Origin of the sequence: Nocardiopsis deserti (assembly GCF_008638355.1) — a bacterium.
GTDB classification, from domain to species: domain Bacteria; phylum Actinomycetota; class Actinomycetes; order Streptosporangiales; family Streptosporangiaceae; genus Nocardiopsis; species Nocardiopsis alborubida.
In genome coordinates this window covers 56,848-113,445 of sequence record NZ_VWVS01000012.1, presented here as the reverse complement: position 1 = coordinate 113,445, position 56,598 = coordinate 56,848, and the positions used below count along the sequence as shown (strand labels likewise).

Sequence of the window (56,598 nt, the reverse complement as noted above, 5' to 3'; positions counted from 1 at the left end):
GTACAGCGCGGGACGGACAAACCCCCGCCGGAGGACCAGCGCTCGGGCCTGGGCTCTCCTTCGGCCCCCGGTCCTGGCACCGATCCCGGGTCTGGTCCCACCAGTGGTCCTCCTGCCGCCAGCGCGGCCGATCCGGGCCCCCGGCCTCCCGCCGCCGGCGAACCGTCGGCGCCCCCTCCGGACCACGCGCCTCCCGGACCGGGACCGACGGAAGCGCCCTCCCTTCCGGGCAAGCAGACGGCACCGGACGAGGAACTGTCTCCGGAGAAGGCCGCTGCGCCTTCCGAGGAGTCCGGGGAGAACGCACCCTCACGGCAGTGGGGAGCGGCGGTTGTGCCGCCTCCCGTGGCGGTTCCGCCTTCTGCTGCCGCCCCTCCTCCGCAGGACGCCCAGGAGGTGTCGGAGACGGAAGGCCCAGGGAACACAGGAGGGCGGGAAGACCGACCAGCCGGAGGAGGAGACCGGAGAGGACGACGGCCAGGGCGGCCTCTTCGACGACCTGTGGTGAGGAGGCAGTCCCGACAGGGTTCTTCGGCCGCTTTCCGGCCCGGTCCGGCTACTCGGCCGCGGCGGTGTAGTACCAGAGGCTCTCGGCGTACTCCTCCGGCTCCTGCCGGTCGGACAGGTCGACGTCGACCCCGAGCCCGTCGAACTCGTCGTACAAGCGCTCCTCCATCTCCTCGCTCAGGAAGTGGTGGCTCAGCAGGTCGAGCCCGCGCAGACCGGCGAAGGCGTCAGCGCGGTCGAGGAGCACCTGACCGCCCCTGTCGGTGAGGCAGCCCAGGGACAGGTCGAGCACCTCCACACGCTTGACGACAGGCGCCCCGGCCAGGGCCGGGATCCACTCGTCCAGCTTCTGGGCGTTGCGCACCCCCAGGTAACGCAGTCGGGGGAACACCCCGCCCGAGAGCACCGGCGCCAGGTCCTGCGGGGTGGTGCTGCCTCCGTAGTCCTCCATCCCCAGCCACAGCTCCAGGTGCTCCAGCGCGGGCAGCCCCGAGGACACCACCTCGCGGGCGATCCGGCCGGGCAGGCCACCGCTCTGGAGGGTGAGGGAACGCAGCGCCTCGTGCGAGGGCACGTGCAGCTGGAGGGTGCCGTCCACTCCGTCGGCGCCCTTCGTGGTCAGCTCCTCCAGCCGGGGGAAGGCGGCCAGCAGCGGCGCCACGTCACCCTGGCTGATCCAGGAGAGCTCGCACTCGTCGGAGGTGATGTCGCCGACGAAGACGGAACGCAGGTTCGGCAGCGACCCGGCGTGCTCGACCAGCGACAGCAGGAACTCCTCCGGGCCTCCGGCGGCGGCGTCCCAGTCGCCGATGACCAGCGCCCGCACCTGCTCTGCGTCCACCAGGGACAGGAAACGGGCGACGTACTCCTCGATCACTTCGCCGTCGTACCGCAGGCGCCAGGCCGTGGATGCGGGAGCGTGCGGGTCCCCGCCCTGTCCACGAATCTGCTTGATCCGTTCCTCCTCCGTACCGCTGGCGGGAAACTCGACCACGGACAGACCCGCGAACTCGGTGAGTTCGGGCATAGGAAATCCCTTCGGAGGGGTGGGTATGTCCCCCATGCCTAGCAGTCGCGGGCGGCAGACGGAAACGGGCGGAGAGCGCTCGAGGCGCCCGGAGCCGCTCCCGGCCGGGCTGGCCACCGGTGGCCAGCCCGGCCCCGGCCGTGAGCGGACCGGCTACTCGGACACCGCGGTGTAGTAGTAAAGCTCGTCCTCGTACTCGTCCTCGTCCTGGTCGGGCTCCAGCCGGTCGGACAGATCGATCTCGACCCCGGAACCGGCGAACGCGGCCCGCACCCGCTCCTCCATCTCCTCACTCAGGAAGTGGTGGTGCAGGTCGAGCCTGCGCAGCCCGAAGAAGGCGGCGGCCCGGTCCACGAGCACCTCGCCGCCCCGGTCCGTGAAGATCCCCAACGACAGGTCGAGCACCTCCAGGTGTTTGACGGCAGGGGCCTCTGCCAGCGCCATGATCCACCCGTCCGCCCCCTCGGCGTTGCGCACGCCCAGGTACCTCAGCCGGGGGAACGCCTCACCCGAGAGCACCGGCGCCAGGTCCTGCGGGTAGGTGTCGCCGCCGTACTCCTCCATCCCCAGCCACAGCTCCAGGTGCTCCAGCGCGGGCAGACCCGAGGACGCCACCTCGCGCACGACCCGGCCGGGCAGGCCTCCGCTCTGGAGGGTGAGGGAACGCAGGCAGTCGTGCGAGGGCACGTGCAGCCCGAGCCGACCCTCCACACCGTCGGCGCCCTTCACGGTCAGCTCCTCCAACCGGGGGAAGGCGGCCACGAGCGGTGCCAGGTCGGGCTGGGAGATCCAGGAGAGCTCGCACTCGTCGAAGGTGATGTCACCGAAGAAGAGCGAGCGCAGGTTCGGCAGCGCGTCGGCGTGCTCGACCAGCAGGTCCGCGGCCTGGTACAGGCCTCCGTCGCTGGCATAGGACCATTCGCCGATGACCAGTGCCGTCAGCCGCTCGCCGTCCACCTCGGACAGGAACCGGGCGAGGTAGTCGGGGCCTTTGTCCTCGGGGGTTCTCCGGATGTCCTCGCTGGTCCGCAGGCGCCAGGCCGTGGAGGCGGGGTCGCGCGGGTCGCCGCCCCGCTCCCGGATACGTTCGAGCCGCTCCTCCCACGTGCCGCTGGCGGGGAACTCGACCACGGGCAGACCCGCGAACTCGCTGAGGTCGGACATGGGGACTCTCTTCTCAGGCTTCAGGGGGAGAAATGTTCCCCATGCCTAGCAGCTTCGGATGACAGACGGGGATTCGGGAGCCTTCCGGTGCGTGGAGGCCCGGGGGCGACCGAAGGCGCGGCGTCCGGTGCGGGGATCCCTGCGGATCCTGGCGGAGGCGGGTGCGGGGACGGTTACGGGCGCGGGGACGGTTACGGGCGCGGACGCAGGGGCGGTCATGGACGCGGTGGCGAGGGTGGTTATGGGCCCGGGGGCGGAGGCCTGAACGGGGCCCACGGCCGGTCGCGCCCAGGGCCGGGCTGCGGGCGGGTCGGTGTCCGGAACGGTCTGCGGGGTGCTGCACGGGGTGCCGTGCGGCCACAGGGCGAGGAGGAGGGCGTCGATGTCGGCGGCCTCGGTCAGCCCGGCCGGGCCGGCGATCCAGAAGGACTGGGTGGCCTCGCCCCACCAGATGGTCAGGTGGCGGTGGCGGGCCTGAACAGCGGCGGCCTGGGCGTGTTCGCGGGCGAACTCGGCTCGGTGACCGCCCAGGCGCGGAAGCTGCTGGGCGCGGCGGGTCCGGCAGGAGGGGTGCTCGCAGGACGGGCAGACCGGACCGACGAGCGGAGTGCGGCGCGGGAGGGGCCGGGAGATAGGGCGAACGTCGTCGGAACGGCGGGGCGAGGGGATAGGGTTCTGCATCAGATCCTCTTTTCCTTACTTATGACTGGTTTGGCTTTGGGGTTCAGGGCCCAGAAGGCGTTGCAGCGCTCTCCTGGGCCCGTCTTGCGTCTCAGGTCGATCGATACGGGCTCAGTTGCTGGATTCCCACTGGCTTCCGGTGAGGTCATAGGCCAGGTAGAACCACACCGTTCGGAAGTGGGCGTTGCCGTTGTCGCCCCACTCGGAGGCGAAGGCGTCCACCAGGGCCAGGCCCCGGCCCGATTCGGCGGACAGGTTCAGGCCGTCGGGGTTGGGCTTGAGGCGGGCGTTCTTCGTGCACAGGCCGCCTCGGTCGCGGCAGGACAGGTGCAGCCCGGCGCGGTGGCGGTGGACGAGAAGGGTGTAGCTGCCGCCTGGTTGGCCGGAGAGGCTGTGCCGGACGGAGTTGTTGGCGAGCTCGCTGCCCAGCAGGGTGAAGAGGTAGCGGTAGTCGGTGGACTTCGCGGCGGCGCAGGTGTCCAGGAACGCCCGCACCAGGGGCATCAGGGACGGGGTTCCGGCGAAGTCGTAGCGGCGCATCCGGTAGTTGGGGCGTTCGGCACAACGGGAGAAGTAGTGGCGGTGGACCGGCCGGATGAAGCTGGCCAGCGGCACCGTGACCTCTCCCAACACGGGCTTTGGGGCACTTGCGGGCATGACGAACACACTCCTTGGCATGGCAGGACATGAGCAGGGGTTTCACGGGCCCGTTGGAGGAGACTCACGGTTGACGTGATGCGCGGAACGGGCGAGGCGTAGCCTGACCGGCAGGAACTCTGTGTGATAGCTCGGTGACTACATCATCAAGCTAACCTGCATCCTGCAACTAACGCAAGCGATTCCTGCATCTACTAATGAGTAATTAGTTAGGCTCATGCCATGCAAGATCCCCGGAGCCCTTCCCTTCGCCTGCGCCGCCTCGCCACAGAACTTCGCCGAGCGAGAGAGGCCGCAGGTTTCACTGCTGCCAAGGCCGCCAAAGAGCTTCGCTGGAGTTCGACCAAAGTCACCAGGATGGAAGCGAAAGAAGCAAAGCGCATCAAACCGGATGATCTAGACATGCTGATGGACCTGTATGGGGTAACTGATCCGGAAAGGCGTGAATGCATGCATGCCTTAGCTAAGGATGCACGCATGCGGGGGTGGTGGTCGAGGTACAAGGACGTCTTCCAGAACGAGTCTCTACCTGACTTCGAGTCCGAGGCCTGCTTGCTACGCACCTACCAAGGGCAGGTCATACCTGGTCTGCTTCAAACACCTGAATACACCGAAGCTCTCTTCAGAGGCGGTCGTTACTCAAGCCCTCGTGAGGTCGAGCGGCGCGCAGAAGCTCGGATGGAACGCCGTGACATCTTGACAAGACACAAGCCGGTACATCTACGCGCTGTTATCGACGAAGCCGCGCTCCATCGACCTATCGGCGGTGCGTCCGCCATGGCTGATCAGCTCAGATACCTGCTTCACATGGCTCAGATGCCCCACATCGATGTTCAGGTACTTCCTTACGACAAGGGAGCGCATGCTGGCTTGACAGCTCCCTTCATCATCCTGGATTTCCCTCACCCGCTCGACGCATCCATCGTCTGTGTGCCAACGCTCACGGACGCTCTGTACCTTGAGGACTCAGAGGACGTAGAGACTTACAGCGCCACATTCGGGGATATACAGGGATCGGCTGTCAGTTCAACTGAGTCTGCCGAGTACATTGCCAACCGGATCAGGAATCTGGAGAGCACTTCATGAGAACCTCTGAGTTGACCTTCTACAAGAGCAGCTACAGCGGCCAAGACGTGGACTGCGTCGAGGTCGCGCACGTCCCCACAGACTTCCGGAAGAGCAGCTACAGCGGACGGGGTGTGGACTGCGTGGAGGTCGGCGACCTCCCCTGCGGCGCCGCCATCCGCGACTCCAAGCACCCGGACGCCGGTCACCTCCCCTTCCCCGCCCCCGAGTGGACCACCTTCCTCAACGCCGCTCGCGGCCGGAAGCTGTAGCCGACCCGTCGTTCCTCTTCTTCCTCCCCGCCATCCCTGACCTTTGATGAGTAGCACAGACACCCGGAAGGCTCTCCCCCTTGGGCCTTCCGGGTGTTCCGCTACAGAGGAGGGGGAGGCGGTTGCGCCGTGTCCACGTTTCCACGCCTGACGGACTCGGCCGGTTCCCCGGGCTGAACCGTCTGGACGGCCTGAGCTGTCTGGGCTGTCTGAACCGTCTGCATGTTTCCCGGGAGACCGTCAGAACCAGGGTCCGCGTCCCGCTCGCGCAGCATCCGGTCCAGGCGCTCGACCTGCTGCCCGAGTTCGACCAACCGGTTCATAACCGCCTCGTGCTGGACCTCCTCCAGCTCCTGGTCCTCCGCCCAGCGGACCTCGCTGATCTCCTGCTCCAGGGACGTGACGATCACCGCGATGACCAGGTTCAGCATGATGAACGCCGTCAGCACGATGTAGCACACGAAGAAGATCCAGGCCGTCGGATGCTCCGCCAGCACCGCGTCCGAGACGTCCGGCCAGCCCTCCGTCGTCATCAGCAGGAACATCGTGTACAGCGACGTGCCCAGATTGCCGAAGAAGTCCGGCACGGCCTCGCCGAACAGCTGGTGGGCGATGATCGCCGAGGTGTAGATGACCACCAGGAGCAGGCCGATCACGGTCCCCACCCCCGGCATGGCCTTGAACAGCGCGGTGATGATCTGCCGCATCTGCGGAACGGCGGTGATCACCCGCAGGATCCGCAGCACCCGCAGGATGCGGAGCACGGCGAACGGACCGGTGGCCGGGATCACCGAGATCAGCACCACCAGGAAGTCGAACCAGTTCCAGGCGCTTCGGAAGAACCGTCCCCGCCAGGCGTGGATCTTGAGGGCCATCTCGACGACGAACATGCCGACGACGACATACTCGACGACCACCAGATACGGAAGGGCGGAACCCCCATAAGTCATCCAACCCAAAATCACGGCATTGACCAGAATCACCGCGAGCATGATGTTGGAGAACCACCGACTCTCCACAAGCCTGGTGATCTGAGCACGCCGCAATGCAGTTTCCTCCTCGCCGATTCCACTTCCGAGAAATTTGGACATGGAGTATTCAAATATATCGAAGCGGACTCGACTCCGTGCAGCGCACCTGCCTTTGGTCGGGTGCGTACAGCTTCACTCCCACATCGGCCGCCACCGCCTCACCCCGTGCCCACGCTTCGCGGAAGGCACACCCTCACTGGTTCGGGTGGTCGCCGAGAAGGCACCGGAAGAGGAAATGGCAGGTGCCGTATCCCACATCACGGCTTTCGGTCCGAACAATGACCGAAGGCGGTGAGACCGGAAACTCCGTGTCCATAGGGGGCGCCCCGCCCGGCGAAGCCCTTCCTGGGGGACGTCGGGGCCACGGGCGGTGGTTCGGGAGGCCCCGCACGTCACTGGTATGTTCACTGCTGGCCACGGCAGGAAGCCCGACACGGTGACGAGCCCGAGCCGTCGACAGCGCCAGCGCCCGCGACACAGGAAGAGACATGGCGGAGCTGAAGTACTTCACAGGTTCGATGAACTCGGGCAAGAGCACGATGGCCCTCCAGGAGCACCACTCACGCGGTGGCGAAGGGGTGCTCTACACGAAGCAGGACCGTGCCGGAGCGGGCATCATCTCGTCCCGCCTGGGTCTGGAGTCCCCCGCCGTGGAGGTGGGCGACGACCTGGACCTGTACGACGACATCGCCGACCGCAAGGCCCCCTACGTCATCTGCGACGAGGCCCAGTTCCTGTCCGACAAGCAGGTGGGACAGCTCGCGGGCGTGGTGGACGGCATGCGGATCGACGTGTACTGCTACGGGATCCTCACCGACTTCCAGGGGCAGCTGTTCCCCGGCTCGAAGCGCCTGGTGGAACTCGCCGACAAGATCGAGGTCCTGCCGGTGTCCGCGCGCTGCTGGTGCGGCGGCCGCGCCACCCACAACGCGCGCGTGGTGGACGGGGTCATGGTCTACGAGGGCGAGCAGGTGCACATCGGCGGCAACGAGTCGTACGCGACCCTGTGCCGCCACCACTTCATGGCCGGAGTCGCCTGACCGGCCCCGAGCCGTGGATGTCCACGGCCGTCCAACTGCTGTGGCAGCAGGAGAAACGACGGGCTCCGTCCCGCCGCTTCACTCCGGGATCCAGTACTCGAATCCGTGCCCAAGGAAGCTTGCGATCTTCCTCGCTTCGTTCGCAAACTCGTTCTCCGATATCGAGCCGACCGAAGCCTCTGCCTGCTCGTCGAAACGAATGTGGTACACAGCGCTCCTCGTCTGGATGAGGGCTATGTACACCGACTGCCCCTGATCTCCGGCCCCGTAGACCGAATAGGACTTATCTCCGAAATCAGCCTCTCCCTCGGATACCACCTGGGCCAACTCATCGGAGATCCCTGACCTCAACTCCTCGTATCTGGACGACGCGATCTCCTCGGCGGACTCCCCCTCCTGGGCATCGATAACCGCCTCATAGGAGAACTTGAAGTCCCAAGGGGTCGAATTTGAGCTCGGGATAATCGTCCATACGCAATCGTCACGGACTACTCTCTCCGCACCTTCGATCTCTGGTTCCCCACCGGTAGCGGTGTCAACGTAATCTTCCCCGCCGTCCTGGCGTGTGGTGTTGATGGAGGACAGATGATCCAGGTTTTCCTGGCAGACATTCATCTCCTCTTCGGCCAGAGAGGACCTGGGCTCACCGATCTGCTCGGCCGGGTTTCCTGCGGAGGTATCTGGGTCCGTTCCGACACCGTCGGAAGTGAAGTTGAAGAAGATGCTGGCCACGCCGACAAGGACTCCGAAGACCCCGAAGGCCGCCAGGGTTCCACACCCGAAAACCGCCGCGGCGGCCTTCCACCCGTGCAGTCCCTGCTTCCTTGGCAGCGCCTTCTCGTCAACCACGACTGTCCTGTGCCTCCAACTGGGCCTGCACGTCCGGGTGCTCCAGCGGACGGGTGAAACCCACGATGTCCGCACGATTGGGGTCATCGTACTCGCGCACCGCGATCGGTCCGCAGTTGGTGCACCAGGCCTCGACCATCAGCCCGTCACCGATCACCATTCCCACATGGCCCGGGCCGGGGGCTTCCCTCGCCCGGCTCACGTCAAAGAAGACCAGGTCACCGGGCTGTTCCTCTCCCTGTGAAACCTCGGGGCCGAAACCCCACTGATGCTGGGAGATCCGCGGAATGGTGACGCCGATGCTCTCGTAGGCCTTCTGCATCAGGCCGGAGCAGTCGAACCCGACCGGCCCGATGCCTCCCCAGATGTAGGGTTTTCCGCGCTGGGCCAGGGCCCAGTCGACCACGGCCTGGGTCAGCTCGTCCGGGGCGCTCCCGATCGGGGCGCCCTGCGCGTCGAGCTGGCAGGCGACCGCGGTCTCGATGGAACCCGACGTGTCGTACTGCCCCTCCGCGTACTGCTGCGCCCACTCCAACACGTCGTCCACGTACCACCAGGCGTGGTTGTAGCCATAGATGGCCTGCCGGACGTCCTCCTTCAGGCCGTGGGCGATGAGGTAGTCGGCGGCGGCCGGGATCGCGTCGGCGGGGTCGTAGACACTGACGATCCCGTCGTCGTTCCCGTCGACGCCGTACCCCTGTTCCGGTCGCTCGTCCACGGGCTGCACGGGCTCGCCGCCCCAGCTGTTGCCCGCCGCCGAGTCGTCCAGGGAACCGAACTGCATCGGTCCGGCCGCGCCCCAGTCGTTGTGCCCCTCGGTGATTCCCGGGCCCTCCCAGCGCCCGTGGTGGGACTCCACCTGGCCCACACCCGCCAGGATGTTCCACGGGATCCCGCGGTCCTCCCCGACCTCCATGTAGATCTCCAGGTAGTTCTCCGGGATGGAGTTCATCGCGTAGCCGCTCGCGTCCGGCTGCTCGGCGTCCGCATCCGGGCCGCAGACCAGCCCGTTCGCCATCATGGAGCCGATCTGCTGGGTGGTGTTGGTGATCACGGGGATCACCAACATCGCGAACATGGTCATCAGGGCGACCGTGACGGCGACGGCCGCGCCGAACCACAGGCCCGCCGCACCCCTGTCAGAGGACCTGCGGGCGAAAAGGGAGATCACGGGGTCACTCCTCCCCTCCGAACTGCCCGGCGTCGGCGGGCTGGAAGTCGAAGACCCTCCAGGAGTCGCCGCTGCGCACGACGGTGACGGCGAACTCGCCGAGGTTCTCGTCGAACTCGGCGCTCCCCGTCTCGGTGATGGACTGCGCCGTCACGACGAAGGTGACCGAGTCGGCACCGAAGGTCCGTATGGAGTCGACCTGGGCCCGCCCCTCGGCGACCGCCTCGGCCTCGGACATCTCGCTCCAGAAGGCACCGACCCTGCTGGTCTCGGCCAGCACCCCGGCGAACTCGGGGGTGGCCAGCTCCTCCATCGAGGCGTAGTAGGACTCGGGGGACTGGGTGTAGTCGATGGTTCCGTAGGCCTCGGCGAAGGCGCGGGCCGCCGCCCCGGCCGCCTGGAGCTCCGCCTCCGTGAAGGGGAACCAGTCCAGGACGTCCACGTCCTCGGCCGCGGTGGTCGGGATCGGACTCGGCTCGACGGTGGACAGCCCGTCCGGGCCGCCGGGACCGCCCGGGGGCTCCTCCTGGGCCGTTCCGGGGTCAGGGGAGGCCGCGGAGGGGTCGGGCTCCTCCTCGGAACCCCCGAAACCGCCGAAGCTGAGGTAGAGCCCGAACACGACCAGCACGACGATCAGTCCGAGGAAGACAGACCGCTGGGCGCGTTCGGGGAGAGGGTTGGGCATCGCTTCGGGCCTTTGTTCGTCAGTCGTCGTTCAACCAGAAGGGGACGTCCCGTTTGCGGTCCCTCGTCGTGGAAGAACTGCTCTCCCCCCAGAAGGGGGTGATGGGCGCGTTGTCCTTGCGCTTGCCGGAACCGGTCAGCCAGCCGCCGTCACCGTCTCCACGCCCCCGGCTCTCACCGGAGGGAGCGGGACGGGCGGGGCGCTGGGGGGCGGGGCGCTCGCGCCGCTCCCTCGGCGAGCCCCAGCGCGAGGCGCGTGCGTTGGGATTGCCCCGGGCCGGGGTGTCCGCGCGACCGCCGAAGATGCCCTGTCCGGTGCTGGGATCGGGCCGTTCGGAACTCGCGGCGCGTCCGCTCCCGGCTGCGGGGACACCCCCGCCGAACACCGAACCGCCGCCTCCGCCGCTGTCCCGGCGCTCGGAGCCGCCACGGCCTCCCGAGCCGGTACCGAACACGGAGGCCCAACCGCTGTCACCCGTACCGGTGTAGCCGCCGCTGGGACGGGGTGGGATGGAGCCGGAGGCCGCACCGCCACCGGAGAGGCTCGGCGCCTGGTCACCGCTGCGCGCGGGCCCGGCGGGCCGTGTGCCACCACCACCCACGCCACCGCCGCCAGCCGGAGCACTCCTGGTGACGTTGAGGGGCGGGGCCGCGTTGTCGCGGACCCTGCCGTACCCGGCGGTGCCTCGTGCCCGTGCTCCGTCCGCGCGGACCGGACCGCCGTCGGCCGGGGCCTCGTCGCCGACCCCGGTGTCCACACCGCCGTTCGGGACTCCTCCCCCTCCTGCGGGCACCCCCGCGGCCGCCCCGGCGATCTGCGGTCCCCTGCGCAGCCCCCAGGCCTGCGCCTTGAGGTTGGCGACCGGCGGCAGTACCACCGCGCTCCTGCTGAGCGCCTGACTCTGTGCGGCGTCGCTGACGATGCGCGAGGTGAAGGTGTTCGCGTTGACCGAGGAGAACAGGTACGCGAAGGGCTTGCGGTAGACGAACAGGGCCACGGTGAAGAGCGCCAGCAGGATCATCTGCAAGCCCCAGCCGAGGCTGGTGGACATGACCATGCCGTAGCACATGACCAGGAGCGAGATCAGAAGCACAATAAAAATCTGCTTGAGCAGGAAGCCGATCATCAGCTCGACCCAGCGCAGCAGGACCATGCGCCCGTAACCCGGATGGATTCCGATGAGCAGGAATATGGGCGCCAGAAGGAAGAGCAGGAGGAAGGCGATCTTCAGCACGATGAGCGCCACGGACCCTGCGAGGATCAGTCCACCGGCAAAGACCGAAGCGAAAAGCGCGAGCGTGGCCACGCCAAGGCGACTTCCCTGGTCATCGCCCGCGAAGAGGGGGTAGACGCTGGGAAACGACGACTCGACACTCGAAGCGATTTCCTCGTAAGACTGCTGCTTCTCCTCGACGAGCGTCGTTGCATCGGCTTCGCCGTCCGCGATCTGCTGCTGTTCTATACGGTTGATTCCCTGAGCCGCGATCAAGTCCGTCGCGTGCTCCTGCGCGGCGATCTCCGCGATATCTCCGTTGCCGAACTGGCCAGAAACCCAAGGCTGGCACACCAAGCTCGACCAGAGCATGTCCGCGTTGCGCCTGACCTGGAAGTCGGCTTCTGACTCCCAGTCCGCGCGTTCCGGAGGCTCCGCCCCTGAGGGGCAGGTCCCCGATCCCCCTCCGTAGGGCACCTGCCCGATCGTGCTCGTCACCAACTGACTGCCGGAGTTCACCAGACCGCTGGCCATACCCATGATCTGGGCCGGGTTGACGAGGATCCACAGCCCCAGGGCCGTCGCGGCGATCATCCAGATACTGGACTCGATCGTGAGCGTCATCCTCTTCCGGATGAGCCCGTACCAGCCCAGCCACAGGGCGCCGAGGATGACGACGGTGGGGATCAACGGACGCCAGATGCCCTCCCTCAGCGTGACGACCACGTTCTCGACGAGTTCGTTGAAGCTGGCGAGGAGTCCGTCGGAGGTCGCGGCCTGGTACACCGTGATAGTCGACTGGTTGATGGTCTTGGACAGGTCCCAGGCCGTGTTGGCCAGGGTCGCCTGCGCGCCGTTGCTGATCCCGTCGACGCAGGACTCGGTGATCATGTGCCACTGCTGTCCAGCGGTGCCGTACTGGCCGTACATGCTGGCGTCGGGCGGCAGGCCGTCCGTGGAGCCCTCGATGGAGGACTGCGACTGCGGGGGCACGAGCAGGCCGTCGGAACCGCTTCCCGCCGACTCCGGCAGCGGCGCGGGCTCGCCGGGGCACAGCGGGTTCGCCTGCGCCCCGGTGAGGGGCAGTACGACGAGACCGGTCAGCATGAGGAACGTCATCAGGAGGCGTCGCCATCCCCGCCGTCGGACGTGCTGATGCGTCATCTGCTGGCTCCTGCGTCGTGGTTCGGCCGAAGGCGATGTTCGCAGACACCGGGGCCCCGTCGACGCGCCCGTACACGCGTGCACACCGCACGCGGTCGTGCGCGACCGCAAGGCCCCCGCATGTCTCTACCCCATCCTCTATGGTGCGCCATCACCGGGTTGGGTAACGGGTGCAACGCGTCGGGTTTTCCCCTTCTCTCCCCCGTTGTGGCCAGACCCTGGGGGACAAAGACGACCTCTGTCAACGTTTGCGCAGGTAGTGGGCGTGAACGGCCTTCCGAAACACCCAGAAACCACAAGGCCACAATTTCCTAGCCATCTCAGCACTATGAGGGGCGTCACACCCAGTTTCACCGCCAAAAGCGGACACCACGCCATCAATCGGACTGAAACCCGATCCCAGAACTGCCTTCGGTGGAACCCCGAGTTCGCATTGCCGCAGGACCGAAACCTGACCTAGGTCCACAACGGCATCGCCCTGTTCCCTTCCGGCTCAACAGTCCCTTGCCGCCCGGACACCCCCTCGCCACCGAATGGCGCCCCGAGCACCTCCGGGCTGCGCCCGCCCACCAGACAGAGGGCCGTGGCATCGCGGGAAGCGGTCATCTGCCCCCCACCCCCGTCCCGGAGAGTCAGCCAGGCCCGCCCCGCCGGACCCGCGCCGGGGCGGGCCCGGGTCCACACCGAACCCGGGAGCCCTCGGAGGCGTCACATGGCGTGACTCCCTTCCCCCGCTCCTGTGAGGCCCCGTGAGCACCGCCCCCGATCCGCCGCCCGGTTCCGCGCCCTCGTCCGACCCGGCGCCCGCGCCCTCGTCCGGCCCAGCGTCCGGGTCCGGGCCGACGCCCGCCCCCGGCCGGGGCGCCGTGTGGACGGTGGTCGCGGCCGCCACCCTGTACCCGCTCCTGGTGGGCGCGGCCCTGTGGGCCGGAGGGATGTTCGCCCTCCTCGGCCTGCTGTACTCCGACTGGAGTTACACGGTCCTGCTTGCCGTGGCGGCCCTCGCGTCGGTTGGCGGCGGGCACTGTCTGTTCCTGTGGATCCTGCGGCGGCAGGGCGTTCCCCGCCCCTGGGAGTTCCCGACGGTCCTGAGCACGGCGCTGGCTCTGGCCCTCTTCCAGATGCCGCTGGTGGCACTCCTGTCCCTGGACGGTTTCCCGCCCCTGCCGCTGACGTGCCTGGGACTCTCCCTGCTCGGTACCGTCACGCTGGCGGCGCTCCGGCACCGGCACAGGTTCGTGTTCGCGCTCGCCCTGGTCGTCGCGGCGGCGCTGCTGCTCCACGGCACGTCGTGGATGACCGCTGTGGAGAACCAACGGCGGGACCGGGACGAGCTCCTGGGCGAGGTCGCCGACTTCCCCGTCGCGATCGCCGTACTGGACTCCCCTGACTGGGAGCCGTCGGGCGTGCAGGTCGTCGACAACGATGTGCAGGAGAAGAGCGCCGACATCACCTACGTGCCGGTCGACCCCTCCCCCGGACTCGACGGTTTCGGGCTCACGTTGCGCAGCCACCCTCTGGAGGGGGAGCACGAGTCGGGGTGGACGCCCCTGTACGAGCTGTGTGACCTGGAGGACGGGCCCTGGGAGTGCGAGGAGCACGGGGACACCGTCATCGCCGTCGACGCGGAGGGGGAGGAGGTCGAGTTCATGGAGGCGCGCACGGAGTTCACCGACGGGGTCAGGGCCACGCTCATGACGGACCTGCCCGACGACTCGCAGGGAGTTCCGACCATGGAGTTCCCCGACATCGACATGGCGCGGCTGTCGGAACACATCCGGGAGGCGGGGCCGGGAGAGGCGGAGGAGATCGTTTTCGCGGTGACGGAATGACATTCCACGAGCACGCGGGACAACGGGTCCTGTCCTGCGCGCCGTGCCCCGCAGGTGACCGCTACCGGCCACCCTCCCGACGGGGTGTGGGGAACTGTCCGCAATCGAGGGAGAATGGTTCAGGAAACATGGACGAGTGTCACAAAGTGCTGCTGTAGGGCTTTTCTCGGATAGATTGTCCTGCGCATCGTCACCCCTCTCCCGACCCCCTGAAGGGATGCGCGCCTATGTCCTCCTCCGGCCACTCCTCCGTCGGCCGCTACGAGCTGCGGGAGAGGCTCGGCGCTGGCGGGATGGGCACCGTGTGGCGCGCCTGGGACCCCTCCCTCCAGCGCGACGTGGCCATCAAGGAGGTCCTCCTCCCCCAGGGCATGGACCCCGAGGCACGCGCCGAGGCACATGCCCGCACGCTGCGCGAGGCCCAGGCCACCGCGCGGATCAGCAACACGGCGGTGGTGACGGTCCACGACGTCCTCGAACACGAGGACAGCCCGTGGATCGTGATGGAGCTACTCAGCGGCACGTCCCTCCAGTACCAGCTGGACCACCACGGTCCGATGCCGGTGGAGCGGGTCGAGGAGGCCGCCAGGTCGCTGCTCGGCGGCCTGAAGGCGGTGCACGCGGGCGGGGTCACCCACCGCGACGTCAAGCCCGCCAACATCATGCTCACCGACGACGACCGGACCGTGCTGACCGACTTCGGGATCGCGAACGTCGACGGCGGCGCCGCCCTCACCCAGACCGGCGTGTACATCGGGTCGCCCGAGTACATGGCTCCGGAGCGGTTCGAGGGCAAGCGCGCGCTGCCCGCGTCGGACCTGTGGAGCCTGGGCGTCACCCTGTACGCGCTCCTGGAGGGACGCTCGCCCTTCAAGCGGGAGAGCGTCACGGGGATCATCAGCGCGGTGCTGACCGCGCCGATGCCGCCGCGGCTGTCGCTGGACGAGAGCGAGCACAGCCCCGCGAGCGCACCGCTGCGGGCGCTGATCGCGGCGCTGCTGGCCCGGGACGTGTCGGCGCGGCCCAGCCCCGACGAGGCGCTGGCCCTCCTGGAGCAGGAGAAGCAGGCACAGGACGGCAGCGGCAGTGGCAGCGGTGGCAGCGGCACCGGGGCGCAGGACGCGGTCGGCACCGGAGGCCAGCCCGTGCCCCTCACCGGCCCCCAGGACGCGGGCAGCGGCTCGTGGAAGGCCCCCGGCACCGGAGCGCAGAGCCCGCCCGCAGGAGAGGCGCGGAGCGCGCCGGGCGGCGGTGCCGTTCCCACCGGCCCCTCGGGGGGCTACCGCCCGCCGTTCCCGGTTGCGGGTGCGGGAGCGCCCGGTCAGGGAGCTCCGGGTCAGGGTGCCCCCGGCCCCCACCCGCCGTGGCACGCGGGCCCGAGCGGCCCGCACAACCCCGGGTTCGCGGGCGGCCCGCACAGCCCCGGTGGACCTCAGGGCGGACCGAACGCCCCGGCGTTCCCGGGCGGTCCCCACAACCCCGGCGGCCCCCAGAGCGGCCCCAACGGCCCCGGCTTCGCGAGCGGACCCCACGACCCCGCTTTCCCCTCCGGTCCCCACGGCCCCGGTTTCCCGGGCGGGCAGACCGGTCCGAACCTTCCGGGGGGCCCGGCGGCGAACGGCCCGGGCGGGCGTCCCGGGGCCTACCCGCAGGCTCCGCACGCCGCCGGCCACCAGTCCGTGCCGCAGACGGCCCCGCCCCCCGGGGCGACCGGCCAGTTCTCCCTTCCCTTCCCCGCCGCAGGCACGCCGACGGGGCGGGGACCGCTGCCCGGCCAACCGGTCGGCGGCCCCGGGCACCCGGGGATGTTCCCCGGGCACGGCGGCGGCCCGCCCACCGGCGGCCAGATGCCGTGGGAGCGCCCCCGGACGCGCATGCCCGGGACCGTGGTCACCGCGGCCGTGATGCTGGTGCTCAACGGGCTCTACCTGCTGGTCCTCGCGGTGCTGTTCACCGTGGAGTCCACCAGCGGTTCCCTGGAGGTGAACGGGGCCTCCATGGCCCAGCTCTACGTCTGGGGTCTGCTGTCGACGGTCGCGGCGCCCGCCCTGATGACCCGCTCGCGCCTGGTCTACGGGGGCGTCGTGCTCCTACAGATGGTGGCGGCGGTGGTCCTGGTGCTCAACATGTTCACGGTGGTGGTCTACGCCCCCGAACAGCTGCTGGTCTACGTGCTGGTGCTGGTGCTGAACCTGGTGGTCGCGGGCCTGCTGCTGGTCCCGGCGGGGGCGCGGGCCTACTTCGGGTTCGGGACGGCCTTCCGCTGACGTCACCCCGGACGCCTCTCCGTAGGACCCCGGGGCAGGGCGCGCTGGTTCGCACGGCGCTGTGGGCGCCGGGGCGCCGGGGCAGTGGCATGCTGCTCGCTATGCACGAAGATCCGCGGGACGGGCGGGACGGGGCGGCGTCGGGACTGTGGGGGCGCGTCGCGTGCGCCTGGGCGGTCGCCTTCGCCGTGCTCCACCTCTACTGGGCGCTGGGCGGCAACTGGGGCCTCAGCATGTCGGCGGGCCCTGTGGCCGGGGAACGCCCCGGGTGGTTCGTGGCGGTGGGCCTGTGGGGCGTGGGGCTGCTGTGCCTCGTCGGCGGTGCGCTGGGCTGGCTCCTCTCCAGGCCGCGGCCTCCCGGCCCGGCGGGACGGGTGGTCAGGGTCCTCGGCTGGTGCGTCTGTGCCGTGCTGCTGCTACGCGCCGTCACCGTCGAGGTGATGCTGCTGGCCGACCCCGCGGGCCGGGACATCACCGTCAGCCCGGAACAGCGGCTGTGGTCGCTGCTGCTGTGGAACCCCTGGTTCCTGGTCGGCGGACTCGTCTTCGGCCTGGCCGCGCTGGGGTTCGCACGCGCGCGGAACCCGGAGAACGGCGCCTGAGGGCGCACCGCGGAGCGCCGGGCAGGGCCGAGGAGCACCGCGGAGCACCGGGCAGGGCCCGTGACCACGGTGTCGGCGGCGAGCCGGACCTCCGCTGACCGCTCCGTACGCGGGAACCGACACCCCACGCGGAAACCGACGACGCACGGAGCCGACACCCCACAGGAAGACCAACGCCCCACGGGGAGAGCGAAGCCCTGCACGAAGGCCTGCCGCGAACGAGAGGCGACCGGTCCCCGACCGCCCCCGAACCGCTCACCAGCGGGTGACCCTCAGCTCTCCCAGGTCCGCCAGGGCGACGCGCCCCTCCTCGGCCAGGACGCGCACCGTCTCCTCCGCCTCGGAGAGGGTGACGTGGCGGCCCCGCGACACGGCCTCGGCGGGCGAGGGGCTCTCCATCCACAGCCGGGGCCCGCTCTCCCACACCATCTGCACGACCGCGCCGCCCGGTGCGGTGAACACCGCGAACGTGCCCTTGCTCGGGGTGAGCCGGTGGACGACCAGGCGCGCGGCGGCCGTCTCCAGGGGTTCGGCGTAGTCCATGAAGCCGAGGCCCTCCTCGGCGGCGTCCGCGTAGTGGACCTCCAGTAGTCCGGTGTGGGCGGAGCGGGCCTCCTCGCGCGGCCAGACGGCGCCCACCACCCAGCGGCTGAGGGGTTCCTCGACGCGTTCGCGGGACAGCGCCGGTCCGTGCCGGACGCGCAGGAGGTCGAAGTCGCGTTCGAGGGCGATGGTGTGGCCCCGGTCGCTGCTCAGCGTGGCGACGAAGAAGCGCGGCAGCCAGGGCAGGACCATCCGGGACAGCTCGCGGACGCTCACGCGGCCCTGGTAGTGGGAGATCCACTCGGGGACCTCGTAGGGCCCCGGGTTGTTGAAGGACACGTGGACCATGGGCTCGCCGTCCACGGCGGGTCCGGGGAAGGCCGCCCCCCGGCCGAAGCGGCGGCGGCTCCAGTCCATGCCGACGTGGAGCTTGCGGTCGGGGTCGCCGTCCCACTCGACCGTGAGCCCGTGGGCGCGCAGGGCCTCGGCGACCTCCTCGCCGACGGCGGCGCGGCGGACCGGGTGGCTGGCACCGAAGCCGATGGTGAGCGAGGAGCCCGCGACCGCGTGCGCGGCGTCCTGGCTGTGGTAGAACGCGTACCCGCGCGCCGCGGTGTCGGCGGGCCGGGAGTTGCGGGCGGCGAGTTCGCCCTCCAGCGCGGTCCTGGCGCAGCGCTCGCAGCAGGTGAACTCCTCGCGGGCGATGACGCCGGACTCGTCCAGCGCGCGGAAGGCTCGCGTGAGGCGCTCGCCGTCGGTGCGGGCGGGCCAGCGTCTCTGGCGCTGGACGTGCTCGGCCAGGGCCCGGTCCACGTGGTCGTGGAGCCGGGCGGAGGCCTCGCGGACCCCCCGCCCGCCGGGGTCGCCGTCCTCCAGCGTGTCGAGCAGGCTCCGGCGGGCGTCCCGGAGGAGTTCGACGAACCCGTCCCTGCCCGAGGCGACCCCCACCGCCACCGTCTCCCTGGCGGAGACGAGGGGGTGGACGCTCTCCCTGACTTCACTCATTCGCCCAATGTGTCAGAAGCGGGAGGCGTTTGGGGACGATTGCCGAAGCCGCCACTGTCCGCATCCGGACAACTACCGCGACACCGGTCACAGCAGGTGCCGCGGGGTCTCACCCGTGGGCGACCAGGTCGTGCCCGGCCAGGCGGCTGACGCGCTCGTCGCGGACCTGCCGGGCGAGGGCCGCGGTGGCGGCGAGCTCGGCGACGTCCGCGGCCCGGGTGCCGAGGAAGCCCGCCGACGCCAGGTGTTCGGCGTACTCGGCGGTGGAGTCCACCGCCTCCTGGCACTGCTCCCACTCACGGTGGGACGCGACGGCCTGCTCGACCAGGCGCCCGTACTCGGTGATCTGGGCGACCCGGGCGCGCACGGCGGTCTCCACGGCGTGCAGGTGCTCGCGCTGGGGCTTGAGCGCCTCCCTGACCCGGGGCGAGACCGCCCGCTGCCAGCGGCGCTGGTGGGAGCGGCGCAGTTCGCGCTGCCGGGCCAGGAGCGAGGCGATGCGCCACTCCTGCTCGTGCAGGACGGCCAGCGCGCGGTCGGTGTCCAGGGACTCCCCGCCGAGTTCGGTCCGGGCCCCGCGCACCAGGTCGATCGTGCGCTGCACCTCCACCAGCAGGGCGTGGTCGCCCTCGCTGACGTCGTCGGGCAGCACCACGCGCTCCCGGCGCCCCTCCCGCCCGGTCCGGCGCACCCGCGAGGTGAGGGTGTCGGCGGTGACCACGGCGACGAGCACCCCGAACACCACCCACGGGATGCCCGGCGAGGGGTCCTGGGGCACGACGTCCATCAGCCAGGCCGGGGCGGCGGCCAGCGTGCCCGCTCCCGCCGCGGCGCCCGCGGCCCGCACGGCGGGGTGGGCGTCCCGCCGGAAGGCCAGGGCGGCGACGTAGGCGACGAGGCTGACGCTGGCGATCACCATGCTCAGGTACCAGCCCGCGGTGATCAGGGCCATGGCCGTGGTGAACCCGACGCCGAGCAGGTGGACACCGCTGTCGGACAGCCGCGGCGGACGGGCCTCGGCGGACCCGCCGCCGCGTCTTGGCGGGGGCCCCGGGGGCTCCGCCCCTCGGAGGGCCTCCTCGCGCTGGCGGTCGGGCAGGGCGGGGTCGATGACGGGTCGCGGCCGGATGGCGTCCTCACGCATGGGCGGTCCCTCGTGAGCGGTGGGGGGTCGGAACGCGGGGGCTGGGGAGGTCGGGCACCCGGGGCGGAACCCGACAGGGTAGGAGATTCCCACCCGGGAGCGCCCCGAACCAGGCGCCGCACACCCCCGTGTCCGGAAAGGCCCCTCGGCCCGCCCCATCCGCCGTGATCTTGCTCCCAGGGGCACTGTCGGCGTCCCACAGTGCCTCCAGCAGCAAGATCACCGGGAGGAGAGGGCTCCTGCGTCACACCCGCAACGGTTTCGGACGACCGCCTAGAGCTGTTCGTCGCGTCCGCCCGCGGGCACCAGCTTCTCCCCCGCCGCCTCCTCCTCGCCGGGGCGCTGGCGGGTGGGGTTGGTGTCCAGCCAGCGCAGCAGGTTCTCCGAGACCAGGTCGACGCCGATCCGCCCGACCCTGCCGTCCAGGTCCCGGAACAGGCACTCGCCGTTGCCGAGGTTGCGCAGCACGGCGAGGTGGTCCTCGGTGGTCTCCACGCCCAGCAGGGACATGACGCTCTCCACCTCGAAGCGCTCGCTGGAGCGGAAGGCGAACACCGAGGACAGGCAGTTGGTGACCTGTTCGTTGAGGAGGTCGCCCGCGTTCTGCGAGACGAGGATGAGCGCGGTGTTGCGGGAGCGGCCCATGCGCGAGACCTCGGGGACGAGCTTGGCGCCCTCGGGCGTGGAGGTGACCGCCCAGGCCTCGTCCAGGAAGATCGCCTTGGGCAGGTGCCGGTCCAGGCCGTTCATGAGGCGGCGGGCGAACTGGGAGACCAGGTAGAGCAGGGCGACGGACAGGCGCTGCTCGTAGGAGTAGTCGTCGCGGCCCACGCCGGAGTCGGGCAGGGTGAGCCCGCCCAGGGTGAACACGGTGGTCCAGCCCTCGGTGTCGATCTGGGCCTCGCCCTGGGGGTCGAAGCACAGGCTGGCCAGCCGCATCTCCGACATGGACTGCAGGACGGCGCCCAGGTTGCGCGAGGCAGCGCCGGGCGAGGAGACCAGGTGGTCCACGACCTTGGCCAGGGAGGGCTGGGGCTGGTTGGCGACGGCGGCCACGGCCTGGATCATGGCGGACTCGCGCTCCTCGCTCATGCGGGGCAGGAGCAGGCGCAGGGTCTCGGTGGCCATGGTCTTCTTGGCGGACAGGTCGTCGCCGAAGGCGAAGGGGTCGAGCAGGCCCGGCTGGGCCGAGCCCAGGGACATCATGCGGGCCTTGCGGCCGCGTCTTTGCAGGAGTTCGACAAGGGACTCGGCGTCGCCCTTGGGGTCGATGGCGGCGACGGTGACCCCGCGCAGGGCGAGCTGGTAGATGAGTAGGAGGGCGAGGGTCGTCTTGCCGCCGCCGGGCTCGCCGGTGATGGCGATGGCGGTGGGGCGGTTGCGGGCCGCGGCGACCATGGGGTCGAAGTGGACGATGGAGCGGGCCCGGCCGATGGTCTCGCCGACGTAGGGGCCCACCCAGCCGCCGCCGGAGTGGTCGACGCGGTCGCCGACGTCGACGGTGGCGGTGGGCATGCCGCCCGCGATGGTGCGCAGCGGCTGGCGCTGGGCGTAGGCGTTGAGGCGGATGCGGTCTCCGGGCAGCGACTCGTTGAACAGCGAGAACTGGTCGCCGGTGGAGTTGATGACGTCGATGCCGATGTCGCGGTAGTGCTCGATGACCGCCTCGACGTGCTGGCCGAGGAGGCGCTCGGTGGGCGCGGACACCATGAGGCGGTGCCAGCCGTAGACGAAGGGCAGGCGCTCCTTGGTGATGCCGTGCTCCAGCATGCGGGCGGCGTCGATCTGCTCGGCGAGCGCGATGGGCGCCTCCACCCCGGCCTCGCGGATGTGGGCGTCCATGTCGCGGGCGTGGGCGAGCTTGCGGCCGACGTCCTTGGAGGCCTTGGCGGGCGGGATGAGCTTCATCCGCAGGGACATCTCCACCGGGAACGGGAGCGCGTCGGCGTGGTGCATCCAGGGCTCGCCGTCCGGGAAGGGCATCAGGTCCGGGAAGCGGGCGAAGGACAGGAACGCGACGTGGGTGGACCCCGCGGGTTGTTCGAGGCGCAGCGCGGAGCGGCCGTTGTGCACGACGCCGTCGACGAGCGCCTCGATCTCGCCGCGGCCCCAGGTGCGCCGCCCGGCGGCCGAGGGGCGGATCTCCTCGGCGGTGCCGCTGACGGCGTGCCGGATGAGCCAGGCGATCTCGTCGGAGGTGGCGTGGCGGGCGTGCAGCGAACTGGCGGCCAGGGCGCGGCCGAGCCGCTCGGCCTGGTCGGTCCAGCGGGCGATCTCGCGGTCGTCCACGGCGTCGTCGTTGATGCCCAGGACCTGCTCGGTGCGCTGGTAGGCGCCGAAGAACTGGGAGAACAGGCCGAGTCCGGCGCCGGCGTTGCGCTGGCCGAGGCGGACGCCGAGGTAGACCTCCTTGGTCCAGAAGTCCTTGGCCCACACGTGCCGGTAGGTCTCGTCGAGGTAGTCGTACCAGCCGGAGCCGGAGTCGGAGGTGGCGTCGAGCCGGGTGGCCCACTCCGCGGCCGGGTAGGTGCGGTGGGCGACGCGCAGGTGGACCTCGGCGTCGTTCATGCGGATGGCGGCGAGGGCGATGGTGACGTTGGTGGCCAGCGCCTGGCGCTCCTCGGGCGTGGTGAACTCGTAGGAGACCGTGGGCAGGCGGAAGTAGGCCCAGGCCTCGCTGTCGCTGAACAGCACGCGGTCGTCGAAGTAACGGACCGCGAGGCGGGTCGCGCCACGGGTTCCCCTGGTGCCGGTCATCTCTTCGCCCTCCTGGTCGCGTCGCGTGGCGGGGTCCCGTCGTTCCTACCCGGACCCGCCGCCCCGCCCCCTTCATAGTGGAGTATCGCCCCGGAACGGGAGAAGCGGACGGGGTTACGGCGCGCCAGAATCCCTGCGGACGGCGACGGGCCCGCCTCCGGGCGGGGAGACGGGCCCGACCTGCCGCGGGGGAGCGTTCGACAGCCCCCTTAGCAGGCGGTGTCGATGGTGTCCTGGATGGAGGACCTCTCGGCGGAGGTGACGGTGAGGTCGTAGCGGTGCTTCACGTTGACCCAGGCCTTGACGTAGTCGCAGTGGATCGCGGTGTTCTCCGGCATCCACTGGGAGGGGTCCTTGTCGCCCTTGGAGCTGTTGCTGCTGACGGTGACCGCCCACAGCTGGGGGGAGTCGACGTCGTTGGCGAAGTCGCGGCGCTGTGCGGTGGTCCAGTCGGCCGCGCCGGTCTTCCAGGCCTCGCTGAGCGGGACCATGTGGTCGACGCTGATCTGGGAGACGTCGCCGTCCCACCACACGTCGTCGAAGGTGCTGTACCAGCGGCCGGAGGTCGGCTGGCAGTCGGAGTCGGTCACCACGTCGTGGCCGTCGCGGACGAGCACGTACTGGCGGGCGGTGCAGGGGCTGTCGACGACGTTCCAGTGCGGGAAGAGGCTGCGGTCGTAGCCGGTCTGGGGGCCCTTGGCCCGGACGGTGAGGGAGTCGAGCTGGCTCTGGGCGGTGGCGGTGCCGGGGATGCCCGGGGGCAGGACGTGGTCGGCGGCGGCCGGGGCCGACCAGCCCAGGACGACGGCGAGGACGGCGGCGCTGAGGGCCGCGAGCGCGCGGGCAAGCGCGCGGGGGCGGGGGGACGACACGTTTTCTCCTCTGTGAGCGGGTGGGAGGAAAGCACGGACCCCACCACTGTGCGACAGCCGCCCTTCTCCCACCAGTACCCCGCGGGAAATTCCGCCCGAATCGGGGATGACGCCCGAACGCTTCCCGCGGAGTTCTGCACCAGCCCCTGAACCGTATTCGTGTGAGCTAGCACACAGCAAAAGTGCGTTCTTTCACAAACACCCTCGGAGGCGAAGGGTGCACCTGGACGACCTGGGAAGACGCGCCCTCCGAGCGTTCCATGGTCACTCTGGGTGACGCGGCGCAGGTGAACGACCGGGTCCAGCCTCGGCGAAAAAGGGAGAACAGAAAGGAAAACCGGCGGCCCCCACAGTTTTCCCCCATATAGTATAACTGTCATACCCGGCAAAAAGGACACTAAACACCGCGCATAAAGAAGCCGTAAGTAGGCTTGCCTGCCCTTTGTTAAGTTCGCATGTCGTAGGAGAAACCGTCGACCTCAGAGAGGATGAGCCCCGCCAGGGGATCGACCATGACTCTGCAGATGGACCTTCCGACAAGCACCGCGGACGAGTACCCCACACGCAAGAGCACCGAACCCGCCCTGCTGTACCGCAGGGACCCCGCCGTCTGGGGGACCGACGAGGGCCCCTTCTCCCACGACGAGCTCTGCGCCTATGACGGGCGCGGCTACACCCAGATCGAGTCCCTCGTCACCGGGGACGAGGTCAGGGCCTACAGCGCCGAACTGGAGCGGCTCGGCTCCGACCCCGGACTGCGCGGCGACGACCGCGTGGTCGTCGAGCCCTCCTCCGACGAGGTGCGCTCGGTGTTCGAGGTGCACAAGGTCAGCAAGGTCTTCGCCGACCTGGTGAACGACCCGCGCCTGGTCGACCGCGCCCGCCAGCTCCTGGGCTCGGACGTGTACGTGCACCAGAGCCGCGTCAACTACAAACCGGGCTTCGGCGGCGGCTCGTTCTACTGGCACTCCGACTTCGAGACCTGGCACGCCGAGGACGGCATGCCGCGGATGCGGGCGGTCAGCTTCTCGGTCGCCCTGACCGACAACTACGCGCACAACGGCGCGCTGATGATCATGCCGGGATCGCACAGGACGTTCGTCTCCTGCGTGGGCGAGACCCCGGACGACCACTACCGCGACTCGCTGAAGAGCCAGCACGTGGGAACGCCGGACCAGAGCTCCCTGTCCTACCTGGCCGACCAGCACGGCATCGACGTGCTCACCGGCCCCGCGGGCGGGGTGACCGTGTTCGACTCCAACTGCATGCACGGCTCGGGCGGCAACATCACGCCCTACCCGCGCTCCAACGTCTTCATCGTCTTCAACAGCGTCGAGAACACCTGCCACAGGCCGTTCAGCGCCCCCGCCCCGCGCCCGGAGTTCCTCGCCTCCCGCGAGTTCGACCCCGCGGGCCGCTGACGCGCCCGAGCGCACCGCGTGGACGCCGCCCGCCGCGAGCGCAGCGCGTGCCCGCCGGGAAGGAATGACCCCCGCGCCCCCGTGTGGGGCGGGCCCCGAGCCCGCCCCACACGGGGGCTTCCCCGTACCGGGGAGCCGTCCGGCCCCGACTCCGGGACTGGAGCTGCCCGGGCCCGCATCCGGGGGCCGGGCGGCTCGCGTTCGGCGCTGCTGGGTTCGGTGCTACTGCTGGGTGAGGGAGTTGACCAGGACCCCGCCCAGGGCGCCGTGGGCACGCTTGGTGGCGGGACGCAGGGCGCCCACGTCGATCCTGGTGTAGGACGAGCCCAGGTGGTCGTCCCAGGGGATGCGGACGATGGCGCGGCACCGGCCGCGGGCCACCCGCTCGGCGGCGTCCACGTCCTGGAGGCTGCGCTTGCTGACCCCGTTGACCACGAGCACGGACCTGGCGCGCAGGGCGCCGTAGCCGTTGCCGTCCAGCCAGTCGAAGGTCATGGAGACCGCGCGTTCGGCGTCGGCGTTGGCCGGGGCGACCAGCACCAGCCCGTCGGCGACCGGCAGGGCCCGCGCCACTCCCGTGGCCGCCGGGTCCAGCAGGGTGACGCCGTAGAACCCGCCGAGCAGCGAGGCCAGTTGGCCGTAGTCGCGGTCGTCCAGGGTCTGCACGTAGGGGTCGTCCAGGGTCTGGACGACCTCCAGGCCGGTCGCGGTCCGGCTGGTGTAGCCGCTCATCCGGGAGTAGTCCTGGATCGCCTCGGCGTTGGCGAGCAGCCCGGTGAGGGTCTCGGGCGTCTGGGCGCCGACGCGGCGGGAGAGGCCGTTGGGGCCGGGGTTGACGTCGACGGCGACGACGAGGTCGTCGCGGTGCGCGGCCAGGGTGTGGCCGATCATCAGCGCGGTGACGGTCTGCCCGGCGCCGCCGGTGCAGCCCAGCACGACGAGGCTGCGCGGGCCGTCCAACGGGGTGCGCAGGCGCTCGATGTCGCTGGGGGGCAGGTCGGAGCGCACTGGGGCGGCGCCGCCGGTGACGACCTTGGCCAGGCGCCGCCAGCCCCGGGTGCCGCCGGAGTCGCTGGCGGCGGACTCCTCGACCCGCCGCCGGGGCTCGGGCTCCTCGGCCCGGTACGCGGGGACGCCGTTGGGGGTGTCGCCCAGGCGCTCCTGCTCACCGGTGCCGTGGTCGAGTTCCAGGGCGGTCCTGGGCTCGCGCGCGGACGGTTCGGGCTCCTCACCGGGCGCGGGCTGGCCGAAGAGCTGGCCGAGCCTGCGCGCGTTCTGTGCCACCCGGTGGAAGACGCCGTCGTGCGGGTCGTCGGACCCCTCGGACCCCTCGGGCCCCTCGGGCCCCTCGGAGGGGTGTTCCCGACCGACGGTCGGGGCGGGGCGGTCCGCGAAGGCCTCGTCCTCGGCCCGCCCGGCGTCCTCGGCCCGCCCGATGTCCTCGGTGTCCCAGCCGGTCGGCGTGGCGGTCCGCTCCTTCCCGGAGGAGGTGGTCCGCTCCTGCGTGAGGGCGTCGGCCATGCTGGGGTTGGCCCTCGGGTCGCGGGCGGCGCCGGTGCGGTGCTCCTGGTCCCCGGAGGCGGAGTGTGCGGTTCCGGGGTCCGCGTGCCCGCTCCGGGGGTCGGCGGCTGACGGGGGCTTTCCGGAGGCGCCGGTGTCCCGGCCGGTGGAGTCGGCGATGCCGGCGGCGCGCATGCTCCAGCGGGCGCGGAAGGACGCGTCGCCGCGGTCGGCTCCGGCGGAACCGGTGGCCGGAGGGGGCGCTACGCCGTCGGAGGCCCGGGCGTCACCGGGGTCGCTGACGTCCCTGCGCGCGGTCTTCCGGCGGCGGGCCAGGGCCTCGGCCTCGGCCCTCTCCAGGTCGGAGGCGGTGCGTCGGCGGACCTGTTCGGTGCCCGAGTCCGCGCGGACGTTGCTGTCCCCGCGCCCGTGGTCGTCCCGGACCTCGACGAAGCTGACGAGTTCCCCGGTCCCGTGGTCGAGCTGGGTGGGTGGTTTGGGCTCGTCGGCGGAGGCCTGCCCGGTCGGCTCGGCCTTCCGGGCCGCCTCGTCGGCGATGTCCTCGGATCCGGTCGGGGCGGCGTTCTCCTCTCGCTCCCCACGCTCCTCGCGCAGCTCGTTGGCGGGGATGACGGGGTTGCCCCGGTCGCCGACCTTGGGCTGGTCGGGGTGGCGCTTCCTGCCGTCCTCGAACCACCGCGAGGGGTCCTTGGCGTCGCGCTCCTGGGTGGGAACGGCGTCGGCGAACTTCGGGCGCGGCGGTGCCGGGGTGTCGGCGGTGATGAGGTGGTCGTCGAGCACGGACATGTGCTCGTTCCACTCGGGGCCGCGGTCCTCGGACTCCTCGCGCGGCTTCCCGGGCATGGCCTCCTGCTCGCCGGTGCCGTGGTCGATCTCCAGGACGGGCTTGTGGGCGGAGCGTTCGGCCTCGGAGGCCACGGGCGCGCCGGTGTCGGAGGTGTCCGGAGCGGCCGTGTCGACCCGGGCGGCCGTGCCCTGGGCCGCCGTGTCCGCGGCGGCCCGGGTGTCCGGAGCACGCGTGTCGTCCGGGGTGGTCGTGCCCTGGGCGGCTGTGTCCACGGCAGCACCGGTGTCCGCGCCACCGGAAGCGGTCCGCGCGGGGGCCGCCTCGGGGACAGCGGTGTCCTCGTGCCCCGTGGTGGGGCGGTGCTCGACGGCGTCCTCGGGGACAGCGGCGCCCCCGAGTCCGGCGAGGCTCCGGTGCGCGACGGTCTCCTCCTGCCCCGTGACGGACCGGCCCTCGGCGCCCTCGGTCCTGGTGGCGCTCCGACGGGGAGCGACCGAGGGGCGTTCCCCGGCCGCCCCGGGGAGGGCCGTGTGTCCGGGAGCGTCAGCGTCCCCCGTGCTCACGCCGGGAGCGGCCTCCGCGGGAGCCTCGCTCCCGTCGTCGGCCGCGTCCTGTTCCGCCCGCGTCACCGGGCGGCCGGTGCCGGCCGTCCCGTCCGTGTCCGCGGTTCCGGGCGCACCGGCCGCGTGCGCGGTGTCCTCGGCTCCGGCCGCGCCGTCCCGCCGGTCGGTGCGGGCGGGCACGTCCCCGTCCAGGTCCGCGGTCGCGCGGGTCTCCTCCTCCGGCGCCGAGGAGGAGGGCGGCAGCCAGGGCAGGGCACCGGCCTCGGCCGGGCGGCCGGTGGCCGCCGCGTAACGGGCCGCGTAGTCCGACAGGTCGCCGTAGCCCCCGGCGGGATCGGCCTTCTTCTCCAGCTCCCACGGGGCGGCGTGGGGGCGCCCCCGGCGGCGGGGCCGCTCCGGCTCCTCGCCGGTGCCGGGAAGCCCCTGGCCCCGGGCACGGGAGGTCGGCAGTTCCCTCGGTCCGCGCTCGCGCACGCGCTCGGTGCGGCGCTGTTCCTCCAGGTCCTTGGCGACCCTGAGGCCCTGGGTACGGCCGCGCAGGCGCCGGGCTGCGGCCGTCTCCTCCTCGTCGAGGTCGGAGGCGCGCCGCTCGTCCACCGCGTCGGCCAGCTCCCCCTTGCTCATGGCCGCGGTGTCGCCGACGCTGTAGGCGCTCTTGGCGGTCAGACCGACGGGGGTCTCACCGGAGGACGCGCGCAGGCGGGCGAACCACGCGTCGCTGTCGCGCTGCTCCTCGCCCTCGGTCTCGTAGACCCTCTCCCGCGCGAAGCCGTCGTCGAGCTCCTCCCCGGCGTCCGCCTCGGAACCTCGGGGTTCCTCCTCCTGGGCCTCCCGGGGTCCTGACCCCAGGGCGAAGCCGAAGTAGTTGAGCACGCGGCGGCCGACTCCGCGCCGGGGCCCGTCGGGCGTTCCGTCGTCCCCTCCGGAAGCGGCGGACGCGACGGGCTCCTCCTCGCGCGGGTGTGACGGGGCGCTCCGCTCCTCGGGTCCGGGGCGCGCGGCGACGGCCACGGGGGCGCGTTCGGAAGCGGCCGGAACCCTCTCCGCCGGAGCCTCGCGCTCCAGAACCGGAGCGGCCTCCGCACGGGCGGGGGCGGCCTGCGACCTGACCGGAGCGGCCTCCGCACGGGCGGGGACGGCCTGCGACCTGACCGGAACCCGCCTCTCGGTCTCCTCGTCGTGCCGGTGCCGGATGCGCGGAGCCTCGGCCGGAACCCTCTCCTGCCCCTGCCCCTGGCCCGGCATCCCGGACCCGGTCCGTGCGGGGGCCTCCTCCTCGGTCTCGACGGCCGGAACACGGTCGGCGGGTCCGCGCACACCGAGCAGCGGCGGCGCGTCGGAGCGGGACGGACGGACCGCGGTGTCACCGGTCTCGGCGGCCCCGGCCCCGACCGCCTCCGCCTCGGGTTCGGCGCGGCGCCGCGCCGCCAGCGGGAGCGGACCGGACTCGGGGTCGCGGTGCCACACCCGCACGGTCACGCGGACCTCGGCGGGCTCGTACTCGGGGGCCAGGCGGTTGTACACCCGCGCCTCGGCGAGGAAGCGCGCCTGGGAGATGAGCAGCTCGGTGAGGCGCTTGCCCTCGACCACCGGCCGGGTGGCCAGCACGGTGATCACACCGGGCGGGACCACCCACAGCACCAGGTGCCAGCCGTTGCCGAACACGAAGGGCGCGTTGACGAGGCTGAGCAGGACCACCCAGAGCGCGAACACGCCCAGGGCGACCCCGAAGGTGCCCACCGGGAGCGGCATGGGCAGCCGGAAATCGTAGAGCTTGTAGAGCCGCTTCTCGATACGCCAGATGTTGGTGTACGTGGGCAGATCCACGTTCCCGGCCTCCCTCGCCTATTCGGTCGATACGCCCATCGCTCGGGCGAGCGCCACGGCGATGACCTCGATGATGCCGGGGACGTAGAACACGATCCCGATGAAGATCGCCAGGATGATGAACTGCGCGAACCTCGTGATCTCCCTCGTGAACAGGAAGAACACCGCCACGATGGACACGATGACGAGGAAGAGCGGCCCGAAGAAGCCCCTCAGGAAGTCGGCGAGGCCACCGGTGTCGGGGGCGTTCTCGGTGGTCTGCGCCGCGAGGAAGAGCAGGTCGGCACCTCCGGCGGCGTGGAACACGTCCGGTGTGGAGGACAGCAGGGGGAGCATGTCAGGCGCCGCCCCCCGGTGTCGTTTCTGGTGTGCGCATGGTCCTTCTCTTCTCCTTGCCTACAGGCCCCGTCATCCGCCGAACGAGCGCGGGGCACCCTGGATGTCACGCACGTGCCACTCGCTTCCGGAGTCCACGACGGTGACCAGGTAGTTCTGCGTGATCTGCCCGGTCTCGGTCCCGTCGGAGGCCGGGACGTTCCACCGGACGGTGGCCGCTACCTGTCGTACGTCATCATTCCCGGTCGAGGCCTGTGTTGGCACCGTGATATCGGACAGTTCACCAAATTCCAGGCTGTTCTCCGGAAGCGGGGCGATAGTGACACCCGGTTCCACATAGCGCTCCAGGTGCGCCGGCTCCCCCGCGTAGGCCTCGAAGAAGCCGGACAGCACCCCCCCGAGCTGCTCCTCGGCCTCCGGGTCGGTCTCGAAGGCCGAGCCCTCGGGCAGGCTGGCCCGGGTCGGCGCGGCCAGCAGGGCCGGGTTGCCCGAGACCACCAGGGCCTCCCCGTCGGCGTAGACCGGCACGTCCAGGCGCATGGGCTCGCCGTTGACGTCGGCCCGCACGACGACGACGCCGTTGTGGTCGTCCTCCACCTGCACGGCGACGACCGTGAGGTTGTCGCCGGCGAGGCTGTCGGCGGGGACGTCCAGGGCGGCGGCCTCCCCCTCGGGGACGAACGCCGCCAGGTCCGACAGGCGCGCCTCGGGGTCCGCGGTGTCGAGGTAGGCCTCGGCGAACCGCATGCCGAAGGCCGCGGCGGCGGTCTCCGGATAGGTCACCGTGTCGCCCTGTTCGGGTTCCTCGGAGGCGTCCGGAAGGGCGAGACCGCCGCGCAACGGGAACCAGATGCCGTTGAAGACGACGACGATGATGAACGCCCACAGGACGGCGCGGCCCACACCGACCCACCAGCGCCCTCCGGCTCCGGCCCGGGGCCGTCGGCCGCGGGGGGCGTCGAGCCCCACGCCGCCGTCATCCGGCTCACCCGCGGCGGCACCGCGCCGCGACGCCTTCGCCATCCCCGCCTCCTGCACCCAGGTCCGTGCCGTCCGCTTCGGACGGCGTCTCCGCCATGCCCTTGTCTACCCCATCCCTATAGTGAGGCATTGTGCGGGTTGGGAGCGTCCTTGGTGACTCCGCGTTTCCCCGCCAACCGCACATTACGCACATGGGCTTAACTTCCCAAAAGGTGCACAACACGGCAAGAGTTGCACTAACTACCGCCGCGGTCACACACTTCGCCGCAATTATGGTCAGACCGGAAAGGGATTAGTTTCCTCGGGGGGAGCAAGATGTGTCCCCGCGGACCGGGAAACCGTTGACGGGATGTGACCGGGGCCCCGGACTGCCGTGCGCCCGTTCCCGCGTTGGTCCGGCCGCCCACCGGCTCCCGGCCGTGAACGCAGGCGGGCGCCCACCAGGGCGCTTCCCCGGCTTCGGGCCGTTCCGGCCCCGAGCACGGATCACCGCGTGAGCCCGGGAGCGTGCCCTAGATTGGCGGCATGCTCCGATACCTCGCAGCCCGGGTGTTCTGGTCCCTCAGCCGGTGGAAGCTGGTCACCGAGCCCAAGCCCGACCGCCCCACCGTGCTGATCGGTGCCCCACACACCTCCAACTGGGATTTCGTGCTCATGCTCGCCATCTCCTGGCGCCTGGGCCTGGAGCTGCACTGGCTGGGGAAACAGAGCCTGTTCACGGGCTGGCGCGGCCCGGTCATGCGCGCGCTCGGTGGAATCCCCGTCGATCGCGCGAATCCCGGCCGGGTCGTCGACGACGTCGTCCGGCGCGTGCGGTCCGGCGAGACCTTCGGCCTGGTCATCACCCCCGACGGCACCCGCGGGGCGCACACGCACTGGAAGTCCGGCTTCTACCGCATCGCCCGCGAGACGGGGTTGCCGGTGACGCTCGGTTTCGTCGACCGCACCACGATGACCACCGGGCTCGGCCCGACCTTCGAACTGAGCGGCGACGTCGCGGAGGACATGGGCCGCGTCCGCGTCTTCTACGCCGACAAGGCGGGGCACAGCCCGGAGCGGCGCGTCGAACCGCGCTTGCGCGAGGAGGGCGGCGCCGACTGATCCCCGTCCGGGCCCGCCGACCGGCATCCCGCCACGAGACGGAAACCGTCGACCCTCAGTAGTGGGAGCTGGCGGAGACGACGATGACCTCGCGGTCCGTGCCCGGACACGGTCCCGACGGCGCCTTGGTCGTCGTTGACCCTCGTGGTCAACGGGAAGAGGGGTCTACGTGCTTCGCTCGCGGTGACGGACATTCCGACTCCTTCGATGAGTGGTACCGCATGTCGCACCACTCGCGTGCGGACGGGGCCGGAGGGACTCCGGCTCCGGGGCACACGGAGGGGCCGCGGGGTCGCGCGCTCGGCGCGCTCCCACGGCCCCTCGTCGACTCGGTCAGACGTTGAAGCGGAACTCCACCACGTCGCCGTCGGCCATCACGTAGTCCTTGCCCTCGATGCGGACCTTGCCCGACGCGCGGGCGGTCTGCATGTCGCCCGCGGCGACCAGGTCGTCGAAGGAGACCACCTCGGCCTTGATGAAGCCGCGCTGGAAGTCGGTGTGGATGACTCCGGCGGCCTCGGGGGCGGTGGCGCCCTTGCGGATCGTCCAGGCGCGGGCCTCCTTGGGCCCGGCGGTCAGGTAGGTCTGCAGCCCCAGGGTGGCGAAGCCGACCCGGGCGAGCTGGGCCAGGCCCGACTCGGTCTGGCCCATGGACTCCAGCAGCTCCTGCGCCTCGTCCTCGTCCAGCTCGGCCAGCTCCGCCTCGATCTTGGCGTCCAGGAAGATCGCCTCGGCCGGGGCGACGAGCTCCTGGAGCTTGGTGCGCAGCGCCCCGTCGGCCAGCTCGTCGGTGTCGAGGTTGAACACGTAGATGAACGGCTTGACCGTGAGCAGGCTCAGCTCGCGCAGCCGGTCCAGGTCAACGCCCTTGGCCGCGGACAGCGAGGTGCCCCCGTCGAGGACCTCCTGGGCGTCGCGGGCGGCCTGGAGCAGCTCCTGGGCGCCCTTGTCCTTGGCGTTGCGCTTGGCGTCCTTCTCCAGGCGGGGAAGCGCCTTCTCCAGGGTCTGGAGGTCGGCCAGGATCAGCTCGGTGTTGATGGTCTCGATGTCGCGGGAGGGCTCGACGTCACCGTCGACGTGCGTGACGTCGGGGTCGTCGAAGGCCCGGATCACCTGGCAGATGGCGTCGCTCTCGCGGATGTTGGCCAGGAACTTGTTACCCAGGCCCTCACCGGTGGAGGCGCCGCGCACGATACCCGCGATGTCGACGAAGTCCACCGTCGCCGGGATGACCTTCGCCGAGTCGAAGATCTCGGCCAGCTTCCCGAGCCGGGCGTCGGGAACGCCCACGACCCCGACGTTGGGCTCGATGGTCGCGAACGGGTAGTTCGCGGCCAGGGCGTCGTTCTTGGTCAGCGCGTTGAAGAGGGTGGACTTGCCGACGTTGGGCAGGCCGACGATCCCGATAGACAGACTCACAAGGTCAGAGTCTATGCGGACCCGCGGGTGGGCGGTCCCGCCGCCTCCGGGTCCCGGCCGCCCCGCCCGGGGCCGCGAACCTCCTCACCGCCGCACCCGGCCCGGTCAGCGGGTCGGGTCCCGCTCCGGACGGCGGGGTGGAAGGCGGGACGCGGGACCGCGGGCGGTACCGGACCGGAAAAACAGGGCCAATCGCCGAAACGCAGTGCGCAGGAGACGCTACTCACAGTAGGTTCGACAGATGCTGCCGGGAACCGGGGCGGCGACCGTCCGGTGCGCGGACCACCCGTCGCACGCACGACTCCGCCTTCCCGGACCTGGACCGACACACCGCCGCTGGCGCGGCAGGCGCGCGGTGCGGCGGCCGGTGGGAGGACCGGCCCCGGACCGCGTCGGACGGGGGCGCCGGAGCACACGGCTGACGCCGTGGACCGGCACTCCCCGTCGCAGCACCTTTCCTGGGGGGAGACAACCGTGGTCACCGACCAACTGAGGGCGCTCGTGCGCCGCTACCCGCTCGTCCGCTTCGCGACCCGCAAGATCCGCGTCCGGCTGCCCAGACGGCTGGGCGGGCTGGACCCGGACCGGGTCCCGCCGTGGACCCGCGAGGTGGCCTTCTCCCTGCCCCGCCTGGATTCGGACACGCGCCGGATCGGCCCGGACGGCCTCTCCCTGCGGCTGCCCGGCGACCTCACCGTTCCGCGGCGGCTGGCCGCCTTCGGGCTGTCCCGGCACGAGCCCGACAGCCTGGCCTGCTTCATGGCGATGCTCGACCACACCCGCCCCGGCGCGGTGTTCGACGTGGGCTCCGGCGTGGGGGTGTACTCGCTGCTGGCCGCCGCGCGCACGCGCCGACCGGTGTTCGCGTTCGAGCCCACCCCGGAGATCGCCGCGGCGGCCCGGGTGGTGTCCTCGTCGGCGGACCTGGGCTTCACCGTGGTGGAACTGGCGCTGAGCAACCACACCGGCACCGCCCATCTGCGGCGGGCCCGGCACAACGACATGTGCAACACGCTGGTGCGCTCGGCGCGCACCGACCTGTCGCACATCACCGTCGAGGTGACCACCCTGGCGCGGTGGAACGAGGACGCGTCGGCCTTCCCGACCGTGCTCAAGATCGACACGGTCGGCACGGAGCCGGACGTGGTCGCCGGAGGGCTGGAGGTCCTGCGCCGTTACCGGCCGTGGATGCTGGTGAAGGTGCGGCCCGACCGGGGCGTGGAGGAGCGGCTCATGGCGCTGCTCGACCCGCTGGAGTACACCTGGTACCCGGTGAGCGGACCGCCGCCCTACGAGCCGCGCCCGGAGATCTCGGGTCGGGCCTCCCCCGCGTGGGAACGGATGTGGCTGTTCACGCCGGAGCCGGTGACGGAGGAGTTCTGGCCCTCGGTGCGCGGCTGGCGCAGGGCGCTGGAGTCCTGCCGTCCCGGCTCCCGCGGGAACCCGAACCCCTAGGTCGTGCTCCTTGGAGCATCTCGTAGGCCGTGCTCCTTGGAGCATCTCGGTCCCGCCCGTCGCCCTCCACCACCCTCAGCGGAGAGCCTGCGGCTCCAGCTTTGCCGCGGGCACCGGGCTGCCTCTCGCCGCGCCGGTTTCGCTTGACCAGCCGACCGGGCTGACCTGCGCGAACCGTCTTGCGAGAAATTGCCCGGACGGCCGCTCGCTGATCCGAAGGCCTCCGCGGAACACTCCCTAGAGCCAGCCCTCCAACGCGGCGAGGAACCCGGGCAGGTTGTCCCGGTGGACGCAGTGCCCGGCGCCCTTCACGACCCGGACGGTGAAACCGCGTCGGGTCATCTCGTCCGCGGTCTGGGGCGTGACGGTGACGCTGTCGCCCGCACGCAGGACGAGGGAGGGCACGACCGGTTCGCCGGGCAGGAGGTCGTGCCCGGCGATCTCCTCGGCGACGAAGTCGAAGAACTCCGGGTCGAAGGCGGCGAAGCCCCTGACCTCCCTCTCGACGTCGTCGTCGGTCCACCTGGGGTTGCTCTGGCGCACGCGCGTGGCGTCGGCGGTGACGAAGACGCGGCGCACCCGCTCACCGGCGTCGGCGTGCATGGGGGGCAGGCGGAACGCCGGGTCCACGTACACCGCACGGGCCGGGCGCAACCGCTCCACCGCCAGCGAGAGCGCGACCGCGCCCATGGAGTGGCCGACGGCCAGGTCGGCCCCGGTGGGCAGGGAGTCCGCCAGGTCGTCGCCGAGCGCCGCTACGGAGTAGGAGCCGCGCGGGCTGTTGCCGTGGCCGCGCATGTCGACGCTGACCACCCGGCGGCCGCGTTCGACCAGCGCGTCCTCGACGGCGTGCCAGGTCTCGTGGGTGGCCATGGATCCGTGGACGAGGAGCACGGTGAGGTCTCCGGTGCCGCGGGTGTAGGTCTCCAGTCTCATGGGAGCGGGCCTCCTGGGGAAGTGAGGGACTGCCAGGCGCGGGGACCGGTGAGAGGTGGTCCGGCCCCGGACGGAGACCTCAGGTTCTCGAAAACTTTTGCACAAGGGAAGTACATGACCGGAAGCGGCCTCGTGTCCGGCCCCGCTTCCCTCCGGAACCCCGTACCGCCCGGGTCCGCGCACCGGGAACCCGCCCCCGCTGGTCGGGCCCGCACGCCCGGCGCCTGGGAACGGCGGGGCCCGGCGCGAACGGGCCCCACCCACCGGATGCCCGGGGCCGGTGGACATGCCGGACTTGGCGGTTCTGCTCACCGATGTCCTGCGTGGCGGGGAGCCGCACGACGGCGCGGGCTGACACCATAGACGGCCATGAACGGCCTCGCACTCGTACTCATGCTCCTGATCGGCCTGGCGGTCGGCACCGCCGTGGGCTGGGTCCTGGCCCGCGGCCGGGAGGCCGAGACGCGGGCCGACGCCCGCGCGGCCCAGGAGCGGGCGGCCTACGTGGAGGAACAGCTCGCCGACCGGTTCCGCGCCCTGTCCGCGCAGGCACTGGACCAGACCAACCAGCGCTTCATGGAGCTGGCGGAGGGGCGGCTGCGCGCGGTCAGCGCCGAGGCCGGGGGCGACCTGGACGAGCGGCGTCGCGCGGTGGAGCGCATGGTCGAGCCGCTGACACGGACCCTGGACCGGGTGGAGCGCCAGCTGCGGGAGGCCGACGCGGGGCGCGCCGCGGCCCACGCGGAGCTGGCCAAGCAGGTCGAGTACGTGCGCGAGGGCTCGGAGCGCCTGCGCGACCAGACACAGTCTCTGGTGACGGCGTTGCGGCGGCCCGAGGCGCGCGGCCGGTGGGGCGAGCTCCAGCTGCGCAGGGTGGCGGAGCTGGCGGGGATGGGCTCGCACTGCGACTTCGAGGAGCAGGCCGCCACGCGCGACGGGACGCGGCGCCCGGACATGGTGGTGCGCCTGGCGGGCGGCAAGAACATCGTGGTGGACTCCAAGGTCCCGCTGGCGGCCTACCTGGACGCCGTGGAGGCGGGCGCGGAGGAGGCCGCGCGGCACCTGCGCACGCACGCCAGGCACCTGCGCACGCACGTGGACCAGCTGGCGGCCAAGGCGTACTGGTCGGCGTTCACCCCGGCTCCGGAGTTCGTGGTGCTGTTCATCCCCGGGGAGGCGTTCCTGGCCCCGGCGCTGGAGTACGACCCGGAGCTGCTGGAGTACGCGATGGGGCGTCGGGTGCACATCGCGACGCCGACGACGCTGATCTCGCTGCTACGGACGGCGCAGTACGCCTGGCAGCAGGAGGCGCTGAGCGAGAACGCGCGGGCGGTGTTCGACCTGGGCAAGCAGCTGCACGAGCGGCTGGGCACGCTCGGCGGGCACGTGGAGGGACTGGGCCGGGCCCTGACCCGGACGGTGAGCGCCTACAACCAGACCGTGGGGTCGCTGGAGAGCCGGGTGCTGGTGACGGCCCGCCGGTTCGGCGAGCTGGGGCTGGTGGACGGCGAGCTGGACCGGCCCGTGGGCGTGGAGGAGCGTCCGCGCGCGGTGGTGGCGCCCGAACTGTCGGACCCGGGCGGCACCGGAGCAGGCCCTGGGAGCCGGAGTGGTCCGGGATCCGGCGGGCAGAGGAACGGAACGGACGTCCGTCGCGAGACGTCGGAACCGCAACGGCCCAAGCCGGTGTCCAACGGGGAGGAAGGCGTGTTCGTCACGGATGGGACAAGTAACCGGAAGGACGACACGATCCATGAAAAAGACACCGAACATTCACGAGAAGTGACACACTAAACACCGTGAGTAACACACTGGGGAGGCGGACGGCTATGCCCCCGCGGAAGGCGGACGGCCCCGAACGCGGGCGCGCACCGTACTTCGTGCGGCCCGACGGCCGCGTCCGGGACGTGCCGCATGTCAGGAAGAGGGAGCGCCCGGTGTCGAGGCCGAAGGAGAACGCCCCCGGGACCCCGCCCCGCCTGACCGGACGCGGCGGTGTGCTGGCGATCATCGTGTTCAGCTTCGCCGGGGCCATGGTCTCGCACTGGGCGGGCACCCCCGCGGCTCCGGGAGTCGCCTTCACCCTCGCCTGCCTGCTCGGTGCGTTCCTGGTCCGGCCCAGCGACCTGCTGTCGCTGTCGGTCAGTCCGCCCATCGCGTTCTTCGTCGCCGTGGTCGCCGCCGAGAGCGTGCTGGCCCTGGGCAGCGAGGGGTTCGCCCGGGTGCTGCTCCTGGGGCTGGCGTCGCGGCTGGCCGAGGTCGCCCCCTGGCTGTTCCTGGGTACGGCGCTGGTCCTGGTGATCGGGGTGTTCCGGGGCCTTCCCGGCAACATCCGCGATCTGGGCGACCAGCTGAACGGCCGCGGGTAGGGCCCGGGCCGCGCGACCCGGTGCGGGCAGGTCAGCGCGGGAGGGCCAGCACACGCGGAGGAGTGCACCGCACAGGCCGTGCGTGTCCCAGGCCGCGGGACGCGGACCGCGAGGCGGCCCCGATCCTCAGAAGGGCGTGTCGCCGTCCCCCGGTTCGTCCCCCCGGCGCTCGTCCATGGCGGCGGCCAGTTTGGCGCGGGCGCCCTCCAGCCACTGCTCGCACACCCGGGCCAGTTCCTCGCCGCGCTCCCACAGGGCCAGCGAGTCCTTCAGGCTGAGTCCGCCCGACTCCAGCTGCCGGACGACGTTGTTGAGCTCCTCCCGGCTCTCCTCGTAGCTGAGCTCGGGCTCGGCGGTGCCCTCGCCGCGGGTCTTGGCGCTCTTGGCTGCCATTTCCTACCCCTCCTCGGAGGTGTCTTCGGTGTGGACTGACTCCACGGTCGCGGTCAGGCTGTCCTCGGCGAACCGTACGCGCAGGGACTCCCCCGCGTCCGGTTCCCGGGCCGAGCGCACCACCGACCCGTCCTCGCGCTGCACGATCGCGTAACCGCGCGCCAGCGTGGTCGCCGGGGACAGGGCGTGCAGGCGCGCCCGGGTGTGGCCGAGGCCGTCGGCGGACCGGTCCAGCGACACGGTCAGGCTCCGGCGGGCCCGGTCGCGCAGGTCCGCGACCTGCTCGGCGAGCCGGTCGACCTCGCGCACCGGGCTGGCGAGCACCGGACGCGAGCGCATGCCCTCCAGCCAGGAGAGTTCGCGCTCCACCCCGCCCCGGAGGACCCGGCGGCCCCGGTCGCGGAGCTGGCGGATGGTCTCCAGCTGCTCGCCGACGTCGGGAACCGTCCTCTTGGCGGCGTCGGTGGGGGTGGAGGCGCGCACGTCGGCGACGTGGTCGAGCAGCGGGGCGTCCTGTTCGTGGCCGATCGCGCTCACCACGGGGGTGCCCGCGGAGGCGACGGCGCGTACGAGGGCCTCGTCGGAGAAGGGCAGCAGGTCCTCCAGGGAACCGCCGCCCCGGGCGATGACGATGACGTCGACGTCGGGGTGCGAGTCCAGGTCCTTGAGCGCCTCCATCACCTCGCGCACGGCCCGGTCCCCCTGGACGGCGACCGGGCGCACCTCGAAGCGCACGGCGGGCCAGCGACGGCGCCCGTTCTCCAGCACGTCGCGCTCGGCCGCGGAGTCGCGTCCGCAGATGAGCCCGACGGTGTTGGGCAGGAAGGGCAGGGGACGCTTGCGCGCGGCGTCGAAGAGGCCCTCGGCGGTCAGGGTACGGCGCAGCTGTTCGAGCCGGGCCAGCAGCTCGCCCAGACCGACGTGGCGGATCTCCAGGGCGCGCAGCGAGAAGGTGCCGCGGACCTCGTAGAAGTCGGGCTTGGCGTGCACGACCACGCGCGCCCCGGGTTCGGGTGGCGGGCTCTGCGCGTCCAGCACCGAGGTCTGGCAGACCACGCGCACCGACACGTTGGCGACGGGGTCGCGCAGCGTGATGTAGGCCATGCGGCCCCGCCGGTTCAGTTCGGCGATCTGGCCCTCGACCCAGATGCGGCCCAGGCGGCCGATCCACTGGCCGACGGCGTTGAGGACGACGCGTACCGGTTGCGGCGCCTCTGCGGAACTGTCCATGCCCATGCCAACCGAGCCTAGGCCAGGGCGGGGACAGTTCGGGGCAGGCCCGCCAGGCACGGGGGGTGGAGCGGCGGGGCCGGGGCGGTCGGAGGCTGCCGGGCGCGGCGGGGCCGGGCGGGGCGCCGGGCGGGGAGCGGTCAGGCGGTCGCGTCGCCGCCGGCGGAGACGGTGTTGTTCAGGCCGATGTCGGTGACGGAGGGCTCGCCCTCGGCGTGGTGGACGGTGTTGTCGGCACCGGTCACGCGGATGGAGTCGGCGCTGCCGATGTGCACCGTCAGCTCGTTGCCCAGGATGGAGACCTCGCCGCACTGGCCGTTGAGGACGACCTCGGCCCCGCTGGCGGTCACGTTGACGTTCTGGCCGTCGCACTCCTCGGTGACGCTGCCCTCGACCGTGGCTATGGTGAGGTCGCCGGTCTCGCTGTCCACGGAGATGCCGCCGCCCTCGTCGAGGGTGATGTCGCCGTCCTCGTTACCGACCGAGACGTCACCGTTGGAGTCGACGGAGACCTCTCCGTCCTCACTGCCGACGGACACGCCGTCGGGGTCCACGGAGACCTCCTGGTCGGTCCCGGGGATACCGACCGAACAACCGGTCAGCCAGAACGCGGTGGCCGCGAGGAGCGCGGCGGCGGGGGCAGCGGAACGCATGTGGTGTCCTTTCGGACGGGAAGCGCTGGTGTGGTCACCTCTATGACGTTCCGTACCGCCCCGCGGTTCCCGTGCCCCGCGGACGCGGCCGTCAGCGGGGCCGACGGCGCTCCCGCCCCGGCGGTCCGCGCGCGTCAGGCCTCGGCCTCCAGCTTGGCGATGCGGTTGTCGTACATCTTGATGAACTCGGGACGGCTCTGGTGGGCGACCTCGTAGGCGCGCAGCTCGCGGACCTGCTCGATGGTGAGCTTGCGCAGGCGTGCGCGGACCGAGGGCAGGGTGAGCTCGTCGTAGGTGGGCACGGCGAGGTCCTCCATGGAGGGGGCGGCGCCCTTGCGCACCCTCTCCAGGATCTCGTCGCTGCTGACCTTGGTGTGCGCCTCGGCTGCGGCGAGCTCCTCCGCGATGGCGGCGCCCTCCTCGGGGACGTCCGCGGTGGCGGGGGTGGCGGGTTCGGTCCTCTCCTCCCGGCCGCTTCCGGCCTCCTCGGGCTTCTTCTTCGCGGCGGGCTTGACCGGCTCAGCGGGCTTCTCCTGCACGACCGGCTCGGCGGCCTCAGGGGTCGCCGGGGCCTCGGAGGTGGCAGGGGTCTCCTCGGGCTTCTTCTTCGCGGCGGGCTTGACCGGCTCAGCGGGCTTCTCCTGCACGACCGGCTCGGCGGCCTCAGGGGTCGCCGGGGCCTCGGAGGTGGCAGGGGTCTCCTCGGGCTTCTTCTTCGCGGCGGGCTTGACCGGCTCAGCGGGCTTCTCCTGCACGACCGGCTCGGCGGCCGTGGGCTCCTCGGTCTTCACCTCCGCGGTCACGGGCTCCTGCTCGGCGGCGGGCTCAGCGGCCTCAGCCTTCTCGGCCTCGGTCGCGACGGCCTCGTCCGCGGCCGTGCTCCGCGCGGTCACGTCCTCGGTCTCCGCGGGCGCGGGGGCGGGGGACTGGGGGGTCCCGTCCGCCTCCTGGGCCGCGGGCTCAGGCGTGGCCGCCGTTTCCTTGCGCCCGAAGATGCCCTTGACCAGGGCGACCAGCTTCGTGGCGAGCGTCGGGTTCGACATAGGACGGGGGCTCCTGGTGATCTCGGCGGGTGGGGTGAGCGGCGCGCGAACAGCCGACCGGCAGGGCCGAGGTGAGGGCGAACCGCCTGCAATGCGTGTGATGGTGAACCAGGATAGAGGAGGGAGGAACACCATGAGCAGGGGAGAAGTGAACGATTTCGCCACTTCGAGGCGCAACCGGATGCGCCCCGTTGCGATACCGTCACCTTGGCACCGGTCGCGCGCCGAAGCGGCCTGTTCAGTGCCGTCTCCCACACCCGGGTCGCACGCCGCCCAAGCCACCTAGGATGTAACACATGACTGCGATGACGACTGCCACGAACCAACGCCGTGTGCTCCTCGCCAATCCCCGGGGCTACTGCGCCGGTGTCGACCGCGCTGTCATCACCGTCGAGAAAGCCCTGGAGCAGTACGGCGCGCCGATCTACGTCCGCAAGCAGATCGTGCACAACACCCACGTGGTGCGCACCCTGGAGGAACGGGGCGCGATCTTCGTCGAGGAGACCGAGGAGGTGCCCGAGGGGGCCATCGTGGTCTTCTCCGCGCACGGCGTCTCCCCGGTCGTGCACGAGGAGGCGCACAGGCGCAGCCTCAAGACGATCGACGCCACCTGCCCGCTCGTCACCAAGGTCCACAAGGAGGCCAAGCGCTTCGCCTCCGAGGACCGGGACATCATCCTCATCGGCCACATCGGCCACGAGGAGGTCGAGGGCACCAGCGGTGAGGCCCCCGAGCACATCCAGATCGTGGAGAGCCCGGACGAGGTGCACAAGGTCCAGGTGCGCAACCCGGACAACGTGTCGTGGCTCTCCCAGACGACCCTGTCGGTGGACGAGACCACCCAGACGGTGGACGCCCTGCGCGAGCGGTTCCCGAACCTGCTCGACCCGCCCAGCGACGACATCTGCTACGCCACCTCCAACCGCCAGGACGCGGTCAAGGCGATGGCGCCCGAGTGCGAGCTGGTCATCGTGGTCGGCTCCGACAACTCGTCGAACTCGGTCCGCCTGGTGGAGGTGGCCCTGGACGCCGGCGCCGACGCCGCCCACCTGATCGACAACGCCTCGCTGATGGACGACTCCTGGCTGGAGGGCGTGACCACGGTCGGCGTGACCAGCGGCGCCTCCGTGCCGGACATCCTGGTGCGCGAGCTGCTCGACAAGCTGTCCGGGCACGGCTACGGCACGGTCACCCCGGTGACCACCGCCGACGAGACGCTGACCTTCTCGCTGCCCAAGGAGCTGCGCCGAGACCTGCGCGCCGAGTAGCGCCCAGGTTCCCGGTCCCCGGGAGCACACCCAGCACGCGCAGGCGCCCGGTCGGGACAACCGACCGGGCGCCTCCTCATGCGGGGAGTCGGACGCGGAAACCGCCCGGCGCGCCCGCGAGCGTCCCCCGGCGCCGTCAGCCCCGCAGGGCGGCGTCCACCTCCGACAGCAGCCGCGCCTTGGACCGCGCGCCGACCAGCTTCAGCATCGGCTCGCCGTCGCGGAAGAGCATCAGCGTCGGCAGCGACATCACCCCGTGCCCGCGTGTGGTGAGGGGGTTGTCGTCGGCGTTGACCTTGCGGACGGCGAGCGTTCCGGCGCGCTCGTCCGCGATCTGGTCGAGCACCGGGGCCAGCATGCGGCAGGGCGGGCACCAGTCCGCCCAGAACTCCACCAGGACGGGACCCTCACCGCCAAGGACGTCGCGTTCGAAGGTCCCGTCGGTGACGGCGGACACCTCGGCGGTCGAATTCGTGGACGGCATCACGGCTCCTTGGGATCGTTCGCTTCGCCGGTGCACAGCCCGGCCGCCCCGCAGCCCCCGGTCTCGCGGACCAGGGCCTCGGACAGCTTGGCCGTGAGACTGTCGCGCATCGCGCCGAGCCGCTCCAGGCAGGCGTCCACCTCCGCGAGCCTGCGCCGGTAGACCTCGATCGAGTCGGGGCAGGAGTCCCCGGTCGCGTGGCCCGAGCGCAGGCACTCGACGAACGGACGGGTGTCGTCGAGGCTGAGGCCGACGGCCTGGAGGGTCAGGATCTCGCTGACCAGCCGGTAGTCGTCCTCGCCGTAGTCCCGGTAGCCGTTGGCCGAGCGCCGTGCGCTGAGCAGTCCCTGGGTCTCGTAGAACCGCAGGGCGCGGGCCGTGGTCCCGGTACGTCGGGCGAGTTCACCGATGCGCATGGGACGACCGTAAACCCTGACGTTGGCGTCAAGGCAAGGAGGCGGGCACACCCGGAAACGGCCGGGATCCGCCGGTCCCGCTCAGGCGCCCGAGGACTCCCCGCCACCGTCGGCGTCGGTCTCCAGGCCCTCGGCCAGGCGGGTCAGCTCGTCCAGGTCGGCGGGGCCGAACACGACCAGGGTCGCGCCCTCCTCGCGCAGGACCAGGGCGTTCTCGTCCTCGGACTCGTGGTGCTCCCACTCGCGGCCGTCGATCGCGACCGTACCGGCCCGCTCGGCGCCCGGGACCCTCTCCGCGAGGACGGCGCCGGGGTCGGCGTCGCTCTGGACCAACATGGCGTGGCTGTCCTCGGCCGTGGCGAATCCCACGCTCCACTGGACCGGCCCGGACACGTCCAGCGTGGAACTGGTGGGCGTCCACCCCTCCTGTTCCAGGTCGGCGGAGGGCACCGTCACCGGGTAGTCCGCCGACTCCCGCAGGACGTCGGCGTCCGGCCGGTACTCCACCGACGGAATGCTCTCGCCCGAGCGCGTGGCGACCACGAACGCCATGACCAGGACGATGCCGACGATGACGCCGAGGGAGATGGCGTAGTTCTTGAAGGTCGCGCTGGACCGGCTGTACTCACTCATGACCTCTCCAGCTTGCCGCAGGTCCCGGGCCCCGGGGACCCGGGGTGCGCTTAGCGCCGGGGTTCGAGCTGGGTGAGCAGACCGGTGATGTCGTCGGCGAGCCGGCGGGCCTCGGCGTCCTCGCGCCGGACCACCTCGGCCACGGCCAGCAGCATGGCACCGCTCACGACGATGAGCAGGGCCTCGTCCACGGGCTCGTCGGCCTTGCGGAACAGCGCCACGTTGCGGTCGGTCCACTGGGTGAGCCGGGCCCGCAGCTGGTAGTCGAACCCGGGGGGACCGTCACCGCTGAAGAACAGCCGTGTGGTCTCCCTCTCCTCGATGCACCCGAGCAGGTAGGCGCGGGCGGCGATGTTCATCAGCCGCGTGGGGTCCTTCTCCCCGCCGGAGCGGGCCTCCACGACCGCCTGGTGGGTGCGGTCCTGCTGGCGCTGCTGGAACTCCTCGTACAGGGCGAGGTAGAGGTCGGCCTTGCCGCTGAAGTGGTGGTAGAGGCTGCCGACGCTGGCCCCGGCCGCGGCGACGACCTCGCTCACCCCGGCCTTGGCGAAACCCACCGTGCGAAAGACCTGGGATGCCGCGTTGAGCAGGGCGCTGCGGGTGGCCGCGCCGCGCGGGGAGATCCTCGCGGGCTTGTCCGTCTTGTCCACTGTCACGCCTCACTCCAGTCCGGGTCACGCCAGAGTAGTCCGTCCCCGTCCACCCGTGAGCGCCCCGAGGGGTACCCGTGACCCCGCGGGTGTCACATCGGGTGACTACCCTAAGACCTGCCCCCGCCCTGTTGTCCCGACGGAAGGTGTGTCCATGTCGCAGTCCAGCAGCCAGCCCAAGGCCCCGGATCGCAACCTCGCGCTGGAACTGGTCCGTGTCACCGAGACCGCGGCGCTCGCCGCGGCCCGCTGGGTGGGCAAGGGCGACAAGATCGGCGCGGACGGGGCCGCGGTGCGCGGCATGCGGCACATGATCAGCACCGTGTCCATGAACGGGACCGTGGTGATCGGCGAGGGCGAGAAGGACAACGCCCCGATGCTCTACAACGGCGAGCGGGTCGGTGACGGCGGCGGCCAGGACTGGGACGTGGCGGTCGACCCGATCGACGGCACCACCCTGACCGCCATGGGCATGCCCAACGCCGTGTCGGTGATCGCGCTGAGTCCGCGCGACACCATGTTCGACCCCTCCGCGGTGTTCTACATGGAGAAGCTCGCCACGGGTCCCGAGGCCGCCGACGTGGTGGACATCGCCGCTCCCGTGGCCGACAACGTCCGGGCCGTGGCCCGCGCCAAGGGCAAGTCGCCGCAGGACGTGACCGTCGTCATCCTGGACCGCCCCCGGCACAAGCAGATCGTGCAGGACGTGCGCGACGCGGGCGCCCGGATCAAGTTCATCAGCGACGGCGACGTGGCCGGGGCGATCATGGCGGCCCGCGCGGGAACCGGCGTGGACCTGCTGCTGGGCATCGGCGGCACACCGGAGGGCATCATCACCGCGTGCGCGATGAAGTGCCTGGACGGCGTCATCCAGGGCCGCCTGTGGCCCAAGGACGAGGAGGAGCGCCGCAAGGCGCTCGACGCGGGGCACGACCTGGACCGCGTGCTCCGCACCGACGACCTCGTCTCGTCCGACGACGTGTTCTTCGCCGCGACCGGCATCACCGACGGGGAGCTGGTCGGCGGCGTCCGCTACGAGTCCGCGCGGGTCATCACCGACTCCCTGGTCATGCGCGGCCGCAGCGGCACCGTCCGCCAGGTGCTCAGCGAGCACCGCCTGGGCAAGCTGGCCTCCTACAGCGGCGTCGACCTGACCTCGGCTCCCTACCGCGGCGAGGAACCCCAGTCGGTCTAGGCGCTGGCCCGAGGACCTCCGCGGAAAGCTCCACCCCGGTGTCCCGTCCCGGCCGGTACGGGACACCGGGCCCCTTCCCCACCGGCCGACCGAAAAGGGCGCGGGACGCGAACCACACCGGGTCGATGCGGCATCAGACCCGGCGTTGGTTGCGCGGTGCACGCGCCAAGGAATTCCCCGCCGGAGGTTTGATGTCCTACCCCGATCCCCCACAGCAGCCCCCGTGGCAGCCCCAGCAGCCAGGGCAGGGCCACCCTCCGCCGCAGGCTCCCGGCCAGTACTCCGCGGGCTTCGGCGGCGGCGCGCCCGGCGGTCCGCCCCCCGCGGGCCCCTTCCCGGGGGGCCAGCACTCCGGCGGGCACGTGCCGCCCTCCGGCGGCGGCGGCCGCAGCAGGGGCTGGCTGATCCCGACCGCCGCGGGCACCGCGCTCCTCCTCATGGGCGGCACGGTGTGGGCCACCGTCTCGCTGGTCAGCTTCGGCGGTCCCCAGCCGGAGGAGGTGCTCCCGGGCAGCGCGCTCGCGTTCGGCAGGATCGACCTGTCCATCGACGGCTCCCAGGCCATGGAGCTGTTGCAGTTCGTGGACCGGCTCCCGGACGAGGTCACCGCGGAGATGGACGAGCCCGACGGCGACATGACGGGGCTGGTCGCCGAGGGGTTCGTGGCCGCCTTCCCCGAGGCGCAGCAGTCCGAGGTCGAGGAGTGGATCGGCCAGCGCGTGGGCTTCGCGATGTGGCCCGCCAGCGGAGAGGCCGAGCTGGGCGAGGGCGCCGGCGTGGCCGGGGCGTTCGCGCTCGCGGTGGAGGACGAGCGGCTCGCCCAGGAGGAGCTGGAGCAGCTCAGCGGCGACTACGACGACCTCTACTTCGAGGTGGTCGACGACTTCGCGCTCCTCACCACCTCCGACGCGGCGCTGGCCGACCTGCACGCGCAGGTGGACGAGCACGGTCCCCTGGCCGACGCCGACACCTTCTCCGACGACATGGCCGACGTGCCCGGCGGCAGCCTGGCCGCGGGATGGGCGGACATCGCGCGCCTGATGGAGGTCGAGGAGTTCGCCCAGGAGTTCGAGGCCGACCTGGCCGCCGAGACCGGTGAGCTGAGCGGCCGGATGACCGCGTCCCTGCGGGTGGACGGCGACTACCTGGAGGCGCGGACGGACGTCTTCGACCTCACGGTGAACGACACCGACCTGGCGTGGCTGGCCGAGACCCCGGGCGCGAGCGTGGCGGCGATGGAGTCGCTGCCCGAGAGCACGGTCATGGCCTTGGGCGCCAGCGGCCTGGACACGGCGCTGGCCGACGCCTACGAGAGCGACTCGATCCCGTTCATGACGAGCAGCGGCCAGATGCAGGAGATGGAGCGCCAGTTCAACTCGATGGGCGCCCCGCTGCCGGAGGGCTTCACCCAGCTGCTGGGCTCCTCGACCGCGTTCGGTGTCACCGACATGAACCTGGAGGGCTTCTTCGGGTCCTCCTACAGCGACGGTGGGGAGGCGTCCTTCCAGTACCGCGCGGTGGGCGGTGACGAGCAGATCCTGAGCGACTTCGTCGAGGGCATGGTCGTCGACTCGTACAGCACCCCGCCGGGGGTGAGCACCGACGGCGACGCCGTGGTGGTGTCCCAGGGCAGCAGCGCCACCGGGCGTCTGGGCGACGACCCGGTCTTCCAGCAGACCATGCAGGAGATGGACTCGGCGGTGATAGCCGGGTACATGGACCTGCGCCAGGTGCTGACCGACAGCGAGGTGGAGGCCCCCGGCCAGTGGGGCGCCGTGGGCGTGGCGCTGAACGTCACCGAGGAGGGACAGCGCAGCAGCGTCGAGCTGCGCTGGTCGCCCAGCGGCGGCGAGTAGCCGTACGACGCACGGGTGCGCGGACGGCGTGGGGGGACGGTGGTCCCCCCACGCCGTCCGTGTGTGTAGGGGGTCAGCCGACCACGCGGTGTCTCATCCGGGCGCACGCCAGGAACCACATGAGGACCACGAACACCAGCAGCACTCCGAGGTGGAGCAGTGCCGGTCCGACCCCGAGGTTGCCGAAGACCGCCCCGCGGGTCAGTTCGACCGAGTGGTAAAGCGGGTTGACCATGGCCGCGTTCTGCACCCAGCCGGGCAGTTCCGTGAGCGGGAAGAACGTGCCCGCCACCAGGAACAGCGGGGTGAACAGGCCGCTGAACACGTAGTCCATGGACCGCACCGAGTTGATCAGGGCGGAGATCCAGATACCGAAGAGCGCGAAGGCGAACCCGGAGAGGAAGGCGATGAGCGGCACGAGCAGCAGGCCGGGGCCGGGACGCAGCCCGAACCCGACCGCGACCAGCAGCGGCACGCACCCGTACACGCCCGAGCGCATCGCCAGCCACAGCGCCTCGCCGGTGACGAGTTCGCGCACGTCCACGGGGGCGGCGAGGATGCCCTCGTAGGTGTGCAGGAACCGGCGTTTGATGAAGGTGTTGATGACCCCGGGCATCATCGACTGGAACAGCACCGACACCGCCACGATGCCGGTACCGAGGAAGTCGATGTAGCTGTACCCGGCGAGGGTGCCGATGAGGGCGCCCATACCGAAGCCGAAGCAGAGCAGGTAGAGGGTGGGCTCGACCACGGCCGCGAAGGTGGTCGCCCGCCAGGACTGGCCGTACAGGATCCACTCGCGGGCGACGACGCCCATCACCGCGTCGGCTTCCAACCGGCCGGGGCGGGCGTGGATCTCGGGCCGGGCGTCCTCCCGGGCCTGCTGTGTCTGGACTGTCATTCCGTACTCTCCCCGGTCAGGGTCACGAAAACGTCCTCCAGGGTGCTCACCCGTCTCAGCGGCACGCCCAGCCGGTCGCGCAGGGAGTCGGGCAGCTCCTCGGCGCGCAGGACCGACACGGTGGTGCCGGTGCGCCGGGTGGTGAAGCCGTGGCCGTGGACGAGGCGTTCGAGCCCGTCGGCGCCGTCCTCGCCCGGGACGTACTCCTCGACGGTGGCCCCCGCGTACTTGGCGACGAGGTCGGCGGGGGTGCCGCGCTCGACGACCCTGCCCGCGGCCATGAGCGCCACCTCGTCGGAGAGGCGTTCGGCCTCCTCGATGTAGTGGGTGGACATCAGTACGGTGACGCCCTCGGCGCGCAGCGCGGAGATGACGCTCCACAGGTCCTGGCGCACCTGCGGATCCAGGCCCACGGTGGGCTCGTCCATGAGGACGAGTTCGGGCCGGTGCAGCAGGGCGCGGACGATGAGCAGGCGGCGGCGCATGCCCCCGGACAGGTCGTCGACGAGGGTCGCGCCCCGGTCGGCGAGCTGGGCGAGCCTCATGGCCCGGGCGATGGCCTCGCGGCGCCGACGGCGCGGCACCCGGTAGAGGTAGGAGAACATCCGCAGGTTCTGCTCGACGGTGAGCTCCTCGTCGAGGTTGTCGTGCTGGGGCACGACGCCCATGCGGGCGCGGGCCCACTTGGACTCGTCGGGGATGGCGTGGCCGAGGATGCGGATCTCGCCCTCGTCGGCGAGGGACTGGGCGGTGAGCATCTTCATGGTCGTGGACTTGCCCGCGCCGTTGGGCCCGAGCAGGCCCAGGACGACGCCCTGCGGGACCTCCAGGTCGAGCCCGTCGACGGCGGTGAGCGAACCGAAGCGCTTGACGACCCCCCGGAGTCGCAGGGCGGGGACGACCGGTGTGTCGTCGGCGTCCATCGTCGCGCTCCCGGACGGACGGCGGCCGGGGTCAGGTGTGGTCATGGACACAAAGGTAGACAGCGGGGGCGACGGATTTCCAGCGGGTTTCTCCGGCTGTGGAAACACTCCCCCGCGCCGTGCGCGGCCGCCGCGCGCGGGCCGCGCACGCGTCCCCGTCGCGCGGTCCGACCAGCGGAAAACCCGTTGCCCCGGTCGGGGCGTCCGCCTACGATCGTCCTCCGGACCCGTAGGAACGAGAGTCCGGAGGACGACTCCGGACGGAGGAAGGGTGAGTATGCCCCGGAACGCGCCGAGCGCGCCTGACAGTCACGCGGGCCACCGCCGTACCCGGTCCCCGGGTACCTGAGGCGGCCACGCCCCTTCCGTCGAGAAGCGCTCGGCCTGCTCCCTGCTGTCTGTCACCGTTTCCAGCAAGGAGTACCTCCGGGTGTCCACCACCGATTCCTCCGGCCGTTCCGGCCGACGCGCTGGCTCAGGCCACCGCTCCGACTCCGTTCCGCGCGCCGGCGCCTTCGCCTGCGTGCGCTGCGGTCTGTCCGTGTCCCTCCTCGGTCCCGAGGGGGAACCGCGCGACCACTGCCCGAGCTGTCTGAGTTCCCGCCACGTCCTGGACCGGGTCGGGGGCGGCGCCTCCGACTGCGGCGGGCGCATGGCGCCGATCTCCGTCGCGGTCCCGCGCGGCGGAGCCTGGACGCTCATCCACCGCTGCGGCGTGTGCGACGAGATGTCCGAGAGCGCCGTCTCACCGGACGACAACCACCTCGTCCTCATGCGGATCGCGGTCCGGCCGTTGGCCGAACCGCCCTTCCCGCTCGACCTGTTCGGGGAGGTGTGAGCGTGGGCCGACGCAACACCCGTGTCCCCAGGCGTCCCCAGCGCCCCAAGACCGTGCTGCACGCCCACGGAGAGGCGGGCGGCGCGGGCTCGTTCCGCTGTGTGCGGTGCCGCCTGGAGATCCCGGCCCGCGCGCCGGGGACGGCCCACCGCAACCACTGCCCGCACTGCCTGGCCAGCCTGCACGTGGACCTGCGGTTCCCCGGCGACCGCGCGTCCGACTGCCGGGGCGCGATGGACGCGCTGAGCATGGCGGCGCGACCGGACGGGGAGTGGATGATCGTCCACCGCTGTGTGCGGTGCGGCGAGCTCGGCTCCAACCGCGTGGCGGGCGACGACAACGCCCGTGCACTGGTCAGGGTGGCGGTCCGGCCGCTGGCCGCCGCCTCCGACGCGGTCGCCAGGCGGGCGCTGATGGACCTGTAGCGGCGGGCGGGGCGGGGCCGTGCGGCTCCCGTCCCGCCCGGGTCCGGCGCGCCACGCTCCCCGGGCGGACCGGCACGGTGTGCTCCCGGGCGGACCGACGCGGGGCGCCTCCCGGGCAAGCCAGCGCGGAGCGCTCCCCGGACGCCACCGACGCGCGGTGGTCCACGGACGGGCGACCGTTCCGGGGTTTGGCCTAATGTGGGCGGTGTGAGTGAGGAAGTGTCCCCCGATCGGCTCCGCGCCTCCAACACCGACCGCGAACGGGTCCTGCGGGTCCTGCGCGATGCCGCCGCCGACGGCCGCCTGGACCTGGAGGAGTTCGAGGAGCGCTCCTCCCTCGCGCACGAGGCCCGGACCCTCGGCGAGCTGCCCGGGATCACCGCCGACCTCCTCCCCGCCGAGCAGCAGCCCATCCGTCTGGACCGCCAGCCCGTCCTGGGCCTGTTCGGCAGCGCCGAGCGCAGGGGCCGCTGGGTGGCCTATCCGAACGAGCTGGCCGTGGCGCTGGTCGGCAGGGTCGAGGTGGACATGCGCGAGGCGCTCCTGATGCACAACCACCACCGGATGACCGTGACCGCCGTCCTGGGCCGCGTGGAGATCGACGTCCCCGAGGGCGTCGAGGTGCGGCTGACCGGCTGGTCGTTCCTGGGCAGGCGCACCACCACCGCGCGCCGCTCCGAGCTGTCCCACCCCCCGGTGCTGGAGATCGACGGGTTCTCCCTGTTCGGCGTGGTACGCGTGCGCACACCCAGGAGGCGCCGCCTCCTGGGATGGCGCCGCCGCGAGCGCCGACGCGGCATCGGGGCCTGACCCCGCGGCCCGCACGGTGCCGCCGCGGGCCGACCGGCACACCCTGGTCCACCCCGTCCCCGAGGAGGCCCCGCGGGCCGACCGGCACACCTCGCCGGTCCCGCCCCGCACACCCCCGGAGCCGCCGTGGGCCGCACCGGACCCGCACCGACCTGCGAGGACCGCCGCCCGGGCACAGCGGACGGCGGCGGTGTCAACATGACGCGCGCAACACCGCCAACCCCGGGTGAGGTGGCGGTGTGCTCCGGTGCGTCTGGCAGTCTGGGGCTCACAGGTTTTCCCAGGGAGAGTTGGGTTGCAATGAGCGAGTTCCGTATCGAGCACGACTCGATGGGTGAGGTCAGGGTTCCGGCCGAGGCCAAGTGGAGGGCCCAGACGCAGCGTGCCGTCGAGAACTTCCCGATCTCCGGCCAGGGCCTGGAGGGCGCGCACATCGCCGCCCTCGGCCAGATCAAGGCCGCCGCGGCCAAGGTCAACGCCGAGCTCGGCGTCATCAGCGACGACCTGGGCAAGGCGATCCGGGAGGCCGCCCTGGAGGTCGCCGAGGGCAGGTGGAACGACGAGTTCCCGATCGACGTCTTCCAGACCGGCTCGGGCACCTCCAGCAACATGAACACCAACGAGGTCGTCGCGACGCTGGCCACCGAGCGCCTCGGGGCTCCCGTGCACGCCAACGACCACGTCAACGCGTCGCAGTCCTCCAACGACGTGTTCCCCTCCTCCATCCACATCGCCGCCACCTCCGCCGTCCAGAACGACCTGGTCCCGGCGCTGCGGCACCTGGAGGAGGCGCTCAGCGCCAAGGCGACCGAGTTCGCCTCCGTGGTCAAGAGCGGCCGCACCCACCTCATGGACGCCACCCCCGTCACCCTGGGCCAGGAGTTCGCCGGGTACGCCGCCCAGGTGCGCTACGGCGTGGAGCGCCTGGAGGCCGTCCTGCCGCGCGTGGCCGAGCTGCCGCTGGGCGGCACCGCCGTGGGCACCGGCATCAACACCCCCGAGGGCTTCTCCGCCCGGGTCATCGCCGAGATCGCCGAGCACACCGGCCTGCCGCTGACCGAGGCCCGCGACCACTTCGAGGCGCAGGGCGCCCGCGACGGCCTGGTCGAGCTGTCCGGCCAGCTGCGGACCATCGCGGTCGGTTTCGCCAAGATCGCCAACGACATCCGCTGGATGGGCTCGGGTCCGACCACCGGCCTGGGCGAGATCCTCCTGCCCGACCTCCAGCCGGGTTCCTCGATCATGCCGGGCAAGGTCAACCCGGTCCTGTGCGAGGCCATGCTCCAGGTGACCTCGCAGGTCGTCGGCAACGACGCCGCGGTGGCCTTCGGCGGCGCGAGCGGCAACTTCGAGCTGAACGTGCAGCTGCCGATGATCGCCCGCAACGTGCTGGAGTCGATCCGCCTGCTCTCCAACGTCTCGCGCGTGTTCGCGGACCGCTGCGTGTCCGGGATCGAGGCCGACGCCGAGCAGTGCCGCGTCTACGCCGAGTCCTCGCCGTCGATCGTGACCCCGCTCAACCGCTACATCGGCTACGAGGAGGCCTCCAAGGTCGCCAAGCAGTCGCTGAAGGAGAAGAAGACCATCCGCGAGGTGGTCATCGAGCGCGGCTACGTCCAGGACGGCAAGCTCACCGAGGCGCAGCTGGACGAGGCCCTCGACGTGCTGCGGATGACCAACTCCCAGTAGTCCGGACCCGTCGCACCACGGGGCACCCCGCGCACGGGGTGCCCCTTCCGTGTGCCGGTCGGGACGGTCGTGTACCGGTCGGGGCGCACGGTACGCGTGGGTCGCGGTTGTGCCCCTCCCGGCCGCGGAGGGCCTCGGCCAGGAACCTTCCGCGCGCGGAAGGCGTCCGACATCCTTGAACAGAGCACCTTGGAAGCCCGCCTTCGAGAGGGCAGTACATGTCGAGCAACAGCGACAGTGAACGCATCGTCGCGGACCGCTACGTCCTGCGCCGTGAACTCGGCCGCGGCGGCATGGGGGTGGTCTGGGAGGCCTTCGACCCGACGCTGGACCGCGACGTCGCGATCAAGCAGGTGCTGCTTCCCGACCACTTCACCGACTCCGAGCGCGCGGACGCGCACGGCCGGGTCCGGCGCGAGGCTCGCTCCGCCGCACGGATCAGCCACCCCACGGTGATCACCATCCACGACGTCTTCGAGTACGACGGCAACCCGTGGGTGGTCATGGAGCTGGTCGAGGGCGGGTCCCTCCAGGACCGGCTCAACGAGCGGGGCGCCCTGCCGCCGGACGAGGTCGCGGAGATCGCCGAGTCGCTGCTGCGCGCCGTTCGGGCGGCGAACGCGGCCGGGGTCCTGCACCGCGACATCAAGCCGGGCAACATCATGACGTCCCTGGACGGCCGGGTGATCCTCACCGACTTCGGCATCGCCACGATGGAGGGCGGGCCGAGCATCACCCGTACCGGCGCGCTGATCGGCTCCCCCGAGTACATGCCGCCCGAGCGGCTGTCGGGCGGCCCGGCCGAGCACCGGGGCGACCTGTGGAGCATCGGTGTGACCCTGTTCGCGGCGGTGGAGGGCACCTCCCCGTTCCGCCGCGACAGCCTCACCGCGGCGATCGCGGCGGTGATGTCCGCTCCGCTGCCGCCGATGACGCGCGCCGGGTGGCTGGAGCCGATCATCTCAGGCCTGTTGGAACGCGACCCGGACCGCAGGCTGAACGTGGACGAGGCGCTGGCGCTGCTGCGCGAGCGCGGCGGACCGAACCCGGGCGGCGACGGCAGCGGCGGCCCCGGTGCGGCGGGTGCCGTGGGAGCCGCGGGAGCGGGCGCCTTCGGAGTCGGAGCCCCGGCCTTCGGCGGCGGACCGCACACGGCCCCTGGTGTCAGCGGCCCGCAGAACCCCCACCACGCGCCGAGCGGCGGCTATCCCGGCACGGGGCCGCAGGGCGGCTACCCCCACACGCGGACCCCGCTGCCGCAGGGCCCGATGACGGGGCCGGGCGTACCGCGGGGCGGACCGGCGAACCCGGTGACGCCCGCGACGCCCTTCCCGCACGGGCACCACCCGGCCTACCAGCACCGGTCGACCCACTCCGCGGGAAGCGGTCACGGCGGCACGGGCCGTGGCCCCGGAGGGCCCGGGGCTCCCGGTGTCCCGCTCCACTCGGGCGGTCACGGCGGCACGCGCCCGGGTTCGGGGAACACCAGGCTCCTCATCGGTGTGGGCGCCGCGGTGGTGGTCCTCGCTCTGATCAGCGGCGTGGCCGTGGTCGGCGCGACCCTGCTCGCGGGCGCCGAGGCCGAGGGCGGCGCCTCCGAGGCGCTGTCGGCGTCCGAGGGCGCGAGGCCCCCGGCCGAGCCCTCCACCTCGGTCGGCGGGGACGAGGGCGGTGTCGGCAGCGGCGGTGAGGGCCGGGGCGGCGACGGCGGCCAGACGGGCGGCGAGAGCGGGGACGAGGACGGGGAGCCGCCGTCCTACGACGATCTGGAGACCTTCCAGTCGCAGTGGTTCCACGTGGACTACCCGGCCGGGTGGCAGGTGGACGACAGCGAGATCGAGAACACGCTGGCGGTGTTCGTCGCGCCGGGCGGTGACCACCAGGTGTGGGTGACCGGCTGGACCGAGCAGGAGTTCACCGGGACGAGCGCGGAGTACCTGGAGGAGAGCAACGGCGGGACGAAGGTCGAGGGTGACGTCACCGCCGACTACACGCAGCTGGAGCTGGAGGAGTTCGACGACGGCGACTTCGAGGAGGGCTGGGACGTCGCCATGGTGGAGTCCGACTTCACCAACGAGACCTGGGCGAGCCAGGAACGGCGCTTCTGGGCCTACGCGGTCAGCTCCGAGTACGAGGGCGACCGGGTGTTCTACCTGGTCAGCGTGAACGTTCCGCGTGAGGACGCCGACTACTACGACGACCTGCCCGAGGACGTCATGGAGTCGTTCGACCCGAAGCTGTGAGCGCGCCGCCCGGCGGTCTCGGCGGGCGTGGGCACCGAACGGGACGGGGGCCGTTCCGGAGGGGAACGGCCCCCGCGTCTTCCGTACGTTCCGGAGGAGGCGTCCGTCGGCGGAGGCGTGGACGCCCCGGGCGGATCAGTACCAGCCGATGGACTGGGAGTGGGCCCAGGCCTCACAGGGAGTGCCGTAACGGCCCTTGATGTAGTCGATGCCCCAGGCGATCTGGGTCGCGGGGTTGGTCTCCCAGTCGGAACCGTGGGAGGCCATCTTGCTGCCCGGGTTGGCCTGGGGGATGCCGTACGCGGGAGAGGTGGGGTTCTGCGCGCTGGGGTTCCAGTTGCTCTCCTTCTCCCACAGGGGTTCGAGGCAGTCGTGGAACTCGCTGGCGGCCCAGCCCTCGTCCAGGACCATCTGGAGGGCGGTGCCCTTGGGGTCGCCGGTGAAGACGGGAGTCTCCTCCTCTTCCTCCTCCTCTTCTTCCTCCTCCTCGATGTCGCTTCCCTCGACCTGGGCCGTCAGGACCCCTTCGGTGAGGGCCGCGTCACGCTGCTCCTGAGCCTGGCTGCGCAGGGTCTGGAGTTCTTCCGGGGACAACTGCTCGGAGAAGAACGCCTCCTCCCCGGCTTCGGTGTCGGCGGCGGGTTCCTCGGCCTCCGGAATGGCGGCGCTGGCCACCGTGTCCGG

General features: G+C 71.5%; 48 protein-coding genes (1 of these 48 only partly in view). 19 read left to right on the top strand and 29 right to left on the bottom strand.

Going from position 1 to position 56,598, the window contains the following annotated elements; translation table 11 throughout:
• Positions 1–556 precede the first annotated feature (556 nt).
• The 4 genes from FYW99_RS15610 to FYW99_RS15595 all read right to left on the bottom strand — a co-directional run bounded on the left by FYW99_RS15610 (position 557) and on the right by FYW99_RS15595 (position 4,036).
• The gene (locus FYW99_RS15610; RefSeq protein ID WP_150252782.1) at positions 557–1,534 is read right to left on the bottom strand and encodes an STM4015 family protein; all 978 of its coding nucleotides are present in this window, start codon (positions 1,532–1,534) and stop codon (positions 557–559) included.
• A gap of 153 nt (positions 1,535–1,687) precedes the next feature.
• Positions 1,688–2,698, bottom strand: a complete 1,011-nt coding sequence (locus FYW99_RS15605; protein WP_150252781.1) for an STM4015 family protein — start codon at positions 2,696–2,698, stop codon at positions 1,688–1,690.
• A gap of 45 nt (positions 2,699–2,743) precedes the next feature.
• Complete coding sequence (locus tag FYW99_RS32995; RefSeq protein ID WP_317846993.1) at positions 2,744–3,379, bottom strand: hypothetical protein; 636 nt, start codon at positions 3,377–3,379, stop codon at positions 2,744–2,746.
• A 111-nt stretch (positions 3,380–3,490) separates the two neighbouring features.
• Positions 3,491–4,036: an ATP-binding protein gene (locus FYW99_RS15595; protein WP_150252780.1), complete on the bottom strand. Its 546-nt coding sequence runs from the start codon at positions 4,034–4,036 to the stop codon at positions 3,491–3,493.
• A gap of 222 nt (positions 4,037–4,258) precedes the next feature.
• On the opposite strand from FYW99_RS15595, the gene FYW99_RS15590 reads away from it, so the two are divergent.
• Positions 4,259–5,122, top strand: a complete 864-nt coding sequence (locus FYW99_RS15590) for a helix-turn-helix domain-containing protein (protein WP_150252779.1) — start codon at positions 4,259–4,261, stop codon at positions 5,120–5,122.
• The gene (locus FYW99_RS15585) at positions 5,119–5,373 is read left to right on the top strand and encodes a DUF397 domain-containing protein (protein ID WP_150252778.1); all 255 of its coding nucleotides are present in this window, start codon (positions 5,119–5,121) and stop codon (positions 5,371–5,373) included. The genes FYW99_RS15590 and FYW99_RS15585 overlap by 4 nt, the downstream gene beginning before the upstream one ends.
• A 101-nt stretch (positions 5,374–5,474) precedes the next feature.
• Here FYW99_RS15585 and FYW99_RS15580 read toward each other — a convergent pair whose 3' ends face one another.
• On the bottom strand, positions 5,475–6,419 hold the full coding sequence (locus FYW99_RS15580) for an ion transporter (protein ID WP_150252777.1): 945 nt from the start codon (positions 6,417–6,419) through the stop codon (positions 5,475–5,477).
• 473 nt (positions 6,420–6,892) lie between these two features.
• Here FYW99_RS15580 and FYW99_RS15575 point away from each other — a divergent pair, with 473 nt between their 5' ends.
• Entirely contained in the window at positions 6,893–7,444 is a 552-nt protein-coding gene (locus tag FYW99_RS15575; protein WP_150252776.1) for a thymidine kinase, read from the top strand.
• A gap of 78 nt (positions 7,445–7,522) precedes the next feature.
• On the opposite strand, the gene FYW99_RS15570 is transcribed toward FYW99_RS15575, so the two are convergent.
• The 4 genes from FYW99_RS15570 to FYW99_RS15555 are packed head-to-tail and all read right to left on the bottom strand — an operon-like array spanning position 7,523 to position 12,526.
• Positions 7,523–8,293, bottom strand: coding sequence for a hypothetical protein (locus tag FYW99_RS15570; protein WP_150252775.1), 771 nt, complete (start codon positions 8,291–8,293; stop codon positions 7,523–7,525).
• A complete protein-coding gene (locus FYW99_RS15565) occupies positions 8,286–9,464 on the bottom strand; it encodes a C40 family peptidase (protein WP_150252774.1) in 1,179 nt (392 codons plus the stop codon). The genes FYW99_RS15570 and FYW99_RS15565 overlap by 8 nt, the downstream gene beginning before the upstream one ends.
• Positions 9,465–9,468: 4 nt before the next feature.
• On the bottom strand, positions 9,469–10,149 hold the full coding sequence (locus FYW99_RS15560) for a hypothetical protein (RefSeq protein ID WP_150252773.1): 681 nt from the start codon (positions 10,147–10,149) through the stop codon (positions 9,469–9,471).
• 19 nt (positions 10,150–10,168) lie between these two features.
• A complete protein-coding gene (locus FYW99_RS15555; RefSeq protein ID WP_150252772.1) occupies positions 10,169–12,526 on the bottom strand; it encodes a type IV secretion system protein in 2,358 nt (785 codons plus the stop codon).
• Positions 12,527–13,275: 749 nt separating this feature from the next.
• On the opposite strand from FYW99_RS15555, the gene FYW99_RS15550 reads away from it, so the two are divergent.
• The 3 genes from FYW99_RS15550 (at position 13,276) to FYW99_RS15540 (ending at position 17,227) form a co-directional block, all read left to right on the top strand.
• Positions 13,276–14,358 carry a DUF2339 domain-containing protein gene (locus FYW99_RS15550; RefSeq protein WP_150252771.1) on the top strand — a complete coding sequence of 361 codons (1,083 nt, stop codon included), beginning with the start codon at positions 13,276–13,278 and terminating at the stop codon, positions 14,356–14,358.
• A gap of 227 nt (positions 14,359–14,585) precedes the next feature.
• The gene (locus tag FYW99_RS32365; RefSeq protein ID WP_150252770.1) at positions 14,586–16,625 is read left to right on the top strand and encodes a protein kinase domain-containing protein; all 2,040 of its coding nucleotides are present in this window, start codon (positions 14,586–14,588) and stop codon (positions 16,623–16,625) included.
• 101 nt (positions 16,626–16,726) lie between these two features.
• Positions 16,727–17,227: a DUF3995 domain-containing protein gene (locus FYW99_RS15540; RefSeq protein WP_190394676.1), complete on the top strand. Its 501-nt coding sequence runs from the start codon at positions 16,727–16,729 to the stop codon at positions 17,225–17,227.
• 255 nt (positions 17,228–17,482) lie between these two features.
• Here the strand turns inward: FYW99_RS15540 and FYW99_RS15535 are convergent, their stop codons facing one another.
• The 4 genes from FYW99_RS15535 to FYW99_RS15520 all read right to left on the bottom strand — a co-directional run bounded on the left by FYW99_RS15535 (position 17,483) and on the right by FYW99_RS15520 (position 23,548).
• The gene (locus tag FYW99_RS15535) at positions 17,483–18,775 is read right to left on the bottom strand and encodes a DUF6891 domain-containing protein (protein WP_150252769.1); all 1,293 of its coding nucleotides are present in this window, start codon (positions 18,773–18,775) and stop codon (positions 17,483–17,485) included.
• 109 nt (positions 18,776–18,884) lie between these two features.
• Positions 18,885–19,919 (bottom strand): hypothetical protein, encoded by a 1,035-nt coding sequence (locus FYW99_RS15530; RefSeq protein WP_150252768.1) that lies wholly within the window; start codon positions 19,917–19,919, stop codon positions 18,885–18,887.
• 273 nt (positions 19,920–20,192) lie between these two features.
• Positions 20,193–22,676: an ATP-binding protein gene (locus FYW99_RS15525; RefSeq protein WP_150252767.1), complete on the bottom strand. Its 2,484-nt coding sequence runs from the start codon at positions 22,674–22,676 to the stop codon at positions 20,193–20,195.
• Positions 22,677–22,885: 209 nt separating this feature from the next.
• Positions 22,886–23,548, bottom strand: a complete 663-nt coding sequence (locus FYW99_RS15520; RefSeq protein WP_150252766.1) for an HNH endonuclease family protein — start codon at positions 23,546–23,548, stop codon at positions 22,886–22,888.
• A 512-nt stretch (positions 23,549–24,060) separates the two neighbouring features.
• Between FYW99_RS15520 and thpD the strand changes: the two genes are divergently transcribed.
• Positions 24,061–24,969 (top strand): ectoine hydroxylase, encoded by a 909-nt coding sequence (gene thpD, locus FYW99_RS15515; RefSeq protein ID WP_150252765.1) that lies wholly within the window; start codon positions 24,061–24,063, stop codon positions 24,967–24,969.
• Positions 24,970–25,191: 222 nt separating this feature from the next.
• Here thpD and FYW99_RS15510 read toward each other — a convergent pair whose 3' ends face one another.
• The 3 genes from FYW99_RS15510 to FYW99_RS15500 form a co-directional block, all read right to left on the bottom strand.
• A complete protein-coding gene (locus FYW99_RS15510; RefSeq protein ID WP_150252764.1) occupies positions 25,192–29,667 on the bottom strand; it encodes a TcpE family conjugal transfer membrane protein in 4,476 nt (1,491 codons plus the stop codon).
• An 18-nt stretch (positions 29,668–29,685) separates the two neighbouring features.
• The gene (locus FYW99_RS15505) at positions 29,686–30,003 is read right to left on the bottom strand and encodes a hypothetical protein (protein ID WP_013151193.1); all 318 of its coding nucleotides are present in this window, start codon (positions 30,001–30,003) and stop codon (positions 29,686–29,688) included.
• 72 nt (positions 30,004–30,075) lie between these two features.
• Positions 30,076–31,026, bottom strand: coding sequence for a conjugal transfer protein (locus tag FYW99_RS15500; RefSeq protein WP_150252763.1), 951 nt, complete (start codon positions 31,024–31,026; stop codon positions 30,076–30,078).
• A gap of 483 nt (positions 31,027–31,509) precedes the next feature.
• On the opposite strand from FYW99_RS15500, the gene FYW99_RS15495 reads away from it, so the two are divergent.
• Positions 31,510–32,085, top strand: a complete 576-nt coding sequence (locus tag FYW99_RS15495) for a 1-acyl-sn-glycerol-3-phosphate acyltransferase (RefSeq protein ID WP_150252762.1) — start codon at positions 31,510–31,512, stop codon at positions 32,083–32,085.
• A gap of 333 nt (positions 32,086–32,418) precedes the next feature.
• Here FYW99_RS15495 and ychF read toward each other — a convergent pair whose 3' ends face one another.
• Positions 32,419–33,504, bottom strand: coding sequence for a redox-regulated ATPase YchF (gene ychF / locus FYW99_RS15490; RefSeq protein WP_150252761.1), 1,086 nt, complete (start codon positions 33,502–33,504; stop codon positions 32,419–32,421).
• Between the two features lie 474 nt (positions 33,505–33,978).
• On the opposite strand from ychF, the gene FYW99_RS15485 reads away from it, so the two are divergent.
• The gene (locus FYW99_RS15485) at positions 33,979–34,959 is read left to right on the top strand and encodes an FkbM family methyltransferase (RefSeq protein WP_150252760.1); all 981 of its coding nucleotides are present in this window, start codon (positions 33,979–33,981) and stop codon (positions 34,957–34,959) included.
• Positions 34,960–35,196: 237 nt separating this feature from the next.
• Here FYW99_RS15485 and FYW99_RS15480 read toward each other — a convergent pair whose 3' ends face one another.
• A complete protein-coding gene (locus FYW99_RS15480) occupies positions 35,197–35,895 on the bottom strand; it encodes an alpha/beta fold hydrolase (RefSeq protein WP_150252759.1) in 699 nt (232 codons plus the stop codon).
• Between the two features lie 369 nt (positions 35,896–36,264).
• Here FYW99_RS15480 and rmuC point away from each other — a divergent pair, with 369 nt between their 5' ends.
• The gene (gene rmuC / locus FYW99_RS15475) at positions 36,265–37,689 is read left to right on the top strand and encodes a DNA recombination protein RmuC (protein WP_150252758.1); all 1,425 of its coding nucleotides are present in this window, start codon (positions 36,265–36,267) and stop codon (positions 37,687–37,689) included.
• 35 nt (positions 37,690–37,724) lie between these two features.
• Positions 37,725–38,264, top strand: a complete 540-nt coding sequence (locus tag FYW99_RS15470) for a DUF6542 domain-containing protein (protein ID WP_150252757.1) — start codon at positions 37,725–37,727, stop codon at positions 38,262–38,264.
• Between the two features lie 126 nt (positions 38,265–38,390).
• Here the strand turns inward: FYW99_RS15470 and FYW99_RS15465 are convergent, their stop codons facing one another.
• The 4 genes from FYW99_RS15465 to FYW99_RS15450 form a co-directional block, all read right to left on the bottom strand.
• Positions 38,391–38,657, bottom strand: a complete 267-nt coding sequence (locus tag FYW99_RS15465) for an exodeoxyribonuclease VII small subunit (protein WP_150252756.1) — start codon at positions 38,655–38,657, stop codon at positions 38,391–38,393.
• A 3-nt stretch (positions 38,658–38,660) separates the two neighbouring features.
• Positions 38,661–39,893 carry an exodeoxyribonuclease VII large subunit gene (xseA, locus tag FYW99_RS15460; protein ID WP_150252755.1) on the bottom strand — a complete coding sequence of 411 codons (1,233 nt, stop codon included), beginning with the start codon at positions 39,891–39,893 and terminating at the stop codon, positions 38,661–38,663.
• Between the two features lie 134 nt (positions 39,894–40,027).
• Positions 40,028–40,540, bottom strand: coding sequence for a DUF3060 domain-containing protein (locus FYW99_RS15455; protein WP_150252754.1), 513 nt, complete (start codon positions 40,538–40,540; stop codon positions 40,028–40,030).
• Positions 40,541–40,674: 134 nt separating this feature from the next.
• The gene (locus FYW99_RS15450) at positions 40,675–41,583 is read right to left on the bottom strand and encodes a hypothetical protein (RefSeq protein WP_150252753.1); all 909 of its coding nucleotides are present in this window, start codon (positions 41,581–41,583) and stop codon (positions 40,675–40,677) included.
• Between the two features lie 296 nt (positions 41,584–41,879).
• On the opposite strand from FYW99_RS15450, the gene FYW99_RS15445 reads away from it, so the two are divergent.
• The gene (locus tag FYW99_RS15445; protein WP_190394675.1) at positions 41,880–42,851 is read left to right on the top strand and encodes a 4-hydroxy-3-methylbut-2-enyl diphosphate reductase; all 972 of its coding nucleotides are present in this window, start codon (positions 41,880–41,882) and stop codon (positions 42,849–42,851) included.
• A 136-nt stretch (positions 42,852–42,987) separates the two neighbouring features.
• Here FYW99_RS15445 and trxA read toward each other — a convergent pair whose 3' ends face one another.
• From trxA to FYW99_RS15425, 4 genes are all read right to left on the bottom strand, one after another.
• On the bottom strand, positions 42,988–43,335 hold the full coding sequence (trxA, locus tag FYW99_RS15440; protein ID WP_150252752.1) for a thioredoxin: 348 nt from the start codon (positions 43,333–43,335) through the stop codon (positions 42,988–42,990).
• Positions 43,335–43,751, bottom strand: coding sequence for a MerR family transcriptional regulator (locus FYW99_RS15435; protein WP_150252751.1), 417 nt, complete (start codon positions 43,749–43,751; stop codon positions 43,335–43,337). The genes trxA and FYW99_RS15435 overlap by 1 nt, the downstream gene beginning before the upstream one ends.
• Positions 43,752–43,832: 81 nt before the next feature.
• Positions 43,833–44,384, bottom strand: a complete 552-nt coding sequence (locus tag FYW99_RS15430; RefSeq protein WP_150252750.1) for a DUF4245 domain-containing protein — start codon at positions 44,382–44,384, stop codon at positions 43,833–43,835.
• 50 nt (positions 44,385–44,434) lie between these two features.
• On the bottom strand, positions 44,435–45,034 hold the full coding sequence (locus tag FYW99_RS15425) for a TetR/AcrR family transcriptional regulator (RefSeq protein WP_150252974.1): 600 nt from the start codon (positions 45,032–45,034) through the stop codon (positions 44,435–44,437).
• Between the two features lie 154 nt (positions 45,035–45,188).
• Here FYW99_RS15425 and glpX point away from each other — a divergent pair, with 154 nt between their 5' ends.
• Complete coding sequence (gene glpX / locus FYW99_RS15420) at positions 45,189–46,229, top strand: class II fructose-bisphosphatase (RefSeq protein ID WP_150252749.1); 1,041 nt, start codon at positions 45,189–45,191, stop codon at positions 46,227–46,229.
• Positions 46,230–46,420: 191 nt separating this feature from the next.
• Positions 46,421–48,085: a hypothetical protein gene (locus FYW99_RS15415; RefSeq protein ID WP_150252748.1), complete on the top strand. Its 1,665-nt coding sequence runs from the start codon at positions 46,421–46,423 to the stop codon at positions 48,083–48,085.
• A gap of 73 nt (positions 48,086–48,158) precedes the next feature.
• On the opposite strand, the gene FYW99_RS15410 is transcribed toward FYW99_RS15415, so the two are convergent.
• Together FYW99_RS15410 and FYW99_RS15405 are read right to left on the bottom strand one after the other, a co-directional pair.
• On the bottom strand, positions 48,159–48,986 hold the full coding sequence (locus FYW99_RS15410) for an ABC transporter permease (RefSeq protein ID WP_150252747.1): 828 nt from the start codon (positions 48,984–48,986) through the stop codon (positions 48,159–48,161).
• Positions 48,983–49,909, bottom strand: a complete 927-nt coding sequence (locus FYW99_RS15405; protein ID WP_150252973.1) for an ABC transporter ATP-binding protein — start codon at positions 49,907–49,909, stop codon at positions 48,983–48,985. The genes FYW99_RS15410 and FYW99_RS15405 overlap by 4 nt, the downstream gene beginning before the upstream one ends.
• Positions 49,910–50,339: 430 nt before the next feature.
• On the opposite strand from FYW99_RS15405, the gene FYW99_RS15400 reads away from it, so the two are divergent.
• From FYW99_RS15400 to FYW99_RS15380, 5 genes are all read left to right on the top strand, one after another.
• Positions 50,340–50,747: an RNHCP domain-containing protein gene (locus FYW99_RS15400; RefSeq protein ID WP_150252746.1), complete on the top strand. Its 408-nt coding sequence runs from the start codon at positions 50,340–50,342 to the stop codon at positions 50,745–50,747.
• A complete protein-coding gene (locus FYW99_RS15395) occupies positions 50,744–51,172 on the top strand; it encodes an RNHCP domain-containing protein (RefSeq protein WP_150252745.1) in 429 nt (142 codons plus the stop codon). Before FYW99_RS15400 ends, FYW99_RS15395 begins: the two co-directional genes overlap by 4 nt.
• A gap of 219 nt (positions 51,173–51,391) precedes the next feature.
• Entirely contained in the window at positions 51,392–51,982 is a 591-nt protein-coding gene (locus tag FYW99_RS15390) for a DUF1707 SHOCT-like domain-containing protein (protein ID WP_150252972.1), read from the top strand.
• A 300-nt stretch (positions 51,983–52,282) separates the two neighbouring features.
• Positions 52,283–53,671 carry a class II fumarate hydratase gene (locus tag FYW99_RS15385; protein ID WP_150252744.1) on the top strand — a complete coding sequence of 463 codons (1,389 nt, stop codon included), beginning with the start codon at positions 52,283–52,285 and terminating at the stop codon, positions 53,669–53,671.
• 218 nt (positions 53,672–53,889) lie between these two features.
• A complete protein-coding gene (locus FYW99_RS15380) occupies positions 53,890–55,914 on the top strand; it encodes a serine/threonine-protein kinase (protein ID WP_150252743.1) in 2,025 nt (674 codons plus the stop codon).
• Positions 55,915–56,049: 135 nt separating this feature from the next.
• Here the strand turns inward: FYW99_RS15380 and FYW99_RS15375 are convergent, their stop codons facing one another.
• A protein-coding gene (locus FYW99_RS15375; RefSeq protein ID WP_190394674.1) for an aggregation-promoting factor C-terminal-like domain-containing protein crosses the window boundary here: on the bottom strand, positions 56,050–56,598 show its 3' portion. 93 nt of this gene lie beyond the right edge of the window; only the last 549 of its 642 coding nucleotides appear in the window; its start codon lies beyond the right edge, outside the window — the gene reads right to left on this strand; it ends in the stop codon at positions 56,050–56,052.

What these genes read in the sequence shown, in the direction of transcription:
- FYW99_RS15610 (WP_150252782.1), bottom strand. Translation starts at nt 1,534, where the DNA reads ATGCCCGAACTCACCGAGTTCGCGGGTCTGTCCGTGGTCGAGTTTCCC.
- FYW99_RS15605 (WP_150252781.1), bottom strand. Translation starts at nt 2,698, where the DNA reads ATGTCCGACCTCAGCGAGTTCGCGGGTCTGCCCGTGGTCGAGTTCCCC.
- FYW99_RS32995 (WP_317846993.1), bottom strand. Translation starts at nt 3,379, where the DNA reads ATGCAGAACCCTATCCCCTCGCCCCGCCGTTCCGACGACGTTCGCCCT.
- FYW99_RS15595 (WP_150252780.1), bottom strand. Translation starts at nt 4,036, where the DNA reads ATGCCCGCAAGTGCCCCAAAGCCCGTGTTGGGAGAGGTCACGGTGCCG.
- FYW99_RS15590 (WP_150252779.1), top strand. Translation starts at nt 4,259, where the DNA reads ATGCAAGATCCCCGGAGCCCTTCCCTTCGCCTGCGCCGCCTCGCCACA.
- FYW99_RS15585 (WP_150252778.1), top strand. Translation starts at nt 5,119, where the DNA reads ATGAGAACCTCTGAGTTGACCTTCTACAAGAGCAGCTACAGCGGCCAA.
- FYW99_RS15575 (WP_150252776.1), top strand. Translation starts at nt 6,893, where the DNA reads ATGGCGGAGCTGAAGTACTTCACAGGTTCGATGAACTCGGGCAAGAGC.
- FYW99_RS15560 (WP_150252773.1), bottom strand. Translation starts at nt 10,149, where the DNA reads ATGCCCAACCCTCTCCCCGAACGCGCCCAGCGGTCTGTCTTCCTCGGA.
- FYW99_RS15555 (WP_150252772.1), bottom strand. Translation starts at nt 12,526, where the DNA reads ATGACGCATCAGCACGTCCGACGGCGGGGATGGCGACGCCTCCTGATG.
- FYW99_RS32365 (WP_150252770.1), top strand. Translation starts at nt 14,586, where the DNA reads ATGTCCTCCTCCGGCCACTCCTCCGTCGGCCGCTACGAGCTGCGGGAG.
- FYW99_RS15540 (WP_190394676.1), top strand. Translation starts at nt 16,727, where the DNA reads ATGCACGAAGATCCGCGGGACGGGCGGGACGGGGCGGCGTCGGGACTG.
- FYW99_RS15535 (WP_150252769.1), bottom strand. Translation starts at nt 18,775, where the DNA reads ATGAGTGAAGTCAGGGAGAGCGTCCACCCCCTCGTCTCCGCCAGGGAG.
- FYW99_RS15530 (WP_150252768.1), bottom strand. Translation starts at nt 19,919, where the DNA reads ATGCGTGAGGACGCCATCCGGCCGCGACCCGTCATCGACCCCGCCCTG.
- FYW99_RS15525 (WP_150252767.1), bottom strand. Translation starts at nt 22,676, where the DNA reads ATGACCGGCACCAGGGGAACCCGTGGCGCGACCCGCCTCGCGGTCCGT.
- thpD (WP_150252765.1), top strand. Translation starts at nt 24,061, where the DNA reads ATGACTCTGCAGATGGACCTTCCGACAAGCACCGCGGACGAGTACCCC.
- FYW99_RS15505 (WP_013151193.1), bottom strand. Translation starts at nt 30,003, where the DNA reads ATGCTCCCCCTGCTGTCCTCCACACCGGACGTGTTCCACGCCGCCGGA.
- FYW99_RS15500 (WP_150252763.1), bottom strand. Translation starts at nt 31,026, where the DNA reads ATGGCGAAGGCGTCGCGGCGCGGTGCCGCCGCGGGTGAGCCGGATGAC.
- FYW99_RS15495 (WP_150252762.1), top strand. Translation starts at nt 31,510, where the DNA reads ATGCTCCGATACCTCGCAGCCCGGGTGTTCTGGTCCCTCAGCCGGTGG.
- FYW99_RS15480 (WP_150252759.1), bottom strand. Translation starts at nt 35,895, where the DNA reads ATGAGACTGGAGACCTACACCCGCGGCACCGGAGACCTCACCGTGCTC.
- rmuC (WP_150252758.1), top strand. Translation starts at nt 36,265, where the DNA reads ATGAACGGCCTCGCACTCGTACTCATGCTCCTGATCGGCCTGGCGGTC.
- FYW99_RS15470 (WP_150252757.1), top strand. Translation starts at nt 37,725, where the DNA reads ATGCCCCCGCGGAAGGCGGACGGCCCCGAACGCGGGCGCGCACCGTAC.
- FYW99_RS15465 (WP_150252756.1), bottom strand. Translation starts at nt 38,657, where the DNA reads ATGGCAGCCAAGAGCGCCAAGACCCGCGGCGAGGGCACCGCCGAGCCC.
- xseA (WP_150252755.1), bottom strand. Translation starts at nt 39,893, where the DNA reads ATGGGCATGGACAGTTCCGCAGAGGCGCCGCAACCGGTACGCGTCGTC.
- FYW99_RS15455 (WP_150252754.1), bottom strand. Translation starts at nt 40,540, where the DNA reads ATGCGTTCCGCTGCCCCCGCCGCCGCGCTCCTCGCGGCCACCGCGTTC.
- FYW99_RS15450 (WP_150252753.1), bottom strand. Translation starts at nt 41,583, where the DNA reads ATGTCGAACCCGACGCTCGCCACGAAGCTGGTCGCCCTGGTCAAGGGC.
- FYW99_RS15445 (WP_190394675.1), top strand. Translation starts at nt 41,880, where the DNA reads ATGACTGCGATGACGACTGCCACGAACCAACGCCGTGTGCTCCTCGCC.
- trxA (WP_150252752.1), bottom strand. Translation starts at nt 43,335, where the DNA reads ATGCCGTCCACGAATTCGACCGCCGAGGTGTCCGCCGTCACCGACGGG.
- FYW99_RS15435 (WP_150252751.1), bottom strand. Translation starts at nt 43,751, where the DNA reads ATGCGCATCGGTGAACTCGCCCGACGTACCGGGACCACGGCCCGCGCC.
- FYW99_RS15430 (WP_150252750.1), bottom strand. Translation starts at nt 44,384, where the DNA reads ATGAGTGAGTACAGCCGGTCCAGCGCGACCTTCAAGAACTACGCCATC.
- glpX (WP_150252749.1), top strand. Translation starts at nt 45,189, where the DNA reads ATGTCGCAGTCCAGCAGCCAGCCCAAGGCCCCGGATCGCAACCTCGCG.
- FYW99_RS15415 (WP_150252748.1), top strand. Translation starts at nt 46,421, where the DNA reads ATGTCCTACCCCGATCCCCCACAGCAGCCCCCGTGGCAGCCCCAGCAG.
- FYW99_RS15410 (WP_150252747.1), bottom strand. Translation starts at nt 48,986, where the DNA reads ATGACAGTCCAGACACAGCAGGCCCGGGAGGACGCCCGGCCCGAGATC.
- FYW99_RS15405 (WP_150252973.1), bottom strand. Translation starts at nt 49,909, where the DNA reads ATGGACGCCGACGACACACCGGTCGTCCCCGCCCTGCGACTCCGGGGG.
- FYW99_RS15385 (WP_150252744.1), top strand. Translation starts at nt 52,283, where the DNA reads ATGAGCGAGTTCCGTATCGAGCACGACTCGATGGGTGAGGTCAGGGTT.
- FYW99_RS15380 (WP_150252743.1), top strand. Translation starts at nt 53,890, where the DNA reads ATGTCGAGCAACAGCGACAGTGAACGCATCGTCGCGGACCGCTACGTC.